At 68.8% G+C, this 55,264-nt stretch carries 61 protein-coding genes, 4 tRNA genes and 1 pseudogene (1 of these 66 cut by a window edge); 35 read left to right on the top strand and 31 right to left on the bottom strand.

Features of this window, described 5'->3' with window-relative positions; genetic code table 11:
* Positions 1–725: the end of a sensor domain-containing protein gene (locus ACWDN5_RS14830; RefSeq protein WP_449676661.1), read on the top strand. 1,597 nt of this gene lie to the left of the window's left edge; only the last 725 of its 2,322 coding nucleotides appear in the window; its start codon lies off the left edge, out of view; the stop codon is at positions 723–725.
* On the opposite strand, the gene ACWDN5_RS14825 is transcribed toward ACWDN5_RS14830, so the two are convergent.
* The 9 genes and pseudogenes from ACWDN5_RS14825 to ACWDN5_RS14785 form a co-directional block, all read right to left on the bottom strand.
* Complete coding sequence (locus tag ACWDN5_RS14825) at positions 719–1,510, bottom strand: arylamine N-acetyltransferase family protein (RefSeq protein ID WP_449676660.1); 792 nt, start codon at positions 1,508–1,510, stop codon at positions 719–721. The genes ACWDN5_RS14830 and ACWDN5_RS14825 overlap by 7 nt on opposite strands.
* A 22-nt stretch (positions 1,511–1,532) precedes the next feature.
* Entirely contained in the window at positions 1,533–1,883 is a 351-nt protein-coding gene (locus ACWDN5_RS14820; protein WP_449676659.1) for a YciI family protein, read from the bottom strand.
* A gap of 148 nt (positions 1,884–2,031) precedes the next feature.
* Positions 2,032–2,199, bottom strand: coding sequence for a hypothetical protein (locus ACWDN5_RS14815; RefSeq protein ID WP_449676682.1), 168 nt, complete (start codon positions 2,197–2,199; stop codon positions 2,032–2,034).
* Between the two features lie 50 nt (positions 2,200–2,249).
* A pseudogene (locus ACWDN5_RS14810) lies at positions 2,250–2,330 on the bottom strand (SAM-dependent methyltransferase); the annotation flags it as partial.
* Positions 2,331–2,504: 174 nt separating this feature from the next.
* Positions 2,505–2,578: transfer RNA gene (locus ACWDN5_RS14805), tRNA-Phe, on the bottom strand.
* A 31-nt stretch (positions 2,579–2,609) separates the two neighbouring features.
* Positions 2,610–2,683 (bottom strand) — tRNA-Asp (locus ACWDN5_RS14800).
* A gap of 21 nt (positions 2,684–2,704) precedes the next feature.
* A tRNA-Glu gene (locus ACWDN5_RS14795) sits at positions 2,705–2,777 on the bottom strand.
* A gap of 117 nt (positions 2,778–2,894) precedes the next feature.
* Positions 2,895–3,671, bottom strand: coding sequence for an SCO6745 family protein (locus ACWDN5_RS14790; protein ID WP_449676658.1), 777 nt, complete (start codon positions 3,669–3,671; stop codon positions 2,895–2,897).
* A gap of 149 nt (positions 3,672–3,820) precedes the next feature.
* Positions 3,821–4,075: a hypothetical protein gene (locus ACWDN5_RS14785; RefSeq protein ID WP_310968009.1), complete on the bottom strand. Its 255-nt coding sequence runs from the start codon at positions 4,073–4,075 to the stop codon at positions 3,821–3,823.
* A gap of 775 nt (positions 4,076–4,850) precedes the next feature.
* On the opposite strand from ACWDN5_RS14785, the gene ACWDN5_RS14780 reads away from it, so the two are divergent.
* Complete coding sequence (locus tag ACWDN5_RS14780; RefSeq protein ID WP_310968010.1) at positions 4,851–5,291, top strand: hypothetical protein; 441 nt, start codon at positions 4,851–4,853, stop codon at positions 5,289–5,291.
* A gap of 104 nt (positions 5,292–5,395) precedes the next feature.
* Here ACWDN5_RS14780 and ACWDN5_RS14775 read toward each other — a convergent pair whose 3' ends face one another.
* Positions 5,396–5,599 carry a cold-shock protein gene (locus tag ACWDN5_RS14775; RefSeq protein WP_003097368.1) on the bottom strand — a complete coding sequence of 68 codons (204 nt, stop codon included), beginning with the start codon at positions 5,597–5,599 and terminating at the stop codon, positions 5,396–5,398.
* Positions 5,600–6,055: 456 nt separating this feature from the next.
* On the opposite strand from ACWDN5_RS14775, the gene ACWDN5_RS14770 reads away from it, so the two are divergent.
* The 5 genes from ACWDN5_RS14770 (at position 6,056) to ACWDN5_RS14750 (ending at position 9,048) form a co-directional block, all read left to right on the top strand.
* Positions 6,056–7,267: a L,D-transpeptidase gene (locus ACWDN5_RS14770; RefSeq protein ID WP_310968011.1), complete on the top strand. Its 1,212-nt coding sequence runs from the start codon at positions 6,056–6,058 to the stop codon at positions 7,265–7,267.
* A gap of 180 nt (positions 7,268–7,447) precedes the next feature.
* A complete protein-coding gene (locus ACWDN5_RS14765) occupies positions 7,448–7,753 on the top strand; it encodes a hypothetical protein (RefSeq protein ID WP_449676657.1) in 306 nt (101 codons plus the stop codon).
* 4 nt (positions 7,754–7,757) lie between these two features.
* Entirely contained in the window at positions 7,758–8,312 is a 555-nt protein-coding gene (locus ACWDN5_RS14760) for a SigE family RNA polymerase sigma factor (protein ID WP_310968013.1), read from the top strand.
* Positions 8,313–8,317: 5 nt separating this feature from the next.
* The gene (locus tag ACWDN5_RS14755; protein ID WP_310968014.1) at positions 8,318–8,791 is read left to right on the top strand and encodes a hypothetical protein; all 474 of its coding nucleotides are present in this window, start codon (positions 8,318–8,320) and stop codon (positions 8,789–8,791) included.
* Between the two features lie 2 nt (positions 8,792–8,793).
* Entirely contained in the window at positions 8,794–9,048 is a 255-nt protein-coding gene (locus tag ACWDN5_RS14750) for a hypothetical protein (RefSeq protein WP_310968015.1), read from the top strand.
* 64 nt (positions 9,049–9,112) lie between these two features.
* Here the strand turns inward: ACWDN5_RS14750 and ACWDN5_RS14745 are convergent, their stop codons facing one another.
* A complete protein-coding gene (locus tag ACWDN5_RS14745; RefSeq protein WP_310968493.1) occupies positions 9,113–10,447 on the bottom strand; it encodes an MFS transporter in 1,335 nt (444 codons plus the stop codon).
* 225 nt (positions 10,448–10,672) lie between these two features.
* On the opposite strand from ACWDN5_RS14745, the gene ACWDN5_RS14740 reads away from it, so the two are divergent.
* Positions 10,673–11,266, top strand: coding sequence for a PaaI family thioesterase (locus ACWDN5_RS14740; protein ID WP_449676656.1), 594 nt, complete (start codon positions 10,673–10,675; stop codon positions 11,264–11,266).
* A 12-nt stretch (positions 11,267–11,278) separates the two neighbouring features.
* On the opposite strand, the gene ACWDN5_RS14735 is transcribed toward ACWDN5_RS14740, so the two are convergent.
* The 11 genes from ACWDN5_RS14735 to ACWDN5_RS14685 all read right to left on the bottom strand — a co-directional run bounded on the left by ACWDN5_RS14735 (position 11,279) and on the right by ACWDN5_RS14685 (position 24,024).
* Positions 11,279–14,101, bottom strand: a complete 2,823-nt coding sequence (locus ACWDN5_RS14735) for a tetratricopeptide repeat protein (protein WP_449676679.1) — start codon at positions 14,099–14,101, stop codon at positions 11,279–11,281.
* Between the two features lie 117 nt (positions 14,102–14,218).
* Positions 14,219–15,160 (bottom strand): glutamate ABC transporter substrate-binding protein, encoded by a 942-nt coding sequence (locus ACWDN5_RS14730; RefSeq protein ID WP_449676678.1) that lies wholly within the window; start codon positions 15,158–15,160, stop codon positions 14,219–14,221.
* A gap of 29 nt (positions 15,161–15,189) precedes the next feature.
* The gene (locus tag ACWDN5_RS14725; RefSeq protein ID WP_449676655.1) at positions 15,190–16,599 is read right to left on the bottom strand and encodes a hypothetical protein; all 1,410 of its coding nucleotides are present in this window, start codon (positions 16,597–16,599) and stop codon (positions 15,190–15,192) included.
* 191 nt (positions 16,600–16,790) lie between these two features.
* Positions 16,791–17,912, bottom strand: coding sequence for a sensor histidine kinase (locus ACWDN5_RS14720; protein WP_449676654.1), 1,122 nt, complete (start codon positions 17,910–17,912; stop codon positions 16,791–16,793).
* An 18-nt stretch (positions 17,913–17,930) separates the two neighbouring features.
* Positions 17,931–19,193 carry a GAF domain-containing protein gene (locus ACWDN5_RS14715; RefSeq protein ID WP_449676653.1) on the bottom strand — a complete coding sequence of 421 codons (1,263 nt, stop codon included), beginning with the start codon at positions 19,191–19,193 and terminating at the stop codon, positions 17,931–17,933.
* Between the two features lie 97 nt (positions 19,194–19,290).
* Positions 19,291–20,031, bottom strand: a complete 741-nt coding sequence (locus ACWDN5_RS14710) for a thiamine pyrophosphate-dependent enzyme (protein WP_449676652.1) — start codon at positions 20,029–20,031, stop codon at positions 19,291–19,293.
* The gene (locus tag ACWDN5_RS14705; RefSeq protein WP_449676650.1) at positions 20,028–21,062 is read right to left on the bottom strand and encodes an ATP-NAD kinase family protein; all 1,035 of its coding nucleotides are present in this window, start codon (positions 21,060–21,062) and stop codon (positions 20,028–20,030) included. Before ACWDN5_RS14705 ends, ACWDN5_RS14710 begins: the two co-directional genes overlap by 4 nt.
* Before the next feature lie 220 nt (positions 21,063–21,282).
* Positions 21,283–21,507 (bottom strand): heavy-metal-associated domain-containing protein, encoded by a 225-nt coding sequence (locus tag ACWDN5_RS14700; protein ID WP_449676649.1) that lies wholly within the window; start codon positions 21,505–21,507, stop codon positions 21,283–21,285.
* A gap of 64 nt (positions 21,508–21,571) precedes the next feature.
* On the bottom strand, positions 21,572–21,775 hold the full coding sequence (locus ACWDN5_RS14695; protein WP_004563013.1) for a cold-shock protein: 204 nt from the start codon (positions 21,773–21,775) through the stop codon (positions 21,572–21,574).
* A gap of 206 nt (positions 21,776–21,981) precedes the next feature.
* Complete coding sequence (locus ACWDN5_RS14690; RefSeq protein ID WP_310968024.1) at positions 21,982–22,152, bottom strand: hypothetical protein; 171 nt, start codon at positions 22,150–22,152, stop codon at positions 21,982–21,984.
* A 213-nt stretch (positions 22,153–22,365) separates the two neighbouring features.
* On the bottom strand, positions 22,366–24,024 hold the full coding sequence (locus ACWDN5_RS14685; protein WP_310968495.1) for a thiamine pyrophosphate-binding protein: 1,659 nt from the start codon (positions 24,022–24,024) through the stop codon (positions 22,366–22,368).
* 84 nt (positions 24,025–24,108) lie between these two features.
* On the opposite strand from ACWDN5_RS14685, the gene ACWDN5_RS14680 reads away from it, so the two are divergent.
* Both ACWDN5_RS14680 and ACWDN5_RS14675 read left to right on the top strand, forming a co-directional pair.
* The gene (locus ACWDN5_RS14680) at positions 24,109–25,440 is read left to right on the top strand and encodes a hydroxyacid-oxoacid transhydrogenase (RefSeq protein WP_449676647.1); all 1,332 of its coding nucleotides are present in this window, start codon (positions 24,109–24,111) and stop codon (positions 25,438–25,440) included.
* Positions 25,434–25,847 carry an acyl-CoA thioesterase gene (locus ACWDN5_RS14675; protein ID WP_396136858.1) on the top strand — a complete coding sequence of 138 codons (414 nt, stop codon included), beginning with the start codon at positions 25,434–25,436 and terminating at the stop codon, positions 25,845–25,847. Before ACWDN5_RS14680 ends, ACWDN5_RS14675 begins: the two co-directional genes overlap by 7 nt.
* 700 nt (positions 25,848–26,547) lie before the next feature.
* Here ACWDN5_RS14675 and lanKC read toward each other — a convergent pair.
* Positions 26,548–29,112, bottom strand: coding sequence for a class III lanthionine synthetase LanKC (lanKC, locus tag ACWDN5_RS14670; protein ID WP_449676646.1), 2,565 nt, complete (start codon positions 29,110–29,112; stop codon positions 26,548–26,550).
* A 446-nt stretch (positions 29,113–29,558) separates the two neighbouring features.
* On the opposite strand from lanKC, the gene ACWDN5_RS14665 reads away from it, so the two are divergent.
* The 3 genes from ACWDN5_RS14665 (at position 29,559) to ACWDN5_RS14655 (ending at position 31,242) form a co-directional block, all read left to right on the top strand.
* Positions 29,559–29,924: a hypothetical protein gene (locus ACWDN5_RS14665; protein ID WP_310968027.1), complete on the top strand. Its 366-nt coding sequence runs from the start codon at positions 29,559–29,561 to the stop codon at positions 29,922–29,924.
* Positions 29,925–29,946: 22 nt separating this feature from the next.
* Complete coding sequence (locus ACWDN5_RS14660; RefSeq protein WP_310968497.1) at positions 29,947–30,318, top strand: hypothetical protein; 372 nt, start codon at positions 29,947–29,949, stop codon at positions 30,316–30,318.
* A 207-nt stretch (positions 30,319–30,525) separates the two neighbouring features.
* Positions 30,526–31,242: a S1 family peptidase gene (locus ACWDN5_RS14655; protein ID WP_449676645.1), complete on the top strand. Its 717-nt coding sequence runs from the start codon at positions 30,526–30,528 to the stop codon at positions 31,240–31,242.
* 79 nt (positions 31,243–31,321) lie between these two features.
* Here ACWDN5_RS14655 and ACWDN5_RS14650 read toward each other — a convergent pair whose 3' ends face one another.
* A complete protein-coding gene (locus ACWDN5_RS14650) occupies positions 31,322–32,623 on the bottom strand; it encodes an alginate lyase family protein (RefSeq protein ID WP_449676644.1) in 1,302 nt (433 codons plus the stop codon).
* Positions 32,624–32,717: 94 nt separating this feature from the next.
* The gene (locus ACWDN5_RS14645; RefSeq protein ID WP_449676643.1) at positions 32,718–33,227 is read right to left on the bottom strand and encodes a SixA phosphatase family protein; all 510 of its coding nucleotides are present in this window, start codon (positions 33,225–33,227) and stop codon (positions 32,718–32,720) included.
* A 687-nt stretch (positions 33,228–33,914) separates the two neighbouring features.
* Here ACWDN5_RS14645 and ACWDN5_RS14640 point away from each other — a divergent pair.
* The 5 genes from ACWDN5_RS14640 to ACWDN5_RS14620 all read left to right on the top strand — a co-directional run bounded on the left by ACWDN5_RS14640 (position 33,915) and on the right by ACWDN5_RS14620 (position 39,097).
* Positions 33,915–34,847, top strand: a complete 933-nt coding sequence (locus tag ACWDN5_RS14640; RefSeq protein ID WP_449676642.1) for a hypothetical protein — start codon at positions 33,915–33,917, stop codon at positions 34,845–34,847.
* Between the two features lie 329 nt (positions 34,848–35,176).
* On the top strand, positions 35,177–36,250 hold the full coding sequence (locus tag ACWDN5_RS14635; RefSeq protein WP_449676641.1) for an MrcB family domain-containing protein: 1,074 nt from the start codon (positions 35,177–35,179) through the stop codon (positions 36,248–36,250).
* A gap of 12 nt (positions 36,251–36,262) precedes the next feature.
* Positions 36,263–36,613: a nucleotide pyrophosphohydrolase gene (locus ACWDN5_RS14630; RefSeq protein ID WP_449676640.1), complete on the top strand. Its 351-nt coding sequence runs from the start codon at positions 36,263–36,265 to the stop codon at positions 36,611–36,613.
* Positions 36,614–37,175: 562 nt separating this feature from the next.
* Positions 37,176–38,498 (top strand): AAA family ATPase, encoded by a 1,323-nt coding sequence (locus ACWDN5_RS14625; RefSeq protein WP_449676639.1) that lies wholly within the window; start codon positions 37,176–37,178, stop codon positions 38,496–38,498.
* Entirely contained in the window at positions 38,495–39,097 is a 603-nt protein-coding gene (locus ACWDN5_RS14620) for an RloB family protein (protein WP_449676638.1), read from the top strand. The genes ACWDN5_RS14625 and ACWDN5_RS14620 overlap by 4 nt, the downstream gene beginning before the upstream one ends.
* 426 nt (positions 39,098–39,523) lie before the next feature.
* Here the strand turns inward: ACWDN5_RS14620 and ACWDN5_RS14615 are convergent, their stop codons facing one another.
* The 3 genes from ACWDN5_RS14615 to ACWDN5_RS14605 are packed head-to-tail and all read right to left on the bottom strand — an operon-like array spanning position 39,524 to position 41,535.
* Positions 39,524–40,015, bottom strand: coding sequence for a GntR family transcriptional regulator (locus ACWDN5_RS14615; RefSeq protein ID WP_449676637.1), 492 nt, complete (start codon positions 40,013–40,015; stop codon positions 39,524–39,526).
* A 21-nt stretch (positions 40,016–40,036) separates the two neighbouring features.
* On the bottom strand, positions 40,037–40,651 hold the full coding sequence (locus ACWDN5_RS14610) for an HAD family hydrolase (protein ID WP_449676636.1): 615 nt from the start codon (positions 40,649–40,651) through the stop codon (positions 40,037–40,039).
* A 38-nt stretch (positions 40,652–40,689) separates the two neighbouring features.
* Positions 40,690–41,535 carry a GntR family transcriptional regulator gene (locus tag ACWDN5_RS14605; protein ID WP_449676635.1) on the bottom strand — a complete coding sequence of 282 codons (846 nt, stop codon included), beginning with the start codon at positions 41,533–41,535 and terminating at the stop codon, positions 40,690–40,692.
* A 140-nt stretch (positions 41,536–41,675) separates the two neighbouring features.
* Here ACWDN5_RS14605 and ACWDN5_RS14600 point away from each other — a divergent pair, with 140 nt between their 5' ends.
* The 15 genes from ACWDN5_RS14600 (at position 41,676) to ACWDN5_RS14530 (ending at position 50,593) form a co-directional block, all read left to right on the top strand.
* Positions 41,676–42,014 carry a hypothetical protein gene (locus ACWDN5_RS14600; protein WP_449676634.1) on the top strand — a complete coding sequence of 113 codons (339 nt, stop codon included), beginning with the start codon at positions 41,676–41,678 and terminating at the stop codon, positions 42,012–42,014.
* Positions 42,015–42,491: 477 nt separating this feature from the next.
* The gene (locus tag ACWDN5_RS14595) at positions 42,492–42,632 is read left to right on the top strand and encodes a hypothetical protein (RefSeq protein WP_449676633.1); all 141 of its coding nucleotides are present in this window, start codon (positions 42,492–42,494) and stop codon (positions 42,630–42,632) included.
* Positions 42,629–43,027, top strand: coding sequence for a hypothetical protein (locus ACWDN5_RS14590; protein WP_310973764.1), 399 nt, complete (start codon positions 42,629–42,631; stop codon positions 43,025–43,027). The genes ACWDN5_RS14595 and ACWDN5_RS14590 overlap by 4 nt, the downstream gene beginning before the upstream one ends.
* Positions 43,027–43,302: a hypothetical protein gene (locus ACWDN5_RS14585; RefSeq protein ID WP_449676632.1), complete on the top strand. Its 276-nt coding sequence runs from the start codon at positions 43,027–43,029 to the stop codon at positions 43,300–43,302. Before ACWDN5_RS14590 ends, ACWDN5_RS14585 begins: the two co-directional genes overlap by 1 nt.
* 44 nt (positions 43,303–43,346) lie before the next feature.
* On the top strand, positions 43,347–43,562 hold the full coding sequence (locus tag ACWDN5_RS14580; protein ID WP_449676631.1) for a hypothetical protein: 216 nt from the start codon (positions 43,347–43,349) through the stop codon (positions 43,560–43,562).
* A gap of 128 nt (positions 43,563–43,690) precedes the next feature.
* Positions 43,691–45,139 carry a cell division protein FtsK gene (locus ACWDN5_RS14575; protein WP_449676629.1) on the top strand — a complete coding sequence of 483 codons (1,449 nt, stop codon included), beginning with the start codon at positions 43,691–43,693 and terminating at the stop codon, positions 45,137–45,139.
* Between the two features lie 22 nt (positions 45,140–45,161).
* Positions 45,162–45,584 carry a hypothetical protein gene (locus ACWDN5_RS14570; protein WP_449676628.1) on the top strand — a complete coding sequence of 141 codons (423 nt, stop codon included), beginning with the start codon at positions 45,162–45,164 and terminating at the stop codon, positions 45,582–45,584.
* Positions 45,581–45,814, top strand: coding sequence for a hypothetical protein (locus tag ACWDN5_RS14565; protein WP_449676627.1), 234 nt, complete (start codon positions 45,581–45,583; stop codon positions 45,812–45,814). The genes ACWDN5_RS14570 and ACWDN5_RS14565 overlap by 4 nt, the downstream gene beginning before the upstream one ends.
* A gap of 5 nt (positions 45,815–45,819) precedes the next feature.
* Positions 45,820–46,134, top strand: coding sequence for a hypothetical protein (locus tag ACWDN5_RS14560; RefSeq protein WP_449676626.1), 315 nt, complete (start codon positions 45,820–45,822; stop codon positions 46,132–46,134).
* Complete coding sequence (locus ACWDN5_RS14555) at positions 46,131–46,346, top strand: hypothetical protein (protein WP_449676625.1); 216 nt, start codon at positions 46,131–46,133, stop codon at positions 46,344–46,346. The genes ACWDN5_RS14560 and ACWDN5_RS14555 overlap by 4 nt, the downstream gene beginning before the upstream one ends.
* Positions 46,347–46,457: 111 nt before the next feature.
* On the top strand, positions 46,458–47,102 hold the full coding sequence (locus tag ACWDN5_RS14550) for a hypothetical protein (RefSeq protein WP_449676624.1): 645 nt from the start codon (positions 46,458–46,460) through the stop codon (positions 47,100–47,102).
* Between the two features lie 19 nt (positions 47,103–47,121).
* The gene (locus ACWDN5_RS14545; protein WP_449676623.1) at positions 47,122–47,784 is read left to right on the top strand and encodes a DUF2637 domain-containing protein; all 663 of its coding nucleotides are present in this window, start codon (positions 47,122–47,124) and stop codon (positions 47,782–47,784) included.
* A gap of 90 nt (positions 47,785–47,874) precedes the next feature.
* Entirely contained in the window at positions 47,875–49,230 is a 1,356-nt protein-coding gene (locus ACWDN5_RS14540) for a replication initiator (RefSeq protein ID WP_449676622.1), read from the top strand.
* Entirely contained in the window at positions 49,227–49,403 is a 177-nt protein-coding gene (locus ACWDN5_RS14535; protein WP_449676621.1) for a helix-turn-helix transcriptional regulator, read from the top strand. Before ACWDN5_RS14540 ends, ACWDN5_RS14535 begins: the two co-directional genes overlap by 4 nt.
* On the top strand, positions 49,403–50,593 hold the full coding sequence (locus ACWDN5_RS14530; protein ID WP_449676620.1) for a tyrosine-type recombinase/integrase: 1,191 nt from the start codon (positions 49,403–49,405) through the stop codon (positions 50,591–50,593). The genes ACWDN5_RS14535 and ACWDN5_RS14530 overlap by 1 nt, the downstream gene beginning before the upstream one ends.
* 63 nt (positions 50,594–50,656) lie before the next feature.
* On the opposite strand, the gene ACWDN5_RS14525 is transcribed toward ACWDN5_RS14530, so the two are convergent.
* A tRNA-Lys gene (locus tag ACWDN5_RS14525) sits at positions 50,657–50,732 on the bottom strand.
* Between the two features lie 335 nt (positions 50,733–51,067).
* Positions 51,068–51,916 carry a hypothetical protein gene (locus ACWDN5_RS14520; RefSeq protein WP_449676619.1) on the bottom strand — a complete coding sequence of 283 codons (849 nt, stop codon included), beginning with the start codon at positions 51,914–51,916 and terminating at the stop codon, positions 51,068–51,070.
* 211 nt (positions 51,917–52,127) lie between these two features.
* Here ACWDN5_RS14520 and ACWDN5_RS14515 point away from each other — a divergent pair, with 211 nt between their 5' ends.
* Positions 52,128–52,670: a DinB family protein gene (locus ACWDN5_RS14515; protein WP_310968057.1), complete on the top strand. Its 543-nt coding sequence runs from the start codon at positions 52,128–52,130 to the stop codon at positions 52,668–52,670.
* Between the two features lie 4 nt (positions 52,671–52,674).
* Here ACWDN5_RS14515 and ACWDN5_RS14510 read toward each other — a convergent pair whose 3' ends face one another.
* Positions 52,675–53,316, bottom strand: a complete 642-nt coding sequence (locus tag ACWDN5_RS14510) for a TMEM175 family protein (RefSeq protein WP_449676618.1) — start codon at positions 53,314–53,316, stop codon at positions 52,675–52,677.
* 68 nt (positions 53,317–53,384) lie between these two features.
* On the opposite strand from ACWDN5_RS14510, the gene ACWDN5_RS14505 reads away from it, so the two are divergent.
* Positions 53,385–54,869, top strand: a complete 1,485-nt coding sequence (locus tag ACWDN5_RS14505; RefSeq protein WP_449676617.1) for a class-II fumarase/aspartase family protein — start codon at positions 53,385–53,387, stop codon at positions 54,867–54,869.
* Positions 54,870–55,264: the final 395 nt, after the last annotated feature.

The raw sequence follows: 55,264 nt of genomic DNA, 5'->3' as shown, positions 1-55,264 counted from the left end.
ACGCGGTCCACGACGGGCAGCTGTGGCCCGCCTACCAGCCGGTCGTCGACCTGCGGACCGGCCGGATGGTCGCGGTGGAGGCGCTGCTGCGGTGGACGCATCCCCGGCAGGGGCCGATTTCGCCGGCGGAGTTCATCCCGCTCGCGGAGGAGAGCGACCTGATCAACGTGATCGGCAAGGAGATGCTGCGCGCGACGACCCGCGAACTCGCTTCGCGACGCGCGCACCAGGGTCTGGACCTGACGCTGAAGGTCAATTTGTCGACCCGTCAGCTCGACGACCCGCACCTGGTGCCGGCGGTCCAGGACGCGCTGGCGGCCACCGGGCTGCCGGCGGGCGCGTTGTGCCTGGAGGTCACCGAAAGCGCGTTGATGCGCGATCAGGAAGCGGCCAGCGAAGTGCTGGCGGCCCTGCGATCCCTGGGCGTTCTGCTGGCAATCGACGACTTCGGCACGGGCTATTCGTCGCTCGCCCAGCTGCGCCGGCTGACCTTGGACACGCTGAAGATCGACCGCTCGTTCATCACGGGGATCGCCGAGTCCCGGGACGCGGAGGCGATCGTCACGAGCATCATCGCGATGGCCCACGCCGTGGACCTGACGGTGATCGCCGAGGGCGTCGAGTCGGCGGAGCAGGTGGAGCTGCTCCGCGCGCTCGGCTGCGACCAGGCGCAGGGCTACCACCTCGGCCGCCCGGTGCCGGCGGCCGAGCTGTTCGGTCAGTAGACCCGCTTCAGCCGCTCCAGTTCGTCCGCCGTCAGTTCGATGCCCAGGTCTTTGAGGGTCGTGTCGAGTTCGTCGGGCGTGACGGTGGTGGTTTCGCTGTGGCCATCGGGGTTTGCGACGGTGAGTTCGCGGCCGAGCAGCTTGCGGCTGAGGCCGGGCTCGATCCGCATGACGACCAGCCGCCCGGTGAACGGCGACTTCGGGTGCGTGGACGTGTAGTGGTGGTAGACCTCGTAGTCGATGGGGTGCATCTCGTTGAGGCGGAATTCGAGGATGTCCTCGTCGCCCTTCTGCAGCGTCCACCACTCGCCGTTGCGCCGGATGCGGTGCGGCCACCCGGCTTGGTCGACCTCGTGGCCGTCGGCGAGCGGCATGGGCGCGAGGATCCCGGCCCCGAACCCGACGTCGGCGAGGAACTGCTCGCCGTCGACGTCGACGACGAGGGTCATGTGCGTGTAGGGCCCGGGCCGCCGCGGTTGGACGCGCGCGGAAAGCCGGTGCACGGTGTAGCCGAGCTGTTCGAGGACGGCGGCGAAGAGGCCACTCTGTTCGTAGCAGTAGCCGCCCCGCCGCCGCCCGACGAGTTTCGCGCTCACGACGTCGAGCGAAATCCCTTGGTGCTGCCCGAGAACGACGTCGACGTTCTCGAACGGGATGGTGTCGACGTGGGCCCGCATGAGTTCGCTGAGCGCGGCCGCGGACGGCGCCTGCCGAGACTGCCCGACGCGCGCGAGGTAGGCGTCGAGGTCGACGGCGCCGATGCCCCATTCCCCTTCGGTGGTCATGGGTCCATGGTGGACCCGTTCGTCATCCTTCGTGGACGACCTGCCGAACCTCGACGGCGGTGTACCGGGCATCCGGGATCTTCTCGGCCAGCTCGACGGCCCGGTCTTCGCTTTCGACGTCGACGACGTAGTAGCCGCAGAGGAAGGCCTCGGACTCGACGTAGCCGCCGGTCTTGGTCTGCGCCACGCCGTCCTTGACCTGGACGGTCTTGGTGGTGGCGGGTTCGGCGAGTGCCTTGGTCTCGACCATTTCGCCGGTCTCGGTGACGAGCTTGATGAAGTCCCCGTGGCCTTCGTAGACGGCGTTCTTCTGGTCGTCGGTGAGGGTGCCCCAGAGGGTCGGGTTCATGTGGAGGGTGAGGAGGTAACGCATGGCTCGGCTCCCGGCGTGTGGGCGGCGGCCCCGGGTGGGCTGCCTTTCGCCGGTTGGTCGTGGCCGGCTCTCCGGTCCGGACACGGGTGTTCGGGGTTCACTCGTTCGGCCTAGCGCGCCCTGTCCGCCGTTTCCAGCAGTACACGGTTCACCTGCGGCTGACGAGCACGTACCTTTCGTCTTCGATCGGCCCACCCCACAGGGCGGGGTCGTCGAGCCGGGTCACCGTCGCGTCCTCGCGGTGCGCCAGCACCAGCTTCTGGCACTCCCCCGCGGTGATCCCGGCCCCGGTCGACCACCGGCCTTCGACGAGCACCAGCCGGCCGCAGCGAGCATCCGCGTGGAGAGATCGACGCCACACACGGCATGACCGGCCTGGACGAGCAGGAGGGCGAGGCTTCCGGTGCCACACCCGACATCCACGACGGCGGAAGGAGCGGGCGGCATGAGCGGCAGCAGGAGATCCGACCAGGCGGCCCGGACGTGGGGATCTTGCAGCCCGTGGTCGGGCTGCTCGTCGAACGTCGCGGCTTCGGCGTCCCAGATGTTCGTCACCGGGCACATCCTGCCGAGCACACAAGAAAGCCGCCTTGACCGGAGTCAAGACGGCTTCTTAAAGGGTGGCCAGGGCCGGGGTCGAACCGGCGACCTTCCGCTTTTCAGGCGGACGCTCGTACCAACTGAGCTACCTGGCCGGGAACGCCGGCGAGGAGCCGAACGATCTTGCGACCCTGACGGGACTCGAACCCGCGACCTTCGCCGTGACAGGGCGACGCGCTAACCAACTGCGCCACAGGGCCTTGCTTCACTACTGTACTGCGTACTCCCAACGGGATTCGAACCCGCGTTGCCGCCTTGAAAGGGCGGAGTCCTAGGCCGCTGAACGATGGGAGCCCGGCCGGTTTCGGGTGACCGACCGACCGCGCTCTCAGGTTCCCCTGGGAGCGATTACAAGCATAGGGCACGCCGCCACCGCTTTGCACCGGGGGTTCCTTAAGCCCTCGGCAAAGCTCAGACCTGCGCAAACGCCGCCAGCTCCGCCAGGCGGCGATCGAACTCGGCCAGCTCCGGCTCCGGCAGCGCCGACGCCAGCAGTTCGCCGATCCGGTCGTCGGTGAGCGCTTCGGCTCGCTGCCGGCGGTCGCGCAGGTCCGGCTTGCGCTCCGCCGACGCCACCAGCTCGTCGGCCGCGTCCTCGGACCACGCCGTGCGCAGGAGACGCGCGCGGCCGCCCTCCGGGTCCGCGATCACCGCCTCCGGGACCGACAGGCCCAGTGCCCGCAGGGCCGCGAAGTGGAGGCCGCCGCGCAGTTCGCGGAAGACCATCAGCGCGAAGCCGAGGCGCTCGACGTCGCCCGTCGGACGCTCGGCGTTCTTCCATCCTGCGAAAAGCGCGAGCCCGCTCGCGTCCGCCGCGTCCACGACCCGGAACAGCAGCTCCGCCAAGCGGCCGGGCTCCGGTACGGCCGAAAGGCTGACACGCGACCACCGGGCCGATGACTCGGCGTAGGCACGGACCGCGACGGGCGCGTCGAGGGCGGCCGTCGCCGACGGAAGAACGTACTCGAACAGCCAGTGCGGGAAGATGCCGAACAGCTCCGCGGCCACCTTCGGCGGGACGTCCCCGAGCACCGCCGACCGCCCCCGCACGTACAGCGAACGCGGCGGCAGCCCGACCTCCGCCTCGACCGCGGCCAGCTCCGGCGACGTCATGAACTTGCCGCCCAGCACCTGCACCACCGGCCTGATCCGGTTCGCCAGACCCGCCGCGCCTTCGACCGTCGTCATGTCCACCCCTTTCGACGCAGCAACCGTAACACTGTTACGAAACCTGCGTCAAACAGCACACGACAACCCGGCAATTACTCCCCGGAAAGCGGCACAACCAGCGGAAATATCACCGGACGGGCCCGGCGCACCACGCCGGACCCACCCGCTCAACGCTGAACCGGCGCCTGCCCGTCCTCATCCAGGTTCAACCCCAGCATCTCCAGCAACTCGACACAGTCCTCGACCCCCAACGCACCATGCGCCACCGCCAGCCGAGCCCGCCGGACCTGATCATCCGACACCCGCTGCGCATCCGCCGCCCCACTCCGCTGCGCCGGCAACGCACCGGCAAACGGCGCACTCCCCCCATCGGCACCTTCGTACCGAAGGAGGAACTGCCGCACTTCAACAGACCCGCTCATAGCCCCTCCACACGGCTCACAACAACTTGGCCGCGAGGCTAACCAGCAGCGGCCACCACACACAGCCCCCCGGAGAGTGAACCTGAGGCCACGCTCCGCTCAACGCAGCGCAATCGGCACAGCCCGCGCAGAACCCCACCCGAACGAACGTCACCCCCGCCCAAAGTGACACCACACCGGGAAATTTCCCGCTCTCCACTCGCCCAACCACCCAACTCGTGCAACAATCGAAGTGCTGACACACCCCCGGTCAGCGCCTGTGGAGATCCCCTCCGACCCCCGCGTTCCTCCCCCTGGCGCGGGGGTCCTCCATTTCTTGGGGGTGCTCGGGCTTCGCCCTGCGCCACCCCAAGCATTTCGGCGTGCTGACCCGGGGGGCCGAGCCCCCCGGACCCCCCACGGTGCGGCCTGTTGCCGACCCAGCGTGGTTGCGTTTTCGCCTCGGGCGCTGCGCGCCCTGGCGAGTCTGGCCGAGTCGGGTGGTGAGTCCGGCCTTTGTTGCTTCGCGAAGCTGGCGCTTCGCTTGCTGGTGCCCCGCCTCTGGTGCCCCCTTGCCATGCGTTGGCGAGTGCGCTGAGTCCGCGACGTCTTCGGTCGTCGTGGCGCCGTCCGCTGGGGTTTTTGGGTGATCGACTCGGTGGGTTATTTGGGGGTTGCTCTTTGTTGTTGGGGGTTGGGCTGAATGGGTGGGGGTTGGGCTGAATGGGGAATGTTTGTGGCGTGTTGTAGCTCACAGTGGTTTGTGTGGCGAGATCCAAACGTTATCGTGGCCCTCGTGCCTCTTCCCTCCCTTGGCCGCTTGAGCAGCCGCACGAACCTGAAAGCCGCCGCGTCTTCCGGGCGTCATCGTGGTGCCGCGAAGCCCGTGGACGACGGTGTTGTCGAGGACACTGAGCTCACGTCCTACCTGGCGGCGCTGGCCCCCGACAACGACCTCGAGAGCACCGGATCCGGCAAGCGGTTCGGAGAAGCCCAGGTCATCCAGCTGCGGATGAGCCTCGTCGCCAACCAGCAGCTCAAGGACATCGCCGCCGAGCGGCAGATCTCGCCGCAGGCGCTGGCCCAGGAGTGGATCCTGGAACGGCTCAACTGGGAGGGCCAGGCGTCCTCCCTGCACGACCAGCGGCAGCAGGCCGTCGGCGAGGTCAGCGACCTCACCGACGAGTTCCACTTCCCCGCCGACGCCTTCGACGCGCCGGCCGTCGCGCGCCGCTGACGCGCGACTGGACACACGAGAAAGGGCCCCCGGCGGAAGCCGGGGGCCCTTCACTCAGGCCTTGAAACGCGCAACGGGCCTGCGAGGCTTGTTCAGCCTCAGTTTCAGATCGCGCGGACCTTCTGGGCCTGCGGACCCTTCTGGCCCTGGCCGACCTCGAACTCCACTCGCTGGTTCTCCTCGAGGGTGCGGAAACCGCGGCCCTCGATCTCCGAGTAGTGAACGAACACGTCGCCTTCGCCGCCGTCCTGCGCGATGAAGCCGAAGCCCTTCTCCGCGTTGAACCACTTCACAGTGCCTTGCGCCACCGCTGTACTCCTCGTTACACAGATCCGCTTCGAATGCCACCGAAGCGGCACCCCGACCGTCCCGGGCGGTTCCAACGAGACGAGTCAAGAGCGGGTCGGCTCCATGGCTCGCGTCAGAAGTTCCGCGAGTGTGAAGCCACGAACACGCAAAACGACGGCCTGAGAGCAGACTACCGGGATCTGGCCAAAGTTGAACCCCGTGATCGAGGCGAAAACCGGCTCTGCGCACCAAGGTCACCGGAACGTCGTAGGGCTCCCGCCCGGTTCTGTCGTACCCACCGGCTAGTCTGGCGCAGCACAGCGACACCGTGATCACCGGATACGGCTCGGAGTCGGCCGTGCCCCCTCCGTGAAAGCCCCTCCCGGCCATTGTGACGTTAGTCACGCCAAGGTTGCTCAACGTACCTGGTCCACGGGGCGTCTCGAAGGGGGAAGCACCAAATGGGGCAAAGGGGAATGGGTGTGACGGTGAGGATCTCCACGCGGCGCCGGGGCGCTGCCGTGGCACTGGGCTTGGTCGCCGTGCTCACGCTGGGGGCGTGCAGCAGCGAGCCGACGGTCTCGGCGAGCGGTTCGTCGGGCGGGGGCCCGACCAGCTCGCCCGCCCCCACCGCGCAACCGGCCAAGCTGACGGTGACGCCGGCGGGCGGCGCCCAGGACGTCGCGCCCGGCGAACCGGTCGGCGTCCAGGTCACCGACGGCACGATCATGTCCGTCACGCTGACCAACCCGGACGGCAAGCAGGTCCAGGGCCAGACATCGCCGGACAAGAAGACCTGGAACACCACCGAGCAGCTCGGCTACGGCAAGACGTACACGTGGACCGGCCAGGTGCAGGGTGCCGACGGCAAGAACGTCCCCATCGCCGGCGCGTTCACCACGGTCAAGCCGAAGCGGCAGATGGCGGCCAGCCTGAACGTCGGTGACGGCCAGACGTACGGCATCGCGATGCCGATCGCGCTGAACTTCCCGAGCCGCGTCACCGACAAGGCCTCCGTCGAGAAGGCGCTGTCGGTCGAGACCACGCCGAAGACCGAGGGCTCGTGGGCCTGGATGCCCGGCGACGCTTCGGTGCACTGGCGGCCGAAGGAGTACTTCAAGCCCAACACGCAGGTGAAGGTCAACGCCAAGATCTACGGCGTCAAGATCGGTGACGGCGTGTACGGCAAGCAGGACGTCTCGGCCAGCTTCGCCATCGGGCGGTCGCAGATCGTCAAGGGCAACACCACGCAGCACACGATGCAGGTGATCCGCGACGGCCAGCAGATCGCCGACTACCCGGTGAGCTACGGCCTCGACTCCGACCCGGGCCGCGTGACGCACAGCGGCGTGCACGTCGTCATGTCGAAGCACGCGACCTACTCGATGAGCAACCCCCGGTACAACTACACGGACGTCAACGTGCCGTGGGCGGTCCGGATCTCCAACAACGGCGAGTTCATCCACGGTCTCGCGGCGTCGGTCTGGGCCCAGGGCAAGAAGAACATCTCCCACGGCTGCCTGAACCTCTCGCCGGCGCGGGCCAAGGAGTACTTCGACGGCGCTCTCACCGGCGACCCGGTCGAGATCACCGGCAGCACGCAGACGCTGAGCGCGAAGGACGGCGACTACAGCGACTGGACCTACGACTGGGCGAGCTGGCAGAAGCTGTCGGCGCTCGCCCGCTGAGCCAACGCCGAACACCGGGCGGCCGGGAAGTCCCCTGCGGGCTTCCCGGCCGTTCGCGTTTTCCCCCGGAGAATCCCGAGAACTCCCCGAAACCCGATGCAACCCCGGTGATCACCCGCCGCATGACTAAGGGCAGAGGCGCAGCGATCCCAGCCGCGCCCGCGAGAATGAGGAGCTGTCTTGCGTATCCGCATCGCCCTGACCCTCGGCGCGCTCGTGCTCGCCGGTGGCGCCCTGACCGGTGGCATCGCGCTGGCTTCGGAGGCGCAGGCGCCGGCCCCGACCCAGACGACCCGGCCGAGCGAGCCGACCGTGGCCCCCGCCCCGGAGCCCACCCGGACCCGCCCCCAGGCGCCGAGCGCCGTTCCCGCCCCGCGCGAGACGTCCCGGCCGGCCCGCACCGGACAGGCTCCGCGCGTCCCCCGCGCCGTCCCGGCCGGCCCCACCGGTGACCTGCACCTGCCGGCCGTTTGGGAGACCCGGTAACCAGGTGATCTCCCGCTCCCGTCCGTCGACCGGGCCGGGCTCGCCGTGGGACGGCGAGTTCGCCCGGTACTTCGGCGAGCGCGCGCACAGCCTGCGATCGACCGCCTTCCTGCTCTGCGGGGACTGGCACCAGGCCGAAGACCTCACGCAGGCCGCGCTGCTCAAGCTCTACCTCGCCTGGCCGAGGCTGTCGCGGCACGACACGCTGGACGCCTACGCGCGCAAGATCGTCCTGCGCACGTTCCTCGCCGAGCACCGGCGCAGCAGGTGGAAACGGGAGCGGCTCACCGACGCTCCGCCGGAACTCCCGGCGGAGCCCGCCGCGAGCCCCCAGGACGAACTGGTCCGGCAGGCTCTGGCCGTACTGGCCCCCAAGCAACGCGCCGTGCTGGTGCTGCGGTACTTCGAGGACCTGAGCGTCGAGGAGACGGCGAAGGCGCTCGGCTGCAGCACCGGCACGGTGAAGAGCCAGGCCTCCCGTGGCCTGGCCACGCTGCGCAAGCGGCTCGGCCCGCACTACGGTGCGTTGACCTTCAGCGCACCCACGGAGGGGAGGTGACGAACATGGACCCCGAAGACGACGTCCGCGCGATCCTGACCGGCGCGGCCGGCGGCCCGCAGCCGCCGATGCGCCTCGAAGCCGCCGACGTGATCGAGCGCGGCGGCCGGGTCCGGCGACGGCGCAAGCGCTTCGCCGTCGTGGGCACTTCGGCCGCGACGGCGGTCGTCCTCGCGGTGGCCGGTTTCCTGGCCGGTCACCGCGTGGGACCACCGGAGCCGGTGCAGCCCGCCGGCCCCGGGTTGTCCACGGTCGGCACCACTCCCCCGACGTCGGCCGAGGTGCCGGCGACGTCGATCGCGCCGGAGTCGCCGACGGCCGAGCCGGGCCAGACCCGGTCCCGCTCGTCGCGGACATCGGTTCCCCAGGCGCCGTCCGCGGGCCCGCGGGAGACGTCCCGCACGGGACGGGTGCCCACGCCTTCCTCGACCCCGAGCGCGACCCGGCCGGCGGCCCCGACGGCGGCGACCACGCGCTAGCCGTGGCGCAGATCACCGCGTTTTCGTGGGTTTCCGGCGAAATATCCGGTGGGTTGGTGGCGATATGTCCGGTGGCGTTCCGATCGGACGCCGGACAACCTGCTCAGCCGGACGCCCCGCGCCGGCCCGAGAACCCGAGGAGGAAGCACATGGTGCTCGCCGCACTGATCGTCGAAACCGGAATTGCCGTCGTGGTCGCGGGGGCGCTCGCCGCCTGGTCCCGCAAGCGCTTCACTCCTCGCCACGACGCGAACTGACCCTCCGGCGCACGTGTGCCCCGCCCGGTGATCCGGGCGGGGCACACGGCTGTCCGGCGGCCGCTCAGCGCTGAGCGGCCGCGGAGGCCAGCTTGCCGCCGCTGTCCTCGGTGTCGATCTCGTCCATCGGCACCTGCGACGTCTCCGGGATCTTGATGATCGGGAGGATCGCGATCAGGGCCGCCGCCATCAGGTAGTACGCCGGCCAGTCCTCGTTGCCGGTGCTCTTGATCAGCGCCGTCACGATGACCCCGCAGGTCCCGCCGAACAGCGACGTCGAGACGTTGTAGCCGATCGCGAACGAGCCGTAGCGGACCCGCGTCGGGAACATCGCCGGGAACGTCGAACCGATCACCGCGAGCATGAACACCAGCAGGATCGCCACGATCAGGAACCCGACGAACAGCCACAGGATGCTGCCGGACTGCATGAGCTTCAGGCAGGGCCAGCTCAGCACCAGGAACCCGATGGCCGCGGTGAGCAGCAGCGGTTTCCGGCCGATCCGGTCGGACAGCGCGCCGAGCGGGATGATGATCGCCATCTGGATGACTTCGACCGCGATGATGATCAGCGTCGAGGTGTTGTCGTTGATCTTCAGCGTGTCGGTGAAGTACGTCGGCATCGTCGTCAGCAGCAGGTAGTCCGCGACGTTCAGCAGCAGGACGATGCCGATCAGGTTGAGGATCATCCGCCAGTTGCGGACGAAGATCTCCTTGAGCGGCGCCTTCTTCGGCGCCTCGCCCGCGGCTTCCATCCGGCGGAACTCGGGGGTGTCCTCGAGCTTGTTCCGCAGGTAGAGCCCGATGAGGCCGAGCGGCAGCGCGACGAAGAACGGGATCCGCCAGCCCCACGCGTCGACCTGGTCGGCCGACAGCGACAGCGTCACCGAGAGCACCACGAGGTTGCCGAGCACGTAGCCGGCCAGTGTGCCGAGTTCGAGGAAGCTGCCGAAGAAGCCGCGGCGCTTCGTCGGAGAGTATTCGGCGATGAACGTCGCCGCTCCGCCGTACTCGCCGCCGGTCGAGAAGCCCTGGATGATCCGCAGCAGCAGGATCGCGATCGGCGCCGCGATGCCCATGCTGTAGCTGCCGGCGTACGTCGGCAGGACACCGACCAGGAACGTGCAGCCGGACATCAGCAGGATCGTGATGGCGAGGACCCGCTTGCGGCCGAGCTTGTCGCCGAGCGGCCCGAAGAACGCCCCGCCGAACGGCCGCACGATGAACCCGACGGCGAGCAGCGCCAGCGACTTCAGCACGGCGTTCCCCTCGCCGGGGAAGAACTGGGTGCCGATGCTCACCGCGATCGCGCCCGAGGTGAAGACGCCGTAGTCGTACCACTCGGTGGCGTTGCCCATGGCCGACGCCCACACGGCGCGCTTGACGGTTCTCTCGTCCACCGACGGTTTGCCCGTCGTTGCTGCTGGTTCGCTCATGCCGGCGACGACTCCTCCCGTGCAGTGCCCATTGGGCCGTTCGAGCTCATCAGCCCAGTCTTGACCGGCTCTCCCACCTCGGCAGCCTGAGCCGGAAATTGTCTACGGTGGGGAACTTTCCGACTACTGAGAGAGGTAGGCGGCCGGGTCGCGCGCGAGGGGCGGTTACCCGCCGGTTAACGTCAGCGCATGAGTCGTGTTTCTCAACCCTGGCCGCCGGTGGCGGTGGAGCCCGCGGTCGTGCACCCGAAGGCACCGGAACCGGGCACCGAGCTCGGCGTGCACTTCCCGGAGTGCTTCGGGTGCGGCGACGAGGCCGACGCCGGGCTGCACCTGCGTTCGACCGTCGGCGAGGGCCAGGTCGTGCACTCGCGGTTCACCGTCACCAAGGCCCACCAGGGCGCGCCGGGGCTGGCCCACGGCGGGCTGCTGGCCTGCGCGTTCGACGAGGCGCTCGGCTCGACGGTCGGCAACCTGATGCGCCGCCCGGCGGTGACCGGCAAGCTCGAGACGGACTTCCGGCGGCCGGTGCCGGTCGGTTCGACGCTGTTCATCGAGACCCGGCTGGACGGCATCGCGGGCCGCAAGATCTACGTCAGCGCGGACGGCCGCCTCGACGCCGAGGACGGCCCGATCGCGGTCAGCGCGCGGGCGTTGTTCGTCGTCGTCGGCTTCGAGCACTTCAGCACCCACGGTGACTCGCAGGCGCTGGAGAAGCTGGCCGCGCAGCACGAGAAGAACCAGCGGCAGCGCGACGCCCGCGACTGGGAGATCAACCCCTGATCCCGGCCGGCCTCAGGTGAGGGTGCGGGGGCGGATCGCGTTGGCCCGGTCGACCAGCTGGATGCGCTCGTCGACCGTGCCCGCCAGCCGCGCCAGCGCCCGGTAGCACCGTTCGAGGCCGAACCGCAGCTCGCGTTCCTCGAGCTGGCAACCCAGCACCCGCGCGCCCGGCGTCGGCTGGCCCTGCTTGAGCCATTCGTGCGCGGCTTCGAGCACGCCGGCGGACAGCTGCGTCCGGCGTTCGGCGTCCAGGCGGAGCCGCTCGAGCCGGGCCGACGCGTCGAGCAGGTCGTGCTCGGTGACCGGGGTTTCGCGGCCGTTGGCCTTGGTCGCGGTCGTCTTGATCTTGATGGCCGCCACCTGCGCGTCGACGTAGTGGGTCGACGACGGCGGCACGGTCTCGAGCACCTCGACCGCGCTCGCCCGCGCGCCCTGCGCCAGGTACACGCGGGCGAGGCCGAAGGCGGCGCTGACGTAGGTGCGGTCGGTGCGCCAGACCAGCTCGTAGAACCGCGCGGCGGCGAAGTAGTCGCCGACGCCTTCGGCGCTGATGCCCAGGGCGAGCTTCGGGGCGATCTCGCCCGGCAGGTCGTCGTACACCGCTTCGAACGCGACGTGCGCAACCCGCGAACGACCGCCCGCGAGCTCGATCAGGCCGCGGTACCAGTCGATCCGCCAGTCGTGCGGGAAGCCGTTCTTGATGGCCAGGTACTGCGCGGCCTGCAGCTGCCGCTGGGCCTCCGCGAACTCGCCCAGCTCGATCCGGGCGCGCACGATCCGCAGCCGCACCTCGATCGACTCCCGCGGCGCGCCGGCCAGCGCCTCGATGGCGGCCCGCGGGTCGAGCGCGGTCGTGGTGGCGAGCACGCCCGCCGCCGGGTCGTCCGTGTCCACCTGCGGGATCGGCAGCCCCGCGACGACCTCGTCCGCGCCGGGCAGCGGCACGCTGGCGCCGGTTTCGGGCACCACCAGCTGCACGCCGAACGTGCGGCTCTCCGGGCCGAACACCGTGGACACGCCGGGCCGCGGCTTGCCGGTGCCGAGCGCCATGATCTCGCGCAGCACCCCGGTGAGCTGGTCGGACATCTCCTCGGCGGAGAGGAACCGCCGGTCCGGGTCGGCGTGCGTCGCCCGCCGCAGGAACCGGTAGTACGAACCGAACAGCGCGAACAGCGGGACGGCGTCCGGGCCGGGCAGGGTGGTCTTGAACTTGCTGGTGTAGCCGGTGAATTCGAAGCTGAGCACGGCGAGCGTGCGCCCGACGGTGAACAGGTCCGACGCCACCGACGCGCCCTGCGTCGGCAGTTCCGGTGCGCTGTAGCCGGTGGTGAAGAACAGCGGGCTCTCGTAGTCGTCGGTGCGGCGGACCGCGCCGAGGTCGATCAGCTTGAGCTGCTCGTTGGTCTGGATGACGTTGTCCGGCTTGAGGTCGCAGTAGAGCAGGCCCTGGCTGTGCAGGTAGCCGAGCGCGGGCAGGATCTCCAGCCCGTAGGCGATGACCTGGCCGATCGGCAGCGGCTCCGGACGGCGGCTTTCCCGGTGGTGCGCCAGCGCGAGCTGCCGCAGCGACTGGCCGCCGACGTACTCCATCACGATGTAGCCGGTGGTCGTCCCGCTGTGGGCGTCCGGGTGCTGCACGAAGTTGTGGATCTTGACGATGTTCGGGTGCTCGACCTCGGCGAGGAACCGCTGCTCGTTGGCCGCGGCCGCCATCGCCGTCGCGTCGCCGGTGTCGATCAGTCCTTTGAGGACGACCCAGCGGTCGCTGACGTTGTGGTCCTGTGCCAGGTAGATCCAGCCGAGACCGCCGTAGGCGATCGCGCCGAGGACCTCGTACTGGCCGCCGACGAGCTCGTGCGGCTGCAGCTTCGGGAGGAAGGAGAACGGCGCGCCGCAGTTCTCGCACTTCCCTTCCGGCGAACCGGGTTTGCCGTCCTTGCCGCGGCCGACCTTCGCGTTGCAGCTGCCGCAGAACCGCTTTTCCTCCGACACCACGGGGTTCGTCAGCACCGCGGACGCGGGATCGCGCGCGGGAACCGGCGGAACCTCGACCAGCCCGGCGCCGAGACGGCCGCGGCGGGACCGCGACGTCCGCGACGACGTCCGCCGCGAAGTGCCGGGGAACGCGCCAGAGCCGGAACCGGAGCCGCTGCCGGTGCCCGTTCCGGTGCCCGTTCCCGTGCCGGTGCCGGTGTGCCGGCCTTCGCTGGTGCGCTCGGGCAGGACGCTTTCGGTGCCCGGGTCGGGCAGCGGCGCCCCGGGACCGGTGTCCGGCCGCGGCACCGGCGGCATGATGCTCTGCGTCTCCGGAGCCGGCGCGGCGAGAACGCTCGTCGGCTGCGGCGCGTCGGGGTCCGGGCGCACGGCCTGCGCCGACGGGACGACCGGCGGCTGCGGCGCATCGAAATTCGGGCGTACCGCCTGCGTCGGCTGCGGCGCGTCGGGATTCGGGCGCACGGCCTGCGTCGGCTGCGGCGCATCGGGATTCGGGCGCACGGCCTGCGTCGGCTGCGGCGCGTCGGAGTTCGGGCGCACGGCCTGCGCCGAGGGCGCCACCGGCACGTTCGGCGCCACCGGCACGTTCGGCGGCTGCGGCGCACCGGCGTCCGGCCGCTGGGCCGGCGTCGGCGGCGCGACCGGGGCGATGCTGCCCGGCGGGCGGGTCGGATCTTCCGCCCCCGGGATCGGCGGGCGGGGCTGCCCGCGCGGCGGCGTCGGCGGGCGGCGCCCGGGTACCTGCCCGGCCGGTTCGCCGTCGTCGAGGCGGCCCGAGATCGACGGTTCCGGCGTCTCCCACCGCACCGGTGGCGGCGGCTGCCAGCTCGGCGTGGCCACCTGCTGCGGCTCGTCGTCCGGCGCGGCGTGCCGAGGACGGCGCGGCTCCTCCGACACTGCTACCTCCCGGATCCCCTGCGACGTGCGGAGATCGATCCTAGTCGCGCTGAGTTACCTTCACTGCTGGTACTGGGGCGACGGCGGCGAAGCCGGGCCGAGCCGGGCTTCCACCCAGCGGCGGTAGCTGTCCTGCCACACGCCGTTGCCGCGGATCTGGTCGAGCACCGCGTTGACGTAGCGGACCATGTCCTCGTGGTCCTTCGGCACGCCGATGCCGTAGTTCTCCTGGGTCAGCCGCTCGCCGCGGACCTCGAGCGTCGAGTCCTGCGCGGCCATCCCGGCGAGGATGGTGTCGTCGGTCGACACCGCCTCGACCTGGCCCTGCTGGAGCATCACCAGGCAGTCCGACCAATTGTCCACCGAGACCGGCACCGGCTTGGCCGGGTCCGTCGCGATCTTCGCCAGCGACGTCGACTTCTTGGTCGCGCACACCCGCTTGCCGCTCAGGTCCGCCAGCTTCTGCGCCTTCGACTCCTTGGTGACCAGGATCTTCTGGCCCGCCACGTAGTACACGGAGGAGAACTCGACGTCCTTCTTGCGCGCGCAGGTGATGCTGTAGGTCCGGACCACGATGTCGACCTGGTGCTTCTTCAGGACCTCTTCGCGCTGCGACGACGGGATCGCGCGGAACTGGACGTGGCCGTCGGCCGAGCCGAAGATCGCCTTCGCGACCGCGTTGACCATGTCGATGTCGAAGCCCTCGAGGTTGCCCGAGGTGGGGTTGCGGAAGCCGAACAGGTAGGTCGTCTGGTCGACGCCGGCGATCAGCTTGCCGCGCTTGCGGATGTCGGACATCGTCGAGTTGTCGGGGACGGTCGTGCTGGTCGGCGACAGGCTGGCCAGCGGGTTGCAGCTCGTGTCGGAGGTCCCGCCCGCCGTCGCGTCCGGGCCGCCGACGTGCGCGGGCTGCGGCCAGGCCGCGTTGCCGACCGGCGCCGGGTCGACCGGTTTCCTGGGGCTGCCGCAGGACGCCGCCAGCAGCGCGACGACCGCCAGCACGCCCGCCCGGACCGTGTTCCCGCGCCTGTTCACCGGTACTCCCTCAGTCGCTCCCGGATCCCCATGGTGACACCCGCCGCGGCGACGATCGCCAGCACGGCCAAGCCGGGGGCGAGGAGCGTCAGTGCGCGGTCGCCGTTGTGGGTGTCGTCGACGAAGTCCTGCCGCCCGACGTCGATGGCCGCCTGGAGGCTGTCGTCGAGCCGCCGGAACGCCGGCGCGGAGCCACCTTTCGCGTCTTCCTGCACGGCGGAGTCGACGGCTTCCTGGTACGCCCCGGCGTCGTCCTGGGCGCGCACCTGCCGGTGCGCCTTCAGCCAGTCTGTCGCGGCCGCCGACGCGTCGGCGATCTTCGTGGCGCCGGCGCCGTCCTTGATCAGGCCGCGAGCTTCGCCGAGGAGACCCCCTTGGCCGTCTTCGCCGACCAGCTGGACCGCCTTGGCGCTGAAGTCCTTCTCGTACGCCCCGCCGTCGCCGCGGGCGACCAGCGTCAGCGTTTCGTCGGCGCGGGCCTGCAGCGCGGCGATCCGCGCGCGGACGAGCACGTCGACGCGGTGCGAACCGTCGTCCTGGCCGCTGCCGACCAGGCTGCCCTGGACGATCAGCGCGACCGCGCCCCACAGCAGCGACACCACGACGGCGGCCGTCGCGACGACGAGCCCGACGTTGAGCAGCCGGTTGGTGCGCCGGGTCAGGTAGACCTGGGCGACGATCAGCGCGGCCAGCAAGGCGACCACCAGGATCGTGGCGAGCCACGGGAATCCGGTGGCGCTGTCCTGTTCTTCGATGAGCCGCTCGGTGTCGACGCGGTAGAGGTCCTGGGCGGCGGGCAGGATCTTCGCCCGCATCAGCTCGGACGCCTCGCGCAGGTAGGACGCGCCGACCGGGTAGCCGAGCCGGTTGTTCGCCCGGGCCGTCTCGACGAGCCCGGTGTAGACGGGCAGCTGCTGGTTCAGCGTGTCGACCGGGGCGGCCGCGGCGGCGACGTCCGCGCTGTCGGACGCGGCCTTGGCGAGCGCGGCGCCGGCTTCGGCGATGTCCCGCTCGTAGCGCTGGCGGAGCTCGGGCGGCTCGGTGCCGATGGAGAGGAACGCGCTCGCGGCGGTCGCGTCGGCGTCCGAGAGCGAGCGGTAGACCTGCTGCGACGCGGCGGCCAGGGGCTCGCGGCGGTCGATGACGCCGCTGATCGTGTCGTCGCGGTCCTGCACCGACAGCGTCGCGACGAGCCCGGCGACCAGCGCCAGCAGCACCAGCCCGACGGCGATCACGGTGAGCCGGCCGGGCGTGGTCGCGGCCGACCGGATGACCGCGCGGACCCCCTGGCCCGGCAGGTCGAGCAGCCCGAGCAGGCCGCTGCGGCCCCCGGTGCGGTCGCGGTTGTCCGGTGGCGACGGCGGAGCTCCCGGCGCGGGCGCCGGGGCCGTCGCGGTGCTGGTCATCCCCGAATTCCTCCCCCTGCCATCCGGGGCATCGCCCCAGGCCGGGGGCTTCGCCTCCCGGAGCCCCCGAAAAAGATCGCTGTGAGCCGTACCCGCAGAAGGTAGCCGAGTCGCCGCGCGCGCAGCCACCGGCACCGCCCGCTGTCATCAGCACGTGATCTGGGCGGATGTGTTCCCGGGCACACCGGTGATCAGGTACGGACTTCCGCCAGGACGCGCCAGTGGCCGTCTTCGGGGCCCGACGTCAGCGTTCCGCCGGCGAGGGCGAGCCGCTCGCGCATGCCGGCCAGGCCGAATCCTTCACCTGTCCGGGTGAACGCCGCGAGGGTGTTGCGGACGTCGAGCCGGACGACGCCGGGCGCGTGGCTCAGCCGCATCCGGATGTCCTCGCCGGGTGCGTGCTTACCGGCGTTGGTCAGGGCTTCCCGGGCGATCCCGGCCAGGGCGACGACCGCCGCGGACGGGAGCGGCCGGGGCGCGCCGTCGGCGGCGAAGTCCACGGTGACACCGTGGTCGCGGGCGTGCGCGGCGGCCACCGCGGCGAGGGTTTCGGTGAGCGGCGGGACATCCTGGCGCAGCGCGGCGACGGCGTCGCGCGCCTCGGCCAGCCCGGCGGCGGCGAGACTCCGCGAGCGCCGGACCGAGCGCAGTGCACCATCCACATCGGACTTCTCGGCCAGCAGCGCCTCGGCGAGTTCGAGCTGAACACCCAGCGCGCCAAGGGAGTGCGCGAGGACGTCGTGGAGTTCGCGGGCGATCCGGGTGCGTTCGTCGAGCGCGGCGGCGCGGGCGTGTTCGGCCTGGGCGAGCCGCGTCTGCTCCAGCAGCGCCTGGCTCTGCGTCGCCTGCACTTCGTATTGGCGGCGGTTGAGCCCGAGCAGCACCAGCAGCAGCATCACGCCGGCGTCGGCGAGCGACTCGCCGAGGGAGTGGCCGGCGAGCGCGTGCGACGTCACGGCCAGCGCGACGTCCAGAAGGCCGGCGGCGAGGATCGTGCCGACGCTGACCGAGGTGAGGGTGGCGAGCCGGCCCAGGGCGATGACGGACAGCAGGATGGCCGACGAGTCCTCCACCCAGCCGACGATCGCCGCCGGCACGGCGCTGGCGGCGGCGAGCAACGCGGCCGCCGTTTTCGGCCGCCGCCGTGTCTGCAGGACGAAGCCCAGCCAGCCCGCGGTCGCGATGCCGTAGGCGGTCCAGACGCGCGGATCGGTTTCGCGGGCGGTGAGCAGGGTGGCGGCGAAGAAGAGCGTGCCGAGCAGCTGCACCACCAGCCAGCTCGGCGCGATGGTGTCGGGCAGGCGTTTCAGCACGTTCTTCTTCGCCGCCGGTCAGCCGCGGATGGCCGGGGCGAGCGAGTGCGGGAGCACAGCTTCGGGGTCCGCCGGCCGCCGGACGACCACCTCGACGTCGTCGGCGAAGCGGTACGGCTTCGCGCCGAGGATGCCGCCGAAGTGCCGTCGCAGCCGGGACATTTCGGCGCGGACGGTGACGGTCCGGCCGGCGTCGCCGAACAGGTCGGCCGACAGCTCGGACGCCGACCGGCCGTCGCGGTGGCTCGCCAACACGTAGAGGACTTCGGCGTGGCGCGGGCTGAGCCGGTGCGTCCAGGTCCCGGCCGCGCTGGCCACGGTGAGCTCGGGCTCGCGCGGCGACCGGACGTCGAGCACGACGCGGGTGGGCGGTGCGGCGTCGTTCTCGGTCAGCCGGAGCAGCCAGCCGCCGGGGACCGGCTCGACCGAGCAACCGCCGTACGCGGGCAGCCAGGCCCGTCCGGGTCCGAGGCCGGTGGGCAGCGCGACCCGGTCGACCGGCGCGAGCCCGGCGGCCGCGGCGACCCAGCCGTGTTCGTCGGCCACCATGGCGCGTCCGCCGACCTTCGCGAGGACAGGGACGGCGAAGCCCCTCAGTCTCTCCAGTTCGGTGCGGTGGGTGGTGCGCAGCTGGGCTTCCGCGAGCCGCGTGACGGCGTCGACCAGCGCCAACGTCGTCGCGTGGACGGTCGAGGCCGGCCCGGAGAGGTCGACGACGCCGAGTAGCCTGCCGTCGCGCGGGTCGTGCAGCGGCGCGGCCGCACACGTCCAGGAGTGCTGAGCACGGACGTAATGTTCGGCCGAGTAGACCTGGATCGGGCTGCGCGCGACGAGCGCGGTGCCGATCGCGTTGGTGCCGACGGCTTCCTCCTGCCAGTCGACGCCTTCGACGAACCCGAGCCGGTCGGCGCGGCGGCGGACCGCGGCGCTGCCGTCCCGCCAGAGGACGGCACCACCGGCGTCGGCGATCACCATGATGTGCGCGGCTTGCTCGGCGAGGCTGATCAGGCCGCCGCGCAGGATCGGCAGCGCGTCGGCCAGCCCGCTCGCGCGGCGACGGGTTTCCAGCTGCTCGAAGCTCAGGACGGGCGCGGCGGCGCGGCTGTCCGGGTCCATGCCGAGCCGACGCATCCGCTGCCAGGACGCGCCGATGACGGGGCGCAGTTTGGTGGGCAGCGCCTGGCCGTTCAGGGCCGCTTCGTGTACCTGCGCGAGGACACGGGCGTGCCGCCGGGGATCCGCCCCGGCCGGCAACGCCGCCTCGAGGTCTCGCTGCCCCAACCGCCGCTCCTTGTGCTGTACCTCCTGGGAGTCTGCCGTTTCGGCCGGATGATCGGTAGGTGGCGCACGTCGCGGTTTCTTCGGGTCGTTCGTGCGGTCAGTACGAGACGTAGACGTCGGTCTCCAGCTCGTCCGGGGCGGAATTCGGGGCGGAGATCGAGGCTTGGATGAGCCGGGCGACTTCGGCGTCGATCGCGTCGAGGACCTGTTCGCGCAGCTCACCGCTGTCGGTGACGCGGGTGCGGAACCGCTGGAGGCAGTCCCCGACGTGCCGGGGGAAGCCGGCCTCGATCAGCGTCGGTCCCCCGCCGGCGCGGGCCCGGCCGACCGCTTCTCCGGCCGCTTCGTGCACGGCGAAGAAGTCGGATCCGTCGACGACGACCCCGGGCACGCCGAGCCCGGCCACCCGATCGGCGTAACCGGTGTCCTCGGTGACGAAGATGGCGGGGAGGTGCCAGGCCGACGCGAGGTTCAAGGCCTCGAGCGTCGTGCCGGGGCCGTCGCCGAGGAAGGCGACGCCGACGCCGCCGAGGTCCTGCTGTTTCGCGGCGATCGCGGCACCGCAGATCAGCAGCGGGACGCCGCCTCGTGTGTTCGTGGTGAGCAGCCGGTCGTGCCGGATCTCGGCCAGGACGGCCCGGACGTCGACGCCCTTGGCGATGCGGTGCCCGAGCCGGCGGTGCGTGCCGGCGATGGCGTCACGGCTGTCGAGGTGGAGGCAGACGCCCGCGGCCAGGGCTTCCTCACCGGCGTACGGGTGCCCGCTCGCGCGGACTTGCTCTTCGACGGCCCGGATGGTCCGCATCACGCGATACGCACCCTGGAGGGCGTCCGTCATCTCCGGCGCTCCTTCCCCGGTTCGGTGTCCGTGCGCAGGAGCCCTTTTCGCGCCGCCTCCGCCATCGCGGCCCGGACGTCGACGACCCAAGGCCCGTCAGGTTTGAGCTCCACGAACGCGCTCTCACCGGTTTTGAGTTCGAGTTCCCGTTCGCCGTCGAGAGCGATGACACCGCCCGCCGCAGCGAGCTCGACACGCACCCCCGGCCGCAGGAGCCCCCAACCGCGCACGCCGACCGGCCGCACGAGCCCAGGTGCGATCGGCGCGTGCACGACGTACGGCGTCTCCCCGACCGGCCCGAGCTGCAGCGCGACGCCGTCCGGGCTCGACCGAGGGCTGGGACACAGTTGGCCTGGAACGCTCGTGAGGCCGATTCCGTCCGGCTCGGCGAACGTGCAGTACAACTCGGTGAGTGAGGACGGGTCCCACAGCGCCCGCGCCCCGATGTGCCTGCTCAGCGACACGCAGACGTCGACGAGCGCGATCTCCCTGCGGGCTTTGGTGACGACTTCGAGCACGCTGACGCGGTGGGTGACGAGGTCCGGGTCGATCTGCCCGGTGGCGATCAGCCCCGCGGCCAGGCCGGCGACGGTCGCCTCCCGCACCTGCGGGAAGACGTTGTTGGTCCCGGTGGAGAGGGCGAGCAGCGGAACGTCTTCGCAGGCCTTGGCGGCAACCCGGGCAGTCCCGTCCCCGCCGAGGACGACGATGACCCCGGCGCCGGCCTCGACCATGCGACGCACGGCGTTCGTCGTGTCCGCGGCGGTGCCGGTGAGAGCGTCGTCCTCACAGAAGTCGACCTTCGGCCAGGAGCCACCGCGCCCGAGGGCGCGCAGGACCGCGGTGGAGATGCCGCCGAGGTCGGTCGAGACGAGGGCCCGGTCGAGCCCGGTGACGGCGAACGCCGCCAGCAGCCGCTGGACCATGTTCGCCTTCTCCGCGGTGGGGAACACCGACGCCTGCGCGACCAGCCGGCGGATGTCCCGCCCCGAAGCGGGGTTCGCGACGATCCCCGCCACCGTTTCACCCACCTGACCTCCCGTTCTTTCACCGGAGAACAGGAGACTCCGTGATCGGGCGGAGCGGAAGGGTTGCAGGGCGTTGCAGTGGTGGGGTTGCAGTCTTCGCGTGTGTATGCGACCGAAGCGACGGAGATCACACTGCGCGTCTCACTCAGTGATCTCCAGTGGACAGTCCAACCCGGAGCGGCGGGCGGGGAAGAACCAACCGAGGCAAGATTCCGCCGACGAGCTACCGGACCAGGTCGGCGACACCCTCGTAGGTGAAGCCCACCTCGCGGACCGCGGCCCGGACGTCGTCCTCGGCCAGTGCGGTTTCGGCTCGCACAAGCACCCGGCCGGCCGCGACGTCGACGTCCACTTCGGCCACTCCGGGCAGCGCCGCGATTTCTTCGGTCACCGACTGGGCGCAGTGGCCGCAGTTCATGCCGGAAACGGTGTATCCGTGCTCAATCATGGTCCGCAGCGTACGAAAAGGGCCGCCACCCCGGACGGGTGACGGCCCTTTCCCAAGATCAAAGTCAGATCACGGTGACCGACGTGGCCTGCGGACCCTTCTGGCCCTGGCCGATCTCGAACTCGACGCGAGCGTTCTCCTCGAGGGTACGGAAGCCGTTACCCTGGATCTCGCTGTAGTGAACGAAGACGTCGCCGCCACCGTTGTCGGGGGTGATGAAGCCGAACCCCTTCTCGGAGTTGAACCACTTCACAGTGCCCTGAGTCATCAAAAATCTCCATGTGTAACACCAAAACAGGAAGCCACTTCGGCGACCCGGGTCAGCACCCGGACGGTTTGCTTCCTCGGCGAGGAGACACTACGCCCGCTGAATTCTGCGAGCGTGACTCATCACGAACACAAAAGTCGAGACCATAAGCAGTAAAGCACACCTTGACCAGGGCGGACAAGCCATCTTCACCCGGGCGGGGTGAGCTATTCGCCACTCGCCGGGCGCAGCCCCTCGGTGGCGAACGGCGAGCGCCAGGCGGCGTCCCGATCGGCGGCGACCACGGCGTCGTCGTGGGCCTCTGAGCTGGCGCTGAACAGCACCGGTACGACGCCGGAGGACTTCCGCGGTTCGGATGCGTGCTGGTGATCGGTCACGTCGAAACTCCCCTCGTTCCCTGCCCGCTTCGGCGCGGGTCATGACCGTGATGGTGCCATGCGGCACCGACAGAAACCGGTTATCTCCCGCCGGGACCCGGCCGGGAAGGTTCAGCGGCGAACCACCACCGGAACACCGTCAGGCTACCCGAGCCAACGCCCTGCTACCACACGACATTCCCAGCTTTTCCGGAACGAAACAGAGCAAAACCGTTACTGGGCGGGAGGTTGCGGACGCGCCTGCCCGAGCAGGGCCGAGAGCCGCACGTCCGGGGTCACGACATCGGGGTCCGTCCGCACGTCGATGACGCACGGCCGCTGCCGCACCAGAGCGCTCGCGATGATCGGCTCGAGCTCTTCACGATCGTCCACGGTGTACCCGGCCGCGCCCAGCCCACGCGCCCACGAAGCGAAGTCGGTCAGCGGGATGGAGACCCCGGTGAGCCGGCCGTAGGTGCGCGCCTGGTGCATGGCGAGCGCGCCGTGGACGCCGTTCTGGAAGACGACCACCATGACCGGCGCACGGTAGCGGACGGCCGTTTCGATCTCCTGGCCGGTCATGAGCGTCCCAGCGTCCCCAACCATGGCGACGACGGTCCGCCGCGGCTCGGCCAGCTTCGCCGCGACGGCGGCCGGAACGGCGTAGCCCATGGCGGCGTTGCTCGGACCGAGCTGGCTGCGCGGCGCGGTGAAGCACCAGTAGCGGTGCATGAACTGCGCGAAGTTGCCGGCGTCGCTGGTCACGATGGTGTCCTCGGGCGCGAGCTTCCGCAGCGCGCGGACGACGTCGACGGGGTGCACCCGCGTGTTCCCGCTGGTGTCGGGCGGGGTCATGAAGGTGTGGACGGCCGCGTTCGCCGCCGAGGCCCGCCGCGTCCGCGGCGACGCCACCTCCCGCAGCTCCCGCAGGAACGGTTCGACCTCGGAGTCGACGCGGAAGGTGAGTCCCCGCCGCTTCGGGCTGACGTCGATGCCGGTGCCGACCATGACCAGCGTTTGCTGCGCGGTCGGGTAGCGGTAGGCCTGGGTGGTCACCTCGTCGAGCTGGGTGCCGAGCGCGAGCACGAGGTCCGCGCGCTCGAGCGCGTCCAGCTGCCGCGCCGGGATGCCCAGCCCCAGGTGACCGGCGTACCGGGCGTGGTTTTCCGGGAAGGCGTCCTGCCGCCGGAAGGCGTTGTAGACGGGCAGCGCAAGCTCATCGGCGACGGCGATCAGCTCGTCCCGCGCCGACCGCGCCCGCCCGCCGACGATGACCACGGGATATTTCGCCTCGTCCACCAGCTGCGCCACGGCGTCAGCCGAACGGCCCAGCGTCCCGGACGCCGGCGGCCGCACCCGCGCCATCGGCTTCGCCGCGTCGTAGGGCATCCCCCAGATGTCGCAGGGCACGCCGAGCACGACCGGCCCCGGCCGCCCTTCCTGCGACGTCGTCAGCGCGTGCGCGAGCAGTCCCGGCAGCCCGTCCGGGTCGGTCACCCGCAATGTCGACTTGGCGATCGACTCGAACATGGCCGTGAGATCCGACGTCGGCAGCTCCCCCGACGACGACCACACCGGCTCGGTCGCCGGCGTCTCCAGCAGCACGACCATCGGCGTCTCGTCCTGGTACGCCGTTTGGACGCCGATGGCCAGGCTCGCCGCACTCGGCCCCCGGCTCGCGAGCAGCACGGCAGGACGTTCGGTGAGCTTCCCTTCGGCCTCCGCCATGAACGCCGCGCCGGCATCGTGGCGCGCCGAGACCAGCGTGATCTCCCGCTCCCGCTGCAGGGCGTCGAGCAGTTCCAGGAAGGACTCACCGACCACCGCGTACACGCGGCGGACACGCGCCTCGGTCAGGATCCGCACGGCCGTCTGGGCGACGGTCGCTCCCAGTTGGTATCTAATGAGGAGAGCTTAGGCGGGCACCGTTCAGTGCAGTCAAGTGATCTTCACCGAAACCGGACAAGGATAGGCCGAATGTCCGCTTTGACCGACTGCAAGCCGATCAAGGGAGCGAGGACCACCGACTTGGCCGCAACCGAACATGAAACTGTTTTTACTTATGGCGCACCGGCGTTGAAGTACGGCACCGGCGCCAGCGACGAGATCGGCTACGACCTCACCCAGTACGGCGCCCACCGCGTGCTCGTGGTGACGGATCCTCAGGTGGCCGCGACCGGCTGGCCCCGCCGCATAGCCGACGGCATCGCGGGCTACGGCATCGAGACCGAGATCTTCGACGGCGTACACGTCGAACCCACCGATGTCAGCATGCAGAAGGCGGTTGACTTCGCCCGCGGAACGGGTCCGTACGACGCCTTCGTCGCCGTCGGCGGCGGGTCCGCCATCGACACCGCCAAAGCGGCCAACCTCCTGACGAGCAACGACGGCGACCTGATGGACTACGTCAACGCCCCCGTCGGCGGCGGCCGAGCACCGGCCCAGCCGCTCAAGCCGCTGGTCGCGGTGCCCACGACCACCGGCACGGGCTCGGAGAGCACCACGGTCTGCGTCCTCGACGTGCTGTCCCTGCGCGTCAAGAGCGGAATCAGCCACCTGCGGCTGCGCCCGACCCTGGCCGTCGTCGACCCGCGGCTCACGGTCAGCCAGCCACCCGGCGTGACGGCCGCCAGCGGCATGGACATCCTCTGCCACGCGGCAGAGAGTTATACCGCCAAGCCGTACACCGAGTTCGACCGCAAGCGCCCGGAGCAGCGCGTGCCGTACTGCGGCTCGAACCCGCTGGCCGACATGTTCGCCGAGCAGTCCCTCCGGCTGCTGTCGTGGGCCCTCCCAGCCGCCGTGCGCGACGGTTCCGACCTCAAGGCCCGCGAAGCCATGGCCTTGGCCGCGACGTTCGCCGGCCTCGGCTTCGGCAACGCCGGCGTGCACATCCCCCACGCGAACGCCTATCCGATCGCCGGCCAGGTCAGGGATTTCCACCCGGACGGGTACCCAGGCGAAGAACCCATGGTCCCGCACGGCATGGCGGTCTCGCTGACCGCGCCCGCCGCATTCCGCTTCACCTTCGACGCGGCCCCGGACCGTCACTTGCGAGTCGCACGCCTGCTGGCGCCCGACTTCGAATGGCCCGGCGACTTCGCCGACCACCTGCCCGCGGTGCTGATCGACCTGATGCGCCAGATCGGCATCCCGGACGGCATCGGTGCCGTCGGCTACACGGAGTCCGATGTGGACTCCCTCGTCGAGGGAACGCTCAAGCAGCAGCGCCTGCTGGCCACCGCGCCACGCGAGGCCTCCGCCGACGACCTGTCGGGCATCCTGCGCGAGTCGGTGTCGCTGTGGTGAGCGAGTACCCGCACTGGCAGACGGTTCCGTTGCGTTGGAAGGACAACGACGTCTACGGGCACGTGAACAACGTCGTCCACTACTCGCTGATGGACACCGTGATCAACACGTGGCTCATTGAGCAAGGAGGCCTTGACATCGAAGCCGGGGCGGTGATCGGGCTGTGCGTCGAGTCGCATTGCGGGTATCACGCATCGGTGTCCTTTCCTGGTTCATTGAGGGTCGGGTTGCGGGTCGCACACCTCGGGAAGTCCAGCGTCCGCTACGAAATCGGCATGTATGCAGCCGACGAATCCCTGGTCGCCGAAGGGCACTTCGTGCACGTCTTCGTAGACCGCGAGTCCCGCCGGCCAACGCCGGTTTCCGGTAAGCTGCGCGAGGCGTTGGAGGCACTGCAGCCTGGATGACACGCACCGCCGTTCGTTTCACCTCCCTTCGACGGTGCGGGTTCCAGGCCTTGTCTTCCTGCGCTTCCGATCATGCACGACGGCCCCGACAGAACCGGGCGATCCGGCCCGAGTTGTCCACAAGGCCACCGATCATCGGCGAGTTGTCCACAGATTCGCCACGAGGGGTTCCGCACCCCCGCGACGGCGATAGGCTGGAGAGCGCATGAGATCGGTCCACAGTGGACGGGCTGTTTCCTTACCGGATCGGCTAGTAACACGGATGGCGACCTAGGCGTCGATCCGGTTGCGGCGGCAGAGTGGTGGAGCAGACGGCTCGAAGGTGGTCCCGGACCCGTCGCCGGCAGGCGTCCCTGCGGCGGTCACGGCACCCGAACACAGAAGTGGGCCAAAAGTGGTGGTCGCGCGTCCGCTTCCGGCAGACGCCCCGGGAGCGGACGCGCCATCGCCTTTTGTGGCCAGGTGGAGATGACGAAGTTGTCGCCGGCAGGCGCCCCGCCGACGACTGAAATCCCCGCTGCAACGGCCTGGTAGTGGTCGCGGTCCGTCGCCGGAAGGCGCCCCGCCGGCGGACCGCACCACTGCCGCAGTCAGCCGCCTCCCGACACGGGGAGGCCGGCTGCCTGCACGAACAATCGCCGCGCATACCAACGACGGCAAGTGGTTCTGCTGAATGGCCCGGCGATTGCGGCGGTCCCGCTCAGCGACCAGGCCCCGAGGAGGGTATGCCGCCCAGGAAGGGCAGCACTTCCTTGCCGTCAAAGAGCGAAGCAAGAGAAAGGAGGATCCCCGCCCCGCCGGTCTTGACGTCCATTGAGAGGCGCAGCAACCGGTTGCCCGGGAACGCGAGGCCGCCTTTGTACGGCACCGCGTACCAACCCAGCCATGCCAGCTGCCGATCAATCGCCGCCGCGCGGCCCGGCTGCTCCGCATCTGCGCTGGCAGCCAGTGCGACCGCCAGTCCGCACCGGCCGTTGAGCAGGCCGGGGTGGAGGACGAACTCGCCGAGGCACGCCTCGCGCAATGCGGGAAGGCTGTCACCGGCCTCTGCGTCCGGCCGGTGCCGAGCCAGCTGTTCGGTGACCAGGAGGATCCCTGCGCTGCCGACGCCGATGTGCGGCAACGTCCGGGCGACGCCGTCTCGGACCTGAAGCGAGCCGTCGTCGGCTTCGATGCATTCTTCGAGGTCGCGGCACAGCGCCTGGTCGGCGAACGAGAGCCAGGCCGGCTCGCCGGTGCGTTCGAAGAGCCGGACGAACAGCAGCGCGGGCCCGGCCCAACCGGACAGTAGGCCGGCACGAGCCGAATGGCCGGGCGGCGCCGCAGTCTCGAGCGCCTCGGCCAGCCGGACGGCCGTCGCCAGCGCTTGACGGCCGTACTCGTTGTCCTGACGGACCGTCGCGAAATGCAGCATGGTCAGCCCGATGCCGGCCAGACCGCTCTCCAGGGAGTGATCGCTCGTCTGCTCGACGAGCCGCGCGGAAGACGCCAGCAGCTTGCTGGCTTGGTCGTGATACCCGAAGTTCTCGAGCACGTAGGCGATGCCGGAGCTACCGTCGTAGAACCCGGGCCGGGTCGGTGGCTCACGACGGACTGCGTCGATCAGCCAGCGTTCGTGCTCGGGGAAGCGACCGGCGCCGGCGACGTCGAGCGCGTGCAGCACGCCGGCGGCACCGACACCGAAGCACACACCGCCGACGGTGAACTGTTCGACGTCGCCGGGGAACAGCCGATCCTGGCGCGACGGGGTGGCGCTGGCCAAGATCGCCTCGGTGATCTGCTTGCGGACGAGCGGCCAGTCCGGTTTGTCGTGGTCGAGCTCGGTGTGGACCGGTGCCGGCTCCGCGGAGACGTCACGCGGGGCCAGCACCGCAACTGCGGCATCGGCGTACCCCTCGGGCAGCGCGAACCGGTGTTCTACGAAGTCAGCGATCCGGCGCAGCTTTACCGGAGCGAGCTCCGCCAGCGGCAATAGCGGCAGGAACAGCCACAGTCGCAACGCTGCGAGCGCGTGCTCGTCGACCTCGAACCCAGTGCGGTCGGCCGGAGCACGGAAGCCGGGTGTGCCCGGGGCCGGGCGATCATCGACTTCGGCGTCGAATGACGACCCGAAGTCGGTCAGGGAGATGCGGTCGTGGTCGTCCTCGTCGATCAGGATGTTCGAGGGATGCAGCTCGCCCACGACGATGCCGCGGGCGTGAACTTCCGCGATCGTCTTCTCCACTCGAGCGATGATGTCCAGCGCGCGCCCTGCGTAGGCGGCGAGGTCGGCGGTTGTTGTGTTGCTCCTGGTCAGCGGGTAGTTGCGGGTCAGCCAGCTGGCCAACGAGATACCCGGCAGGTACTCCGTGGTCAGGTAGTGGCGCTCAGAGACGGCGAACTGCTCGACGATCTGCGGCACACCGGGGATACCGGCGAGCCGACCGAGCATCTCGTGCTCTCGTTGCAGCCGCTCGACGGCGTCGATGCGCGCCTCGTCGAGACCCCCGTGTGAGCGGGCCTCCTTGAGGACGAACTGGTCGCCGCCCGTCTTGGGGTCGGCGAGGTAGGTGCCGCCGCCGTTCGAGACGTGCAGCGGCTTCACCATTCGGTACGGGAATCGGGCCGCGGCACCTCCTTGGCCTGTGGGCAGGCTGTTTCGCAAACAGGGCGGCAGCTTGACCCAGTCGGGCACGGAGAACGTCGGCTCGCGCTTCTCCGGAACCAGCCGGCCATCCGGCTTGCGGACTGCCGGGACCCGATTGCCGTTGTGTTCCACCCACTGGTCGGCGAATCCGCCGTAACGCACGTAGAGGGGACCGTCGCCGTACCGCAAGCCGCTCGGAATACCGGGACCGTGCTCTGCCTCCAGCCGCGGTGACAGGTCGGTGAGGACTCGCTCCAGTTCGTTGTGGTCGACCGGGTAAATGGTGGCCAGCTCGACCCCGCTGTCGCCGGGCGCGTATTTCGAATTCCGCGCGAGCAGAGTCAGCAGTGAGCGGAGGTGCTTGTAGGCGACCGCATGCTCGATACAGGACTCGTAGACGTGCGCGAGTAGCCGGCCAGCGTTGTCCAAGCCGGCGGAAACGTGAATCTGCCAGCCCTGAGCCGGAAGGACGTGGCCAGCCGGGCGCACGGTGCGCCACACTCCACGGTCGGTGGTCACCCAACCGGTGTCCGGCACCCGGAACATCGTGGTGAAATTCTCGGCCGGCGCGCCGTTTTCCTGCTGTTCGTCGTAGAACAACGGGTCGGCGAAGCAAAATGCTTCGTAGCGCAGGTCCATCCGAGATACCCCTCCGTGCGATCCCCTGGACACCACGGTCCCGGGACGAAGAATATTCCCCCATGCCGGACAGCTCTGGGCCAATCCGCCAATCCGGCGGTTCGACTGGGCTATCCGAGGTAGGCAAAAAAGGCGTCTACCAGCCGCTAGACGAACCGAGGGTGATTTTGTCCAGTCCGATCACCACACCATAGTGGTGTAACGTGAAGATCTTTCCGACGTTTACGCAGGTCCACCGGAGGGCGACCCCAAATCCTCAGCCGAATTGGCAGAATGCCATCAAGGCCGATCCGTGATCTATTTTCTCGATAGGAGCCGAACATGTCGGGAACACTGTGGACGCAGGAGCGCGACGGGTGGTCCACGCCACGCCCGCGGCACCTCGGCAGCCGGCCCCGCCAGTACCACGGAGTAAGTTGACGGCGGCGGACCGGAAGGAGGAACGGGTGATCTTCGGATTCGCCGTGACGGTCGCCGTGGCCGCCACGCTCGTCGCGCTCTGGAGCTTCGTCCAGTCGGCTCGGAACCGGCTTCCGGACAACCCGCTCCTGATCGCGCTCGCGGTCCTCGAGCTGCTGCTGGTCGTTCAACTGGTGATCGGGATCGTCCTGCTCGCCAGTGGTGACCGGCCCGGCAGCCTGGCGACCTACCTGGCCTACCTGATCGGCTGCCTGGTCGTGCTGCCCGTGGGCGCCGCCTGGGCGCTGGCCGAGCGGAGCCGGTCGAGCACCGCCGTGCTCGGCATTGCCTGCCTGGCCGTCCCCGTGATGGTGCTGCGACTGAACGAGGTGTGGAGTGGAGCAACAGCGTAGGACGGCCAGCGGCCCCGGACGGGTGCTCGTCGCCGTGTACGCGATCTTCGCGCTGGCCGCGACGTCGCGGGCCGGCGTCCAGATCGGCACGAAGTTCCACGAAGCCCCGCTCGCCTACCTCCTGTCGGCGTTCGCCGCGGTCGTCTACATCGTCGCGACCGTCGCGCTGGCCCGGCGAGGGGACGGCTGGTGGCGGGTGGCCCTCGTCGCCTGCTCCATCGAACTCCTGGGCGTGCTGACCATCGGCACGCTGAGCCTCGTCGACGCGGCCGCCTTCCGGCACCCGACCGTCTGGTCCGTCTACGGCGAGGGCTACCTCTTCATCCCGCTGGTCCTGCCGGTCGTCGGGCTGTACTGGCTGCGGAAGACCGCCCCGGTGAACGTCGCTGCCTGAAGCCGGCCAAGGACCAAGGACCAAGAGCGCCACCCAAGAGCGCGGAACAGTACGGGTACTGCACGTAGCCCACTCCGGGAAATAAATACGGATTCGACCGGCGACTTTCGTCGGTTCCGGACATTAGCCGGAAACTCGGACAATCTTCGAGTTCGGTCCCCACCGGCTTTCCCCACGCGGTTCTCCCCCGCGTGAAAAGGAGTGAGCGTGAAATTCGGCAAGTTCGTCCTGCTGGCCGCGAGCACCGCACTGGCCGTCGTCGGCCTCGGCGGTCCGGCGGCCGCCGACAGCACCCCGCAGGCCCAGCCGTCGATCATCGGCGGCAGCACCGCCACCAGCGGGCCCTGGGCGGCCCGGCTGTTCGTCAACGGCCAGCAGAACTGCACCGCGACGATCATCGCCCCGCAGTACATCCTCACCGCCAAGCACTGCGTCAGCAGCTCCGGCACCTACACGTTCCGCATCGGCAGCCTGGACCAGTCGAGCGGCGGGACGATGGCCACCGGCTCCACCATCACGCGCTACCCCGGCTCCGCCGACCTGGCGATCGTCCGGCTCACCACCTCGGTGAACGCCACCTACTCGCCCCTCGGCAACGTCGGTGACGTCTCGGTCGGGCAGAACGTCTCGGTCTACGGCTGGGGCGCGACGAGCCAGTGCGGCTCCGAGATCAACTGCCAGTCGCGCTACCTCAAGGTCGCGACCGTGCGGGTGAACTCGATCGGTTGCAGCGACTACACCGGTGGCGTGGCCGTGTGCGCGAACCGCGTCAACGGCATCACCGCCGGCGGTGACTCCGGTGGCCCGATGTTCGCCTCCGGCCGTCAGGTCGGCGTTGCGTCGACCAGTGACCGGTCGAACAACACCGCCTACACGAACATCACGCGTTATCGCAGCTGGATTTCGCAGGTGGCCGGCGTCTGATTCCCGGCAAGAAAGGGCCCGGCCGCAAATGGCCGGGCCCTTTCCCGTCACGACGTCACGACGTCACGACGTCGCCACGTCAGGACGTGGAAATGTCGTCGAGCTGTTCCGCGGCCGGCCGCACCGGGTAGAGGTCGCCGCCCGGCTGCACCGGCACCCGCGGCAACGCCGTGCGCGCGGCGCGGTCGCCCGCGTCGGCCGCCGCGTGGAGGACGTCCAGCGCCGCGTACGGCCGGAAGTCCAGCTCGGGGTACGGCCACGCCTGCTGCCCCTGCGTCGCTCCCGGGATCAGGAAGTCGACCGCGCCGAACAGCGTCGCGCCGCTCGGTGCCGTGTAGTGCCACAGGTCGACGCCGACGTGCGTGCCGATCTGCGCCAGCCGGGTGAGGGCGACCAGGTTGAACGCCGAGTAGTGCCAGCTGCGGGTCCGGCTCGTCTCCTGCGGCTGCAGGCCGTCGGCCTGGATCTGCGGTGCGATCCGCTTGGGCCCGGCGTCGCGAGCGATGGACGCGGCCAGGTCCCGCTGGCCCGTGCCGAGGGCGAGGGCCGCGGTGAGCATGTCGTAGAAGCTGCCGTGGTTGTTCTGGGCCTTCGCCTCGTCGGTCCCGTTCTTGCTGGTGCGCAGCCAGTCCAGGAACTGCGTGTACCAGCCGGTCATGCCGGCCTGGTCGGACTTCGTCCAGCCGGGCGCGCCGGTGGCCAGGATCGCGGTGGCGTCGACGACCTGGCTCAGCGTGTAGGCGAACTCGATGATGCCGATGCCGCGGCCGTCCACCTTGCACGGGATGCCCTGGGCGAAGTTCATGTTCGGGTTCATCTTCGTGGCCGCGTCGAGGAACCACGTGCGCAGGTCGAGCGACGCGCGCTGGGCGTACCGCGCGTCGCCGGTGTAGTACCAGGCGAGCGACAGCCGGTAGATCGCGGCGAACGCTTCGCCGCGGTAGGCGTGGTCGGTGATCTCGTCGACGATCGGGTTGCGCTGGCCGTCACGCTGCACGAACGGGCAGCCCCACGGGTTCTCCGCGGTCGGCTGCGTCGTCGGCCACCAGTAGGGCGCCAGGCTGAGGTAGTCGTGCTTATCCCCGCTGGGCGGGACCTGTTTCTTCGACGTCACGCTCCACGGCCCCGCCGTCAGGTCGGTCTTGGCCGCCGTCAGCAGGTTGTTCAGGGCCGTACGGGACGTCTTTTCGCCGACGAGCGCGGCGAACTTCGTGCGAAGCAGCTGCTTGCCGTCGAGGACGGCGGTCGCGGGTGCGCACACCGGCCCGATGATCGGGACGGTGCAGCCGGTGGGTCGCGGCGCGGCCTCGGCCGGCGCGGCGAAAGAAGCGACGAGGCCGAGCGCGGCGAGCGCGGCCACGACGGTGTGGCGGAAAACCATGTCCGCTCCATTCACAAATATGAACATCAGACCTGTGAGTGAATGGAGCGTACGCATGTGAACGCAGGCGAAGCAATGCCTGGTTCAGACCAAGTCAGCCCGCGAAGTCCCGCGGCCGGAAGAAGGCGACGAGCCGGGCGGTGCGGAGCGTGTCCCACGGATCCGTCGTCGCGAGCACGGCCGCGGCTCCGGTGGGGAACTTGGTCTGGATCGGCGACGTCTCTTCGCCGTGACCGGCCAGGTGCAAGGTCAGGTCGCTGACGCCGGGCTCGTGCGAGACGAGCGCGAGCCTGGTGACGTCGGCCGGCGTCCGGCGAGCGGCGTTCAGGAACTCGGGGACGTCGGCGCCGTAGAGGTCGTCGTCGTACTCGACGGGTGGCGAAGCGGGCAGTTCGCCGCTTACGTGCCGCCAGGTTTCCCGCGTGCGACGCGCGGTGGAGCAGACGACCAGGTCGGGCACGTGCCCCTCCGCCGCGAGCCACCGGCCAAGCCGCGGCGCGTCGCGAAGGCCGCGCGGCGCCAGCGGCCGCTCGTGGTCGGGCAAGCCCTCCGACCAGTCCGACTTCGCGTGCCGGACCACGATGAGCCACCTGGTCGCGTCCATGCCCGTCACCCTAACGGCGAAGGGCCCTGGAGCGGATCGCTCCAGGGCCCTTCGCTGAGCCGAGTCCGATCGCTACCGCAGCGGCAGGCCCAGCACCGAGATGCGCGGCTCCTTCACCGGCGACAGCAGGGGCTGCCCGCCGCCCCGGACACCACCGGACCACCGGCACGTCCGCCCGCGGCGCGCTGGGCACACCTGGCAGCGCGACGTGAGGCGATTTGACCTCCGGCAGCACACTGCCACCGAGCACCCCGGGCACCGAAGACACCGACGGGCTGTCGCTGCGCGCCTCGCGCTCGGCAGTCCCGGCCACCGCCGCGGGCAGACCACCGAGGAGGCAGGGAACGATGCAGTGCGCGCAGTACACCCGCCGGATCTGGAAGTCCCCGCACCTGACGACGTTCGGTGCGGCGGAGATGCTCTACCACTTGACCCAGCCGTGAATGCACCTGCTGGGCAGCGTGGTGTACCCGATCCCGTTGGTACTGCTGACAATCCACGCGGTCACCGAGCCGACGGCGGTGTGGGCCTGGTTCACCGGGGGGCGCGGAGGTACCTGCTGTACGGCCTCGCGGGGTTGCTGCCGTTCCTGATCTGGGCCTTCGAGGCGTCCGAGGAACCGGACGTCGCGGAAGCAACTAACCCGATAGGGTGACCCCCCAACAAAGTTGATCTAGCGAAACTGGGGTGGTTGACTTGAGGAAAAGCTTACGTCTGGCAACGATCGCGACCGGCATCGTCGCCAGCGTGGCCATGGCGGCCGGGCCGGCTTCGGCGGCGACGTCTTCGGTGGACCTTCCCGAGGGGATGACCGCCAGCTACCTGGTCGTCGATCAGGAGACCGGCCAGACCTACGGTTCCGACGAGCACAAGCAGTACCGCTCGGCCTCGCTGGTCAAGCTGTTCATCGCCCTCGACTACCTCGAATCCCACGGCCCGGACTACGAGATCCCGGCCGACGACCTGGCGCTGCTGGAGCCGATGCTGCGTTCCAGCAACGACGACGCGGCCAGCACGCTGTGGGTGCGCGACGGCTGGGACGAGATCATCAAGCGGATGGTCACCAAGATCGGCCTCACCGACACCGCACCACCGGCCAGCCGCGGCAAGTGGGGGTACACGGCGATCAGCGCCGCGGACATCGCCAAGACGTACCAGTACATCCTGCACGACGCGAACCCGAAGTACCGCGACTTCATCATGGGCAACCTGGCGCGGTCGACCAAGTGCGGTTCGGACGGCTTCGACCAGTCGTTCGGCCTCCCGAGCGCGGTGCCCGGCCCAAAGGCGGTCAAGCAGGGCTGGTCCGGTTTCGGCGCAGCGCCCGAGTCCGGTCAGGAGTGCACGGAACCGTCCGCCAACGAGCGGCGCGTGCTGAACTCACCGGAGGTAAAGGCCGCCAAGGCGCTCGCGTCCAGCGGCGAAGGCACGCCCGACGGCGCCCGGACGTTCGGCACCCAGGACATCGACCTGACCAGCCGCGCGATGCACACGAGCGGCACGGTGGACTGCAAGATCGTCGTGGTGCTGACCCTGGAGCCGACCACGCTGTCCTGGCAGGATTCGGCCGGCCGGATCACGAAGCTGACCCAGGACGTGTTCTTCCAGTCCGCCCTCTGACGGTTCTCGATGAGGCAGCTCCGCCGCGATCCTCGAGGCCGCGGCGGAGACGTCGATCGTGGTGGGCCGCCTGGGGCTCGAACCCAGAACCTACGGTTCAGCCGTCGGACACTGGCGTCATCGACTGACGCTTGCCAACCCTAGTCCCTACCTGCCTCTTTCGCGAACGCAAACCATCGTCCTCGGGCAGAGGCAGTCATGGATGATCATCGAATTTCGGGAGTAAAACGGCCGGATGATCTTCCTTCTAGCGGCATGGCGCTAGTCCGTGAGCCGGACCGAGTTCTGTCGGTGGTGCTCGGTACGGTGCTGACGACTGGGAGGTTGACGTGGAACTGAGGACGCTCGTCGAGCGGGTGGCGACCACCTACGACCGCACGGACAGCATGGACAGCGGAGCACAACGCCTGCTGCGGTCGGCCGGCACCGAACTGGCGCCACTAGCTCGCGGATACAAGGTCGTCGGAAGCGGCGGCATGGGGCAAGGTGCTCATGTTCCGTGGATCGCGTTGTTCGATCCCGATGAGACCCCTAGCGCAACCCGCGGCCTATATGTCGTCTATCTGTTCGCCGCCGACATGTCGACCATCTCGTTGAGCCTCAACCAGGGCGTGACCGAGGTGCGCTCCAAGTGGGGCAGCCAAACCCGCGCCCGACTCGCCCAACAGGCCACCGCGATCCGCGACGGACTTGAGTCGACGCTCATCGACGGGCTGACGCCAACCATTGACCTCAAGCACTCGACGAGCCAACTTCCACGTGATTACGAGGCCGGCAACATCGTGGCAAGGACCTACCAGGTCGACAGCTTGCCAGCCGAGTCGGAACTGCAGGCTGACCTACAGCGGTTCATCCGGCTATACCAGGTAGCCATCGACGTTCGCAACGGGCTCGCGGTGAGCAATCCGGCTGTCATCGCTTCGCCCGGGCCCCAGCCGGTGCCGGAGTCGCAAGCCGAGTTCAAGCCGAAGAACAGCGACGACTACGTCCAGACCATCATTGGCCGGACGATCCGCAAGTCGCGCAAGCACGAGACGCTCGTCAAGGAGTACGGCGAGCACCTGATAGATGCCGGCTTCGACCCGAACACCAACGTCCATCCACGCGACCTTGTGGCAACACATGATGGCGGTGAGTGGCTGATCGAAGCCAAGATCGTGCGGAAGGGCAACGGCGTCTATGCGACTCGCGAAGCCATCGGCCAACTCCTGATGTATCGAAAGGTCTGCTACCCGGCTCCAGGCGGCGTGCGCATGCTCGCCTTATTCAATGAACCTGTAGGCGATCTCTGCGTCGAGCTACTTGAGGATCTGCAGATTGCGAGCGTGTGGCAAGACGGCGGGCAGTGGATCGGTTCACCAACAGCGCACGCCGCCGGGCTAGCACCTGCCGGCGCCTCGTAGTAGGGGAACCGGATGGATCTACAGGAGATGCGGGCCAAGCTTGCCGACTTCGTTGAACAGCGGGACTGGCAGCAGTTCCACACGCCGAAGAACCTCGCTATGGCACTGGCCGGCGAGGCCGGCGAACTAGTGGCCCTGTTCCAGTGGCTGACCCCCGATGAGGCAGCCTCCATCATGGAGTCACCAGAAGCAGCAACGGCAGTGCGTCACGAGATGGCCGACGTGCTCTCCTACCTCATCCGACTTGCCGACGTGCTCGAAGTGGACCTCGCAGCAGCACTGCAAGAGAAGATCAAGGTCAACGAGCAACGCTATCCGCCAGAGCTCGCACGAGGTACCGCAGAGAAGTACGACCGCTTGTAGGCGGACTCTGCGAGTCCAGAGCGCTCGTAGTCCCACCCAGTAGCGCACTTCCGACTCCCTCACCTTCTGATCCGACGTCGATCAAGGGCGCCGCCAGTCATCCTCGATCGTCATGCGTTCTGACCTGCGCAGACGCGAGCGACGAGTCCATCACCACCGATCGCTGACAAACGCCGTCGAGCGTTGATTACTGGCAGTACACCGGCAACCGGACCCCAGGCAAGATGTCGGGCGGTCCACGGATGCCTCAGAGCACTGAGGAGGTTGACGTTGAGCTGAGGGTGCTCCGCAGAAAGCAGTGCTGACGCGATCGCGGCGGCGCCACTGACCCTCTGAAGCCAGGCTTACACGGAGTGCACAAATGTTGTGTTGATGTTAGCTTATTGTTATCAATAGGAGACACGGACCTTCGTTCGTGCCACTTGCATTTCGCGGACGGGTGAAGTTAGCCGGTTGATCACGCAGGTACGGGGGACTACTCTACAGTTATAGGCGCGATACCGACCAAGTTGGTCGTCATCGGAGCTTAAACTGCATCAACCCTACAAGGAGGGCCCCGACCGTGCTCCTGCGCTTCAGGGTGGCCAACCATCGGTGCCTTCGGGACCTGACAACGCTGTCACTCACACAACCAACACTGCGCACTAACGTTCCGCCTGACGGCGACTGGATGAAGGCTACGAGCCGGGTCGCTGGGATCTACGGCCCCAACGCGTCAGGCAAGTCGACAGTGCTTCACGCCTTGCACTTTATGAGTCAGGCGGTGAGGCTCTCCGCTTCATCGTGGACCGAAGATAGATACCTCCCATATAATCCATTTTTGCTCGACGATGATTCAGACCTGAAGGCATCTACATACGAAATCGATATTGTCGTGAACAATACACGTTATGCCTACGGTTTCGAATCCGCCAGCGGTAGCGTCCAGCGAGAATGGCTCTATTCCTATCCAAATCAGCGCAGGCGTACGCTTTTCGAGCGCGACACGTCTAGTGATAACGAGTTCTTCTTTGGTCGAAATCTTACTGGCGACACCAGGGCAATAAGCAGACTGACCGAGCCGCATAACTTGTTCTTGTCTGTTGCCGGCAGGGCGAAGCACCCTGTATTGCGCCCCATATTTGAACATATCGGGCGCAAGATTAGATACGCAGCCTTTACCCATGACGATCAATTCGCGCGAATGCGACTTGTCAAGAAGGTCCTCGAAGATAAAGTCCTACTACGCAAGACCGAGGCGCTACTTCGATTCGCGGACCTTGGCATATCAAAAATCAATCTCGGAGAGGAAGAGGTAAGCTCCGAGAGGCAAGAGTGGCTCCGGAACATGCTGAACATCCTGCCCGGCACGCAGAAGCCGACCGAGGACCAACTAAAGAAAGTCTTTGATGAACTAAAACGCACGGTTCTGTTTGAGCACACTACCGAGTCGGGATCTGGCGCGGCAGAGCTTGACATCGATGATGAGAGCGCGGGAACTGCCGCTTGGCTTACCTTGGCCGTGCCAGCGTTGATTTCGATCGAAAAAGGTGACATATTCCTGATTGATGAGATCGATTCAAGCCTACACACAAAGTTGTGCGCTGCATTGATCTCAATCTTCAAGGATCAGGAGATAAATAGGACAGGCGCACAACTTATATTCACCTCTCACGACGTTTCTCTACTAGGCCGACTTGGCGGGAACTCGCTGGCGCCAGACGAAATTTGGTTCACCGAGAAAAGCCAGGGCGTAACCGAACTTTTCTCGCTACATGAGTTCCAGACGCGGCGCAACGACAACTTCGAGAAGCGTTACCTGGAGGGACGCTATGGCGCCGTTCCAATGATTGAGATAGATGAACTTAAGTCAGAGTTGGCATATGTCAAAATGGACTCTGAATGAATGCACGGCGAGCCCCGGAGCCCGTAAAATGGCGGGCCGCAAGAGGAACGCGTAGGGAGCGCGACAGAATCCTCATAGTGACGGAAGGATCCGTTACCGAACCGCAATACTTTCAAGGATTAGCAAAACATTATAAGGCGACCGGAGTAGAAGTTTGCGGCCTCAAAGTTGTGGGCGACGGTCGAGGCGACCCCCTCAAGGTGGTTGAGCGTGCAAACCAAGAGTCTGAGAATGGCCGGCTCCTAGGTCGAAGGACCGGATACTCGTCGATTTGGTGCGTCATGGACGTCGATACTCACGCAAACCTTGAGGAAGCAGTTCGAGAGGCCAAAAGGCGACGATACAACCTGGCGATAAGTAATCCTTGTTTCGAACTCTGGCTCGTATGGCATTACGCTGACCACAATGCATATATTTCCACGAGTCATGCCGTCAAGAAGTGTTCCGATTTTGGCATAAAAAAGAAGCGAATCCCTTTTGGGTTCCCATACGAAAACGTCGGTGAGGCGATCCGCAGGTCGAAGTGCCTTACGGCGGAGCCGCCAGAAAATCCCGGAAGTCAGGTCTGGCGAGTGGCAAAGGTAATCGCCCAAATCTGAGTCTGCTGACCTCATGCCAAGAGGTTGGCCTCTCGGCATCTCGTCGACCTGGCATAGCCCGATCACGTCGTGTCAAGGGGGCGCTGACGACGCGAGCGGCACATCACTCTTTAGTCGCCCCCTTGACACGACGTGATAGCCCTCTGGGAGGTCGTCGAGATGCCGACAGGCCAACCCCGGACGCAACTGGTGCGCCACAGCCGGACATCTCGGAGACCTGCCCGTCCGGCGAGGACATCCTCTTTCGAGATGACGATCGCGGCCCCGCCGGCGGGTGGTCGCTGGGCTGCTTTTCGCGGGCGACCGCCGGGGACCGGGCGCCAGCCCGCACGCCCCGGCGGAGCTTGCCCGCGGGTCAAACACAGTGCTCAGCGGCCCCGGAGGGGCCGCCTTGAACAAGTAAGGAAACTCTGAACACGAGGTTGTTCAAGGTCGAGGTGTGGCTTGAGAACGGATCTGGGCAATGCGTCCCTTGGTGAGGCCGAGCGCGTCGGCGACCTCGGTGTAGGTCATGCCGGTGTCATGGGCTTGCTCGATCGCGTCCTTCCTCACCTGCGCAAGATCGAGCATCCGCCGCCGGTACGTCTCGATGAGGGCAGATGCCAGTCGTGCTCGACGGATGGGGTTGGGGTCTTGGCGAACTCGCGTGAACTCGTCGTCTTGCTCATCGTCGTCCACAGATCGCGACGGCCCGCAGGGCCGCACAATCGGTGCCGCTCCACGTCCGCGGTCGATCAAGCCCTCCGATTCGAGGAGGGCAAGTGCCCGACGCACCGTCGTCTCAGATACGTCAAACCTGGCGGCGAGTTCGTCTCGCGTCGGAAGGTGCTCCCCAGCGGCGAGGGTGCGCGCCAGGATCTTTTCGCGTAGCGCTTCGGCGATCCGCTCGTACATATGCCCGGCTGCGTCGCTCGACATGATCAATATCTCCCAGTGTCCTTAAAGATCGGTCATGCTGGTGACGACACCGTCAACACCAAGGAGGTTGAAGCGCTCGCGCTTTCCCGGCTTGTTCGCGAACGCGATTACCTTGGTGCCGGCTGCCCGTGCGGCGTCGATATCAGTGGCCGAGTCGCCGATCATCACGCACTCCCCGGGATGTGTCTCGGTTGCCAACATCGCCCGTCTCAGCAGAAACGGGGACGGCTTGAGGTGCTCAACGACAGCGTCATCTCGCGCAGAGATCCCGTGGACAAGTGGTTCGAGCTCCCGGAGTTCGAGGTACTGCCGGACGGCTGTGGTGCTGTTGTTGCTCACGATCGTTACGAGCTGAGCATCCCCTGCGGCGCGGCGGAGGAGGTCCTCAGCTCCAGGGGTCGCCGGCGCCTTTCGAACGGCGCGGGACTCGCACTCGCGGAAGCGTTGTTCGATCCGGTTCGCGACCGCGGTGTCGACGCCGGACGCGAACCGGAGAACCTCGAAGGGATCGCTGGCCTCTGCGATCGTATCCGGGTAGGTGACGCCGTGATCAACGAGCGCAACACGTAGCGCGTCGGCAACCTCATCGTCGGAGGTGCTTCCGAAGACAGCGCAGACAGGTCCGTCGAAATCCAACAGGACATGACGAGCCGCTCGGACGATCTCAGCCGGAGTCACCGCGAGATCTCGCCGGCGACCGTGTTCCAGATGCTGTCGAACCACATCCGCGACTGCTTGACGTACTGCGATGCGAGCGTGTCGTCATCTGCGTCCGCGCTGTGGTGAAACAAGATCGTGTCCTTGCCCATGAGATCCCAGATCGGAGTAGGCGAGCCTTCGAGCGTGACCGTGTGCTCCTGCACCGGGTAGTACCCGAAGAAGACCTCCGCATCGTTGATCAAATAGAGCTTGAAGAGCGGAACCGTAGGACAGGCCCGAACTTCTGCCCGCGCGTCGGCGACGAGCCCGAGTTCCCCGAGCTCGTTGACGGTCTCCACAATTGCTTCGGTGTGACGTTGCATGATTCCGCGCGCCCGCTTCCGAAATGCCGGACTGTCCTTCATGCCTTCGACGGTCGCTGGCAGAGACCACGGCGTGTCGGGGTTCGGGACGAGCAACCTGACGGCAACCGATTCCGGCCGTAGCCGACCAGCACGGATCTTGTCGAGTGGCTCGGAGATGGCGCCGTGGAGCGTCTCCCCCGAGAAGCCCGCGAAGTCGACGGAGACGTGTGGTTCTTCGAACGCTCGTTCAAGGTGCGGCCTGAGTCCCACTGGACGTTCGGTGCGCTCGCGGACGAACACGCCGCTCCCCTGACGCGAGACGATCAGACCCTCGTCGCGCAGGATGCGGATCGCCTGGGAGACGGTCATCCGAGCGACACCGAAGTGCTTCGACAGGTCCGGCCCTGAGGGCAACTTCTCACCTGGAACGAACTTTCGCGTGAGGATCGAAGCGCGAAGGCTGTTAGCGACCTGCTGATACGGCGGCCGCGGGTCGTCGGGGTCGAGGGGTTCCATACGACCAGGTTAGAGGCACTTGCCCAACTTGGCTAGCAGAGCTGGGCAAGCCTCTTGACCTGTCTAGCCATGCTGGGCTACCTTGAGCATGTACAGCCAAGCTAGGCCACCAGCTAACCCCCTACGACCTGGAGGTCGACATGAAGAACATCCCGGTGAACCTCGCGGGCTACCGCCTCACCGTCTCGGAGAACCCGGAGATGAAGACGCGCAAGGAGAACGGCGTCGACACTGTGGTGACCGACCGGGACGGCGTCACGAAGTACACGGTGGCGCTGATGGTGAAGGCCAAGGGCCAGAAGGGTGAGGAGATCCGCGTGACGCTGGACTCCGACCCGGGTGAGGGCTTCTCCGAGGACGAGATGACCCGGGTGGAACTGATCGACCCGCGGGTGACGCCGTACTCGTTCAAGAACGAGCGGGGCGAGACCGTCTCGGGTGTCGCCTGGGGTGCCGCCGGCATGAAGCCGGTCATCTGATCACCACCCGCTAGCACCACCGCTTCCGCCCATCTCGGGCACGCAATTCCTGTTCATTGACAAATACATAGTGAGCCCAACCATGCCCAAATCACGCCTGTCACGGCTACGCGACGGTGATTTCCGGCCCCATTTCGCCGGAAGTCGCCGGGCATATCCGTCCCAGACGAATCGAGGCACACCCCATGGACGAGGACGAATTCTACGCGGCCCAGCTCAGTGCCTGGCCGTGGTTCCACCTGGCCGAGTGACCAGCACCAACACCCTCTCCGGCGGGCGCGACCCGCCACCCAGCTCGAAGGAGTGATCAGCATGAATGTTCTCCGGATCGACGGTCTTTCCTCGTACGACCCGCACGGCCCGAAGCGGCGGAAGTAATGGCCAAGCACGTCTGCTCCGCGGACTTCTGGCTCTCTCCTACTCGTATCGCGACTTGCCGCGTCTGCGGCGCCCAGTGGCAAATGTGAGGAGTTTCGAATGTCGAATGTTGCGAACCTGACCTTCTACCCGCTGTGGCTGGTCCTCGTCGGCTGCCTCGCTCTTGCGGCCCCTGTCGCCGCGGCCGCGGCACTGCTGCTCGGACTGGTCGCTGTCCTGCGCATCCGGGACGCCCGGTGACCGCGGAACCGCTGGACCTGTTCGGCAACGAGCTGACCGCCACCGTCCCGGTCGAGACCGGCCGGCCGCCGGTGAACGACATGAACCTGATCGAAAAGGTGCTCCAGGTTGCCGAGAACACCGGCTACGCCCTCGTCGGCCCCGCGGAACGGGTCTACCGGATCGTCGCCAACGCCACGATCGAGGCCGCCCCCGCCGACGAGACCGACGCGGTCCACCAGCTCCTGGACTCGAAGTGGCTGACGAAGGGAGGAACCCACACCTACACCTGCCACGGGCACGCCGGCCCCGGCAACTCGGTCCTCGTGCCCCGGGCGACGAAGGAGAAGGCCCGCAAGTGGCGCGCCCTCGCGGGCCGCCCGATCACCCCCCACCAGCAGCGAAAGGTGAGCTGATGACGTCCCAGACGATCAACAACCACAACAAGGCCAAGTACACCGAGTTCGAGTTCGCCCTCGACCAGGTCCGCGTGGCCTTCGACGAGATCGGCAAGCTCACCCGGGCCCTGAACGAGGGCAAGAGCACCGGGGAGCGGTTCGAGGGCTGGCAGGTCCCGAGCAAGACCGAGGTCAAGTCCGCGGTCACCTCCGCTTCCGGCGCGCTGGACGAGCTGCGCACCGCGGCCACCAAGCGCAAGGACGTGCTGATCTCTCGCTCCTGGCTCCCCTGACGCACCGCCACCCCACCGCCTACACCATCTGCAAGGAGGAACCCGTGAGCACCAACCAGATCGACGCGAAAATCACCGAACTCGACAAGGCCATGAAGAAGCTGCGCGAGACCATGACCGCCCTGCCGAACCGGCTCGGAGGCTTCGGCAAGCAGTACACCGAAGTCACCCGCAAGGTCGCCACCGTGATCACCACCGTGGAGGCCGCCCGCCCGCTGTTCGACACCGACCGCCGCCGGCCGAAGGCCCGCCGCCGCTGACCAGCCGGACCGCCATCACCTGAACACCGAGTGACACCGCACCTGGACGTCGTTGGGCCGTGGCCCCGCCGTCCAACGCGTGCGCAGGGCCGCGGCCCCGGGGCGTCCCCGGACCACGGAGACCACCCATGACACGCAAGAACAAGACCCCCACCACCCGCCCCGGGGCGCACAAGACCCGGGCCGAAGCCCGCCTCGCGCTGTGGCTGGCCCGCCACCCCGGTGTCCTCGCCACCCCCACCGCCGTCACCGCCAGCCTGATCGAGCTGGGGCCGATCACCACCGGGAGCATCGCCGGCGGACTGCTCGCCACCGGGGCCGGCTGGTACCGCGCCCACCCTGACTCCTTCACCCGCCACGCCGCCCCGCGGATCCGGGCGTTTCACCGCCGCTGGACCCGCTACGTCGGCCGCTCCTGGCGTGACTCCCTGGACCACTGCGGCCTGACCGTCCAGCACCGCCGCACCGGCGAACTGCTCGTGCCCCGGCTGGCCAAGGTCGAATCCCCCACCCCGTCCATCGACGTCCTGCGCGTGGTGATCCGCAAGGGCCAGTCCTTGACCACCTTCCGCAACGCCCAAGAAGAACTCGCCTCCGCGCTCGGGGCCGACGTGATCGCGATCGAGAAGACCAAACCCCGCGTCCTGACCATCACCCTGGTGCACGGCAACCCGTTCACCGACGTCGTCGCCCCGGCGGAGATCCCCGGCGACGTGGACGACGTCGACCTCACGGCGATCGAACTCGGGGACGACGAGTACGGCCGGGTCTGGACCGAACCCCTGCTCGGGCAGCACTGGCTGATCGCCGGTGCGACCGGATCCGGCAAGGGGTCGCTGCTGTGGAACCCGCTGCGGGCCATGGGACCGGCCATCCGCGACGGTGTCGTTCGGCTGTCGGTGATCGACCCCAAGGGCGGCATGGAGACCGAACGCGGCAAGCCGCTGTTCTACCGCTACGCCACCTCCGCCGACGAGGACGTCGAGTACGACCCGGACGGCGACGGCCCCGAGGACATCGACGCCATGCTCGGGCTGCTGTACGAGTTCCGCGACGAGATGAAGGCCCGGCAGGAACTGCTGCGCTCGCAGGGCAAGCGCAAGTTCACCCCGTCGACCGAGACCCCGTTCAACGTGCTCGTGATCGACGAACTCGCCATGCTCACCGCACTCGGGGGCCGCCGCGCCACCCTCATGGCCGTCAACAAGGTCCTCGCCGAGATCCTTACCCAGGGCCGCGCCGCGGGCAGCGCGGTGATGGCGTTCGTGCAGGAACCCACCAAGGACATCGTCCCGGTCCGAGACTTGTTCACCCGCCGGTTCTGCCTGCGTATCGGGTCCGCCGCCTACGTCGACATGGTGCTCGGGGAAGCCGCCCGCGAACGCGGCGGACTGGCCGACGAGATCCCCGAGACCGGATGCGAGGGCATCGGCTACCGCACCTCGGAGAAGTCTCGCCAGCCCGTCCGGGTCCGCGCCGGCTACAGCGACGACGAGGACATCGACGAACTCGTGCGCCTGTGCACCCCGCACCGCCCCACCGACGACGGCCCCGCCCTTTACGCCGTCTCCGCCTGAGCAGTCCCGAAAGGACACGATCATGACTGCTGCGCTCGTTCCGCTGACCGGGGTGGCCAAGCTCGCCGCGGTGGCCGTCACCTACGTCCGCGACACCCCCGCCCCCGAACCCTGCTACCTCACACTGAACCCGGGCGAAAACGAAATTGATCTCCAACCGGACGCCCCGGTGGGCCGCGACCCGGTCATCGTGCTCGGGGCGCTACTGGTCTGGACGCACCGGCTGACTGGCATTACCGGCACCTGGACACATGGCACCGATGGCGCCCTGTTCATCAGCCTCACCGGCCGTGGCCCCTGCGGGGTCCGCATCCGGGTCTACAGCTCGATCCCCTACCGGGTCGCCCGCCGACACGTCGCCCTCACCGCCGGCGCCCGCGAATCCGTCACCCCGGACGAGCTGTACCGGCTCGCTCTCGAACTCCGCAAAGGACAGATCAAATGATCACGCTCAAATTCCTCGCCACCTGGCTCAAGGTCACCGGCGCCGCGGTGCTCGCCGCCATCCTCACCGGCATCCTCGTGCACTCCCCGGGCTGGCGGACCATCGTCACCATCGCGATCGCGCTGGTCTACCTCGGACTCACCGCCGCCCTCTGGCGCGAATGGGCCGCCTTCCGCCGCGGTGACGGGGGCTACTCCTACCAGTACATCCGCTACGGACGCGACGAGTGACCACCATGGACACTCCCACGCCGATCCCGCCCCCGGATGCCGACGTCTGGCACTCCGCGGTCTCCACCCTCGAAGATAGGCTTGGGATCTACCCGCTCGGCTCCCTGGACGGCGTGCGGTTCTGCCGGGCCACCGTGGACAACACCGCGGTGTCCGGCACCGCCACCGACGTCCTACTCCGGGTCACCCGCACGATCCCCGGCCGCGGCCTCCAAGCCTGGGAGATCTCCATGCCCCCGGCCTTCGCCCGCTACCTCGCCGCCGCCATCGACGCCCACGCCCGCTACATCCAAACCGGACTGGAAGGAACCCCGTCATGAACCCGAAGTCCGCCCTCGACAAGCTCGTGAAGCTCCGCGAGGAGTACGACGCCGCAGACGGTTCGGTGCTCCTGCCGACCGGCGGACGCAACCGCGACGCCCTGCTCCGCCTGTCCGAAGTGGCCGGCCAGATGGCCCGCATCCACGAAGACGAAGCCGCCGAAATGCGCCGGGTCGCCGGCCGAGCCCACGACCTGGCCATGAGCAATTAGCCCTTCCGGCATGTCTGGAGTCCTCGTGACGTTCCGCCGGCCGAGATCTCCGCCGTGCCACACGCGCCCCGCGTGTCCGCTCCGCACCTCACTGACTTGAACGGAGGACGCATGAGCCCCGCCAAAGAGTTCGACCTGTATTCGATCCTCGCCGTCACCCACCGACTGCCCGCCGGTGCCTTGCAATACCGCACGATCCTCGCGCACATGGTCGAGCGCGACGTGGACCAGATCGCCGGCGCCGGCGTGTCCGCGCTGACCCTTGCACCAGAGTGCCGGGCCTGGCTCCTCGAACAGCACCCCCAGCTCAACCAGATTCCCGCCCCGCCGGACTTCCACGACGACGAGGCCGCCATGGACGCCTGGGCCGCCGAACAGGCCGCCCGAATCGGCACCGACCACCTGCCGGTCACCCCGCTTCCGCCCGGCCGCCCTCGCCGTCTCGGGCTCGCCTACCTCATCGACGCCATCCCGGACGCCAACAAGACGTTCGTGCTCGACCCGAACAAGCTTCGCACTGTCCCGACAGGAGCCGACGTGACCGAAGTGGACTTCAACGGACTCACCAAAAACGCCCGTGTGCTGGCCAACGAGTACTTCGATATCCGTCGGACCGAACGGGTCAAGCGCAACGGCGAACCGTGGTTCCGCCACGACGACCTCGCCGAACGAGCCGACGAAATCGCCAAATGGTTCGAGTACTACATGGAACTCTTCCGCCGCGACGCCCGCCAATTCCGCACCGGCGGCCACTGACTAGAAAGGACGCCCCGCGATGTCCATCGACAAGCTCACCGCGGCCCTGCGCGTGCTGATCACCGTGGCACTCGGTGGCATCGGCGGGGCCGCCGGCTTCACCCACACCCACGACTGGGCCATCCACCACGGACAAGTTGGCTGGCTCGCCTGGGCCGACGCCGTGGTGATCGAATGCCTCGCCATCGTCGCCGGCTTCGAAGTCGCCCGCGACCACCACCGCGGCACCACCCGCCGCATCACCTTCCCCCTCGTCGTCCTTGTCGCGGCGCTCGGGGTCCAGATGGCCGCACAGGTCGCGCTCGCCGAACCCAGTCCCGCCGGCTGGCTCGTGGCCGCCATGCCCGCCCTCGGATTCCTCGTGGTCGTCAAGCTCCTCATGCGCCGCACCCTCGAACCCACTCCGGCACCCGTCACCGCCACGGCGTCGAAGTCGACCCCTGCCGCCGCGCCTGAACCGGCCGCTCCGGCCCGTCCGGCACTCCCGCGAGGGAAGGTGCTCGGGAAGCTCCCCGCCGGCATCCGCGAGACCGTCACGACCACCACCGCCGACGTCCACGCCGCCGGCCGCCAGGTCACCGCCGACGACCTCTCCGCCCGCGTCGTCCTCCCCGACGCCATGCTCACCGCCCTCGTCGACGAGTTGAACGCCACCGTCAACCACCACCCGGTCACCGCCTGACCGAACCCGCACGACACCGCACCTTCGCCGGGCCACCCCCAGACCATCGGGGTGGCCCGGTCTCGTGGTGCCCGCACGAAAGAGGCCAGCATGATCACCGAGCACGACGGGTCCTCACTGGCTACCCGCATCACCACCCACCTCGCCCGCCCCGACATTCGCGCCATCCGCGACCGCGCCGAAGCCACCGGCGGATGCCTCCAACCCATCCACCTCACCGGACACCGCACCATCACCGACCGCGCCACCGGCCGCATCCTCGACCGCACCGCCGGCGTCGTCTACGCCCCCTGCGGCAACCGCCGCGAAACCGTCTGCCCCGTCTGCTCCGACCGCTACGCCGCCGACGCCTTCCACCTCATCCGCGCCGGCATGACCGGCGGCAAGGGCCTTCCCTACGACGTCGCCAACCGGCCCCGGCTGTTCATCACCCTCACCGCCCCCAGCTTCGGCCCCGTCCACTCGCGGCGCACCACCCGTACCGGGCGCCGCATTCCGTGCGCGTGCGGGGAGCACCACCACGAGGCGGACACCCGCGTCGGGACCGCGCTGAACCCGCAGACCTATGACTACCGCGGCGCGGTGCTGTGGCAGGGCCACGCCGGGGACCTGTGGCACGCCTTCGTCGTCCGCCTGCGCCGCGAGATCGCCATGGCCGCCGGCTACCGCGGTAAGGACTTCCCCGCCGTCGCCCGGCTGTCCTATGCCAAGGTCGCCGAATACCAGCGTCGCGGCCTCGTCCACTTCCACGCCGTCCTCCGCTTGGACGGCCCCGCCGGCCCCGATGACCCCGCACCCGACTGGGCCGACAACCGGCTCCTCGAGCACGCCGTCCGAGCTTCCGCCGTCCACACCCGCGTCACCAAGAGCCTGACCATCGACGGCGCCACCACCGAGCACACCTTCGCCTGGGGCGACCAGGTCGACGCCCGCCCCATCCGCCCCGCCCACGCCGCCGCGGTCGAAGAGGACGGCGAGATCTCCGACCGCGCGCTCGCCGGCTACATCGCCAAGTACGCCACCAAGGGCACCAGCACCAGCGAAGTCCCCGACCGCCCGGTCCGCTCCGAACTCGCTATTGCCGCCTTGGACGTCCACCCGCATCACCGGCGCATGATCACCACCGCGTGGGACCTCGGGGCCAACGAGGGCCTTGGCTACCTGCGGAAATGGGCACACATGCTCGGGTTCCGCGGGCACTTCCTCACCAAGTCCCAGCGCTACTCGATCACCTTCACCGCCATCCGCGGGGACCGCCGCACCCACCAGCACCTCGCCACCCTCGAAGCCGTCGGCACCCACCCTGACGCCGTGCTCGTGGTCAACCACTGGGCTTACACCGGCAACGGCTACCGCCACCACGAAGAACGCGAGATCGCCGAAGCCATCTACGAAGGAAAACGTCAGCAACGCAGGGAAAAACTCACTACGGAGGTACAGCAATGAGCACCCGTCTGATGTCCATTGAGGACCTGTCCGACCACCTCGGAGTCCCAATCAACACCCTCTACAAGTGGCGCACCAAGGGCTACGGTCCCGCTGGGCGCCGCGTCGGCAAGTACGTCCGCTACCGCCCCGAGGACGTCGACGCCTGGATCGAAGCCCAGGGGACCGCCTGATGGGCCGCCCACCCCTGCCGATCGGCACACACGGCAAGATCCGCACCACCGAGGAGTCGCCGGGGAGCTTCCGCGCCCGCTGTCTCTACCGCGACTTCGATGGCAAGACGTACGAGGTCGCGCGCTTCGGCTCGACCGCGACGAAAGCGGAGATCCGACTGAAGGAGGCCATTCGCGACTGGGTGGTCCCCGTGGACGCGAGGCAAGAAGTCACCTCGGAGACCAGGTTGACCGAGGTCGGGCGGAAGTGGCTTCTCGAAATCGAAAAGGATGCCGAGAAGAACTACAAGAGCTGGGGCACCATCGACACCTACCGCAACCGGTTCGAGACGATCGTCGTGCCGGCCGTCGGCGAACTGCGGATGCGGGAGGTTGACAACCCGAAGGTGGGCGTTCCGGCGTTCGACCGCCTGTGCCGGCGCGTCCGCGATGAGTCCAGCATCAGCTCAGCGAAGACCGTTCGCGCCATCTTATCCGGGCTGTCCGCGTTCGCCGTCCGCCACGGCGCACTGGACGCGAACCCCGTGCGGGAGATCGGTCGCCTGGAGAGCAAGAAGGCCAAGCACCAGCGGGCGAAGCCACGGGCGCTGACAGCCGACGAGGCCATCGACCTGCTGAGCAAGCTGGACACCGACGAGGCGGCCATTGCGGACGACCTACCGGACCTGGCGCGCTTGTTTCTCGCCACCGGCGAACGGACCGGCGAAGGGCTCGCGGCGCATTGGCCGGACTTCGATGAGGAACGCCGGTTGCTGGTCATGGCCGGAAACGTCATTCGCGCGAAGGGCCGCGGCAAAGTCCTCAACCGCGGCAAGACCCTGAACGCGGACCGCGACATTCCTTTGCCGGACTGGTGCGTTGCGATGCTGGTTCAGCGCCGGGCGACCGCGAAGAATCTCGACGGACCGATCTTCCCGAGCAGCACGGGCACGGTCCGCGAGGCGTCCAACGTGCGCAACCGCGCTTGGCGGCCTTTCGTGGCTCGTGCCGGCTACGAGTGGGTGACCTTCCGGACCTTCCGCAAGACGGTCGCTACCCTGCTCGACGATGCCGGCCTGACCGCTCGCCAGATCGCCGACATCCTCGGGCACGCGCACCCGTCGATGACGCAGGACGTGTACATGGGGCGCGGCACGGTCAGCCGCCGCGGTGCGGATGCGCTGGGATCGACCTTGCGGCCAAGTCAGTAAACCGGGCGTATTCCGGCCGGATGATCTTGGTCCGGCCGGATGCAAGCCCTTGACCTGGGCTTTTGGTGGGCCGCCTGGGGCTCGAACCCAGAACCTACGGATTAAAAGTCCGCAGCTCTACCAATTGAGCTAACGGCCCGTACCCCCAGTTTAGCCAGGCCCCGCTCAGCCCCTCGCACACCGGGTCCGGCTGACGCTCCGGCGAAGGTCAAGACCGGTCCGGCGCCCGCCGGCCGGCCAAGATGCCTGGTTCCCTGCTGATCCTCACCGGGCCGCCCGCTGCCGGAAGTCAGACCGGTTCGTGCCGCCCTACCTGCCCGAGGCCGCACGGCAGAACAACGTCGTGCTCGGGTGATCGCCGAGGCCGCCTGTGGCTACGCACGCAGGGCCTACGACGTCGTTCTCGACGGGATCATGCTCTGATCCTCTGTGGACGAACGCGCGGGGCCCGGCTAGGCCCCGCGCGTCACGCCGTCAGCACTGGACGATCAGGCCCGTGTAGGCAGTGCACTTCTTCGACGCCTTGTCGTTGGCCGCTTCCGGGTCCGCCGGCGCGCTCGCCGCTCGCTGGGCCGTCGCCGTGAACGCGCCCCACGCGAAGAAACCGCCCTCGGACGTGAACTTCACCGTCGCCGACGCACCCGAGGCCAAGGTGCCGATCGCGCAGTTCAGCGTCGCGCCCGAGCGGGTGCAGCCCGTGGTCGAAGCGACCGTGCGGCCCGCGCCCGGGTTGGCCGTCACGCGGACGCCCGTCGCGGTGGCGGGACCGGTGTTAGACACCTTGATCACGTAGTCGACGCGGGCGACCAGGCTTGCGCGCGGGGTGGCGGTCAGCGCGACCTTGACGTCGGCCTCGTCCGGCGGAGCGATCGTGACGGCCGGGCCGTCCTCCACGCTGAACGCGTAGTTGTCGCCGGCGAACTGGTGCTGGAGGGTGAATTGGCCGGGCGCGACGTCGTCCTTGACGCGCAAGGTGAACGTCACCGTCCGGCTCTCGCCCGCGCCCAGGTCGCCGACGCCGCCGCGGAAGCTGCTGAGGTACGGCGCGCACGGTGCGATCGCCCCGGTGCAGGAGACCAGGTCCACCACGTCGGCGATCGGCTTCTCCTTCACGTAGAGCGCCGCCTTCGCGCCCGTGACCGTGAAGTCCGTCGGGTTGGTCAGCTGCTCCGTGACCGTGAACGTGGTGCCCGCGTGCACGGTGGTCGCGCTGACGTCGATCGTGCTCGCGGGCGGGGCCGCGGACGCGACGGCGGGCGTCACGCACAGGGCCGCTGTCGTCAGCGCGGCCAGCACAGCGGTTCTTCGTCCGGTTCGCTGCATATTCGTGATCTCCTGGTTCCGAACCGAGGGGTGCCGCTCCGACCGGTGAAACTGGCGTGCGCAGCAGGGTGACGAAGATCAGATCGTCGCACCCCGAGATTCGTTACCGGGTTCGCGAAACCGTGCTTGAACTGCGGTTTTGCGCAGGTTGCCCGGTCACCGACCACCCGGCCGAACCGAAACTGTCGTACCCCTGTGGCACGCTCCGCTCATGACCGAACACACGACCCCGGTGACGTCTCCCCCGCGCCTGACCGGGCCCAGAATCGACCCGGCTCCGGTCGCGGACGAGCGTCAGGCGCTCACCGAGACCCTCGACTACTACCGGCGCACCTTCGAGCTGAAGTGCGCCGGCCTGACCCCGGAGCAGCTGTCCGAGCGCTCGGTGCCACCGTCCACATTGACCCTGCACGGGCTGCTGCGGCACCTCACCGGCTGCGAACGCTGGTGGTTCCGGATCCAGTTCACCGGCGAGGACATCCCGAACCTCTACTACTCCGACGACGACCCGGAGCAGGACTTCACGGACCTCGGCGGCGACGTCGACGAGGCGTTCTCGTTGTGGCACGCCGAATGTGCGCGCTCCCGCGAGATCGTCGCGGCCAGCTCGCTGGAGCAGACAGGCACCCGGCGCAGCACCGGCGAACCGTTCACCTTGCGCTGGCTGATGCTGCGGATGATCGGCGAGTACGCGCGGCACATCGGCCAGGCGGACCTGGTCCGCGAGCGGATCGACGGCGCAACCGGCGAGTGACGGCTCAGGCGGCTGCCGACCGGCGGCGGAAGCGCGAAAGGAGGCTGACCACGAGGGGAACGACGATCCAGCACGCGTAGGCCCAGTGCGTGAAGAAGGCGACCGGGATGGAGACGGCGAAGGCGGCGGTCATCGCACCGATCCCGCGGTAGACCGCGCCGAAGAGCTCCGGCGGGGTGTCCGCGCGGTACAGGTGGTTCCGCTGGATCTGCCGGGCCATGAGGAGGAACAGCGTCAACGCGATGACCTGCACGACGGCGTAGAAGACGAACCGGAACTCGAACGCTCCGTCTTCGGCGATCACCTTCGTAGCGAAGGGCATGATCACCTGCATCAGGAGCCAGCCGAAGGTGAGGCGGGCGAGGCCGCCGCCGAGCGTGGTGACGTAGTTGAACAGCCGGTGGTGGGCGCGCCAGTGGCCGCCGATGACGATGAAACTGATCAGGAAGGAGACGTATTCGGACTGGTGATGACCGAGTGACCGCAGCAGTTCGGCGCTGGTGGCGCCCTCCGGCAGCGGCAGCTCGAGCGCGAGCAGCGTGATCGCGATCGCGACGACGGCGTCCGAGAAGAAGGTCAGCCGTTCGGCGGCGATGGCCCGGGATTCGGAGCCGGCGGTGTCCTCGATGGACGGGGCGCTGGTCATGGCGAGTGAGCGTGCCAGACCCGGTCGTGCGGCCGCGGCCGAGGGCGGGCGCGTGCGATGCTGACGCCATGACCGTCGACCGCGATTCGGGACTCCTGTCCCCGGTACGGGTCGGTACGCCGGCCGAAGCGTCGACCGGAGACGAGGCCTGGCTGCGCGCGATGCTCGACGCCGAGTCGGCGCTCGCGCGGGCGCAGGCGCGGCTCGGGACGGTGCCGCCGGAGGCTGCCGAGGCGATCACGGAGGCCGCGGGCAAGGCGCGGATCGACGTCGCCGAGCTGGCACGCGGGGCGCGGGCGACCGCGAACCCGGTGGTCGGCCTGGTGAAGGCGCTGACGTCGGCCGTCGGCGAGCTCGCGCCCGGCGCGGCCGAGTACGTGCACCGCGGCTCGACCAGCCAGGACATCTTCGACACCGCGATGATGCTGGTCGCCGACCGGACGCTGCGGCCGCTCGCCGCCGACCTCGACTCCACGGCCGAGGCCCTGGCCGAGCTGGCCCGCGCGCACCGGGACACGACCATGGCCGGCCGGACGCTGACGGCCCACGCGGTGCCGACGACGTTCGGGCTGAAGGCCGCGGGCTGGCGGCAGCTGGTGCTGGACGCGGCCGTCCGCATCCGGCGCGTCCTCGACGGCGGGCTGCCGGTCTCGCTGGGCGGCGCGGCCGGAACGCTGGCGGCGTACGTCGAGTACGCACGCCTGGCCGGCGAGGCGGGCGGGGGCGGGGGCGGGGGCGGGGGCGACGCCACCACACTCGCCGCGGACCTCGGCGTACCGGGGCCTGCTCGCGACGCGGACGCCGGCGACTACGTGGAACGGCTGACGGCCGCGTTCGCCGAGGAGACCGGACTGGCCGCTCCGGTGCTGCCGTGGCACACGCTGCGGACGCCGGTGGCGGACCTCGTCGGCGCGCTCGCGTTCGCCGCCGGGGCGCTGGGGAAGCTGGCCGTCGACGTCGAGACGCTCAGCCGGACCGAGCTGGGCGAGGTCGCCGAACCGGCCGCCGATGGGCGGGGCGGTTCCTCGGCGATGCCGCACAAGCGGAACCCGGTGCTCGCGACGCTGATCCGGTCGGCCGCGCTGCAGGTGCCCGTGCTGGCCGCGGGGGTCACGCAGTCGATGCTCGCCGAGGACGAGCGGTCGGCCGGGGTGTGGCACGCCGAGTGGCAGCTGGTGCGCGAGTGCCTCCGGCTGACCGGCGGCGCCGCGCACACCGCCGCCGAGCTGGCGCGCGGGCTCACCGCGGAGCCCGGGCGGATGCGGGCGAACCTGGCGTCGACCCATGGGCTGATCGTCTCCGAGCGGCTCTCCGCGGTACTCGCGCCGCTGCTCGGCAAGGCGACGGCCAAGGAGCTGCTGGGCGAGGCGTCCCGGCGGGCGGTGCGCGAGGACCGGCCGCTCCGGGACGTCCTGGAGGAGGTGTCCGCCATCACCAGCGTGCTGACACCGGCCGCGCTGGACGAGTTGCTCGACCCAGCCGGCTACACCGGCGCGGCGGGCGCTCTGGTCGACCGCGCCCTCGGCGGCAGCGAGCCGGGCGGTTCGGACTAGCGGCCACAGGTCGGCGCAGGCGAGCGCACGGATTCGGGAGCTCGAGAGGCAGCTCTGGCAAGCCGCGGGGCGAGTGCGGCTCTACGCGTCGGCGGCTGACCCTGCCGATCCGACGTGCTGCCGACCTCGCCGGGCCGAGCGCCGCGCTGGCCGACCGCCACGCAGCGCCCCTGCCACCCGGCTCGCACCCGCTGACCCGCCGCAGCCAGCCCCGCCGCCCCGCCGCGGCCGCCCCGCCGCGGCCGCCGCCCCGCGGCCCGGCGGCCCCCTGCCCCCGCCAGCCTTGGCGCGGTCGCACCAGCCAGCCTTGCCGCCCCGCCGCCCCGCGGCGCCCGCAGGGAGTCCGCGAGCGACGCCGCGGTGTCGCCGTCTTCGCCGTCGTCCTGCGTCGCCTG

Source organism: Amycolatopsis sp. NPDC003731 (assembly GCF_053586895.1).
Note: the sequence above shows the minus strand (reverse complement) of the source record. Positions and strands in the feature narration are given on the sequence as shown.

Excerpts from the sequence above, each read along its gene's own strand:
- ACWDN5_RS14700 (WP_449676649.1), bottom strand. The coding sequence starts at position 21,507 with ATGATTGAGCACGGATACACCGTTTCCGGCATGAACTGCGGCCACTGC.
- ACWDN5_RS14565 (WP_449676627.1), top strand. The coding sequence starts at position 45,581 with ATGATCACGCTCAAATTCCTCGCCACCTGGCTCAAGGTCACCGGCGCC.
- ACWDN5_RS14555 (WP_449676625.1), top strand. The coding sequence starts at position 46,131 with ATGAACCCGAAGTCCGCCCTCGACAAGCTCGTGAAGCTCCGCGAGGAG.
- ACWDN5_RS14515 (WP_310968057.1), top strand. The coding sequence starts at position 52,128 with ATGACCGAACACACGACCCCGGTGACGTCTCCCCCGCGCCTGACCGGG.
- ACWDN5_RS14540 (WP_449676622.1), top strand. The coding sequence starts at position 47,875 with ATGATCACCGAGCACGACGGGTCCTCACTGGCTACCCGCATCACCACC.
- ACWDN5_RS14785 (WP_310968009.1), bottom strand. The coding sequence starts at position 4,075 with ATGAGCGGGTCTGTTGAAGTGCGGCAGTTCCTCCTTCGGTACGAAGGT.
- ACWDN5_RS14510 (WP_449676618.1), bottom strand. The coding sequence starts at position 53,316 with ATGACCAGCGCCCCGTCCATCGAGGACACCGCCGGCTCCGAATCCCGG.
- ACWDN5_RS14545 (WP_449676623.1), top strand. The coding sequence starts at position 47,122 with ATGTCCATCGACAAGCTCACCGCGGCCCTGCGCGTGCTGATCACCGTG.
- lanKC (WP_449676646.1), bottom strand. The coding sequence starts at position 29,112 with ATGGACCTGCGCTACGAAGCATTTTGCTTCGCCGACCCGTTGTTCTAC.
- ACWDN5_RS14820 (WP_449676659.1), bottom strand. The coding sequence starts at position 1,883 with ATGCGTTACCTCCTCACCCTCCACATGAACCCGACCCTCTGGGGCACC.
- ACWDN5_RS14615 (WP_449676637.1), bottom strand. The coding sequence starts at position 40,015 with ATGTCGAGCGACGCAGCCGGGCATATGTACGAGCGGATCGCCGAAGCG.
- ACWDN5_RS14605 (WP_449676635.1), bottom strand. The coding sequence starts at position 41,535 with ATGGAACCCCTCGACCCCGACGACCCGCGGCCGCCGTATCAGCAGGTC.
- ACWDN5_RS14520 (WP_449676619.1), bottom strand. The coding sequence starts at position 51,916 with ATGCAGCGAACCGGACGAAGAACCGCTGTGCTGGCCGCGCTGACGACA.
- ACWDN5_RS14600 (WP_449676634.1), top strand. The coding sequence starts at position 41,676 with ATGAAGAACATCCCGGTGAACCTCGCGGGCTACCGCCTCACCGTCTCG.
- ACWDN5_RS14535 (WP_449676621.1), top strand. The coding sequence starts at position 49,227 with ATGAGCACCCGTCTGATGTCCATTGAGGACCTGTCCGACCACCTCGGA.
- ACWDN5_RS14740 (WP_449676656.1), top strand. The coding sequence starts at position 10,673 with ATGAGTCGTGTTTCTCAACCCTGGCCGCCGGTGGCGGTGGAGCCCGCG.
- ACWDN5_RS14530 (WP_449676620.1), top strand. The coding sequence starts at position 49,403 with ATGGGCCGCCCACCCCTGCCGATCGGCACACACGGCAAGATCCGCACC.
- ACWDN5_RS14825 (WP_449676660.1), bottom strand. The coding sequence starts at position 1,510 with ATGACCACCGAAGGGGAATGGGGCATCGGCGCCGTCGACCTCGACGCC.
- ACWDN5_RS14790 (WP_449676658.1), bottom strand. The coding sequence starts at position 3,671 with ATGACGACGGTCGAAGGCGCGGCGGGTCTGGCGAACCGGATCAGGCCG.
- ACWDN5_RS14550 (WP_449676624.1), top strand. The coding sequence starts at position 46,458 with ATGAGCCCCGCCAAAGAGTTCGACCTGTATTCGATCCTCGCCGTCACC.
- ACWDN5_RS14695 (WP_004563013.1), bottom strand. The coding sequence starts at position 21,775 with ATGACTCAGGGCACTGTGAAGTGGTTCAACTCCGAGAAGGGGTTCGGC.
- ACWDN5_RS14585 (WP_449676632.1), top strand. The coding sequence starts at position 43,027 with ATGACGTCCCAGACGATCAACAACCACAACAAGGCCAAGTACACCGAG.
- ACWDN5_RS14770 (WP_310968011.1), top strand. The coding sequence starts at position 6,056 with ATGGGTGTGACGGTGAGGATCTCCACGCGGCGCCGGGGCGCTGCCGTG.
- ACWDN5_RS14650 (WP_449676644.1), bottom strand. The coding sequence starts at position 32,623 with ATGGTTTTCCGCCACACCGTCGTGGCCGCGCTCGCCGCGCTCGGCCTC.
- ACWDN5_RS14680 (WP_449676647.1), top strand. The coding sequence starts at position 24,109 with ATGTCCGCTTTGACCGACTGCAAGCCGATCAAGGGAGCGAGGACCACC.
- ACWDN5_RS14560 (WP_449676626.1), top strand. The coding sequence starts at position 45,820 with ATGGACACTCCCACGCCGATCCCGCCCCCGGATGCCGACGTCTGGCAC.
- ACWDN5_RS14570 (WP_449676628.1), top strand. The coding sequence starts at position 45,162 with ATGACTGCTGCGCTCGTTCCGCTGACCGGGGTGGCCAAGCTCGCCGCG.
- ACWDN5_RS14630 (WP_449676640.1), top strand. The coding sequence starts at position 36,263 with ATGGATCTACAGGAGATGCGGGCCAAGCTTGCCGACTTCGTTGAACAG.
- ACWDN5_RS14505 (WP_449676617.1), top strand. The coding sequence starts at position 53,385 with ATGACCGTCGACCGCGATTCGGGACTCCTGTCCCCGGTACGGGTCGGT.
- ACWDN5_RS14575 (WP_449676629.1), top strand. The coding sequence starts at position 43,691 with ATGACACGCAAGAACAAGACCCCCACCACCCGCCCCGGGGCGCACAAG.
- ACWDN5_RS14620 (WP_449676638.1), top strand. The coding sequence starts at position 38,495 with ATGAATGCACGGCGAGCCCCGGAGCCCGTAAAATGGCGGGCCGCAAGA.
- ACWDN5_RS14595 (WP_449676633.1), top strand. The coding sequence starts at position 42,492 with ATGTCGAATGTTGCGAACCTGACCTTCTACCCGCTGTGGCTGGTCCTC.
- ACWDN5_RS14710 (WP_449676652.1), bottom strand. The coding sequence starts at position 20,031 with ATGACGGACGCCCTCCAGGGTGCGTATCGCGTGATGCGGACCATCCGG.
- ACWDN5_RS14755 (WP_310968014.1), top strand. The coding sequence starts at position 8,318 with ATGGACCCCGAAGACGACGTCCGCGCGATCCTGACCGGCGCGGCCGGC.
- ACWDN5_RS14725 (WP_449676655.1), bottom strand. The coding sequence starts at position 16,599 with ATGACCAGCACCGCGACGGCCCCGGCGCCCGCGCCGGGAGCTCCGCCG.
- ACWDN5_RS14645 (WP_449676643.1), bottom strand. The coding sequence starts at position 33,227 with ATGGACGCGACCAGGTGGCTCATCGTGGTCCGGCACGCGAAGTCGGAC.